Source organism: Paenibacillus nanchangensis (assembly GCF_046543445.1).
In the GTDB taxonomy this organism is placed as follows: Bacteria; Bacillota; Bacilli; order Paenibacillales; family Paenibacillaceae; genus Paenibacillus_AQ; species Paenibacillus_AQ nanchangensis.
Genome location: NZ_JBHOFD010000030.1, coordinates 1 through 57,671 on the forward strand (window position 1 = coordinate 1; position 57,671 = coordinate 57,671).

Genomic DNA, 57,671 nt, shown 5'->3' on the forward strand with positions numbered 1-57,671 from the left:
TTGGTAGATCGATCTGACAATAAACAGGTGTAGATCCAGGGTGTAGACCCAGGGTTGATAGCATTTCGTAACCCATCACGGAATCGTTTGACTGACCCTTATCTCCTTAATTTACAGTTTGCGTACACACCCTGGTTTAGGGACGCCCGCCCCGCTCACCTGAGTCTAGAGAGTTCTGTCTCCCTGCCGCACTACCTCAGCGCTTTCCTATCGCCGATAAGTTCACAGGGAAATGTAATCCGAAAGACGGCCCCGCCTCCCGGCGGGCTTAAGGCCTCGGCATGGCCTCCATGCGCTTCGGCAATCGAACGGGTGATGGAGAGGCCGAGCCCGGAGCCGCCGTATTTCCGCGTCCGGGAGGAGTCGCTGCGGTAAAATCTGCGGAACAAATGCGGCAGATGCTCCGGTGCGATCCCCGGCCCGTTGTCGCTCACAGTCAAAACAGCTTTCGATTCTTCAGCCTGCAGGCTGATACGGATTTCTCCCTGATCCGGGTCGGTATGCTGGATGGCGTTGTGCACCAGATTCAGCACGATCTGCTTAATCTTGTCCGCATCGTACCTTCCCCGGATACCTGCCGCAAGATCAAACGTCAGCCGGCGGCTTCCGGCCAGCAGCGTGAGCTGCGGACGCATGTCCGCGATCAGCTCTCCAAGCGGCAGCTCAGCCAGCGCAAGCTGCGGCGCACCGTCCATCCGGGTGAGCAGGAGCAGGTCTTCCACCAGCTTGTTGATGCGTTTCGACTCCCCATGCATGCTGTTCAGCGCGGCGTACAGCTGCTCCCGGTTGTCCGCGGCGCCCCGCAGCAGCACCTCCAAAAAGCCGTGGATCGAGGTTAGCGGGGTCCGCAGCTCGTGGGAAGCGTCCGCGGCAAACCGCCGCATCTGCTCTTTAGCCTCGCGTTCGCTGCGGAACGAGTCTTCCAGCCGCTCCAGCATCCCGTTAAATGAGCGGGAAAGCCGGTCGATTTCGGCTTGGCCTTGGTCGACCGGGAATCTTGCATCCAGATTTCCGGCATCGATCAGCCCAGCCGCCCTCCCCATATTGGACAAGGGGACTAACGTCCGGCGGAGAACAGGGATGTATAGGAGCAGACCGCCGAGCAGCGCGGCTAGCGACAGGCCGGCAAAAATCAGCAGCTGGCGAATGACCAAATCGCGCAGCGGCCCGGCGTCGACGCTCATCTGCAGCAGCCCTTGCGGATGCTCGCGGCCGCCCAGCTTCATGAAGACCGCCAGCTGTTCGCTGCCGTCCGCCCCCGCAACGATGCGGTATTCGCCGCGGACCGAACCGCTCGGTACGGCAAGCAGCTGCGCGTATGCCGCGGCGTCCAAGCGGGGAGCGAGGGCACCCGCAAGCGTCTCCTCCCGCAGATCGGTAAAGCTCCCGTCTGGTCCGATGACGGCAAGCGTGGTATGCGGGTCGAGCAGAAGCGGTCGGCGTTCACCGCCGCGCGGCAGGCTCCGCCCGGCACCAGGGGCGTCCCGCCCTTCGCCGGATTTTGGCTCTGCGCTGTTGCCTGCTTCGCCTGAATTTGGCGCGGCCCCATTCCCCGCTTCGCCAGAACTTGGCGCGGCCCCATTCCCCGCTTCGCTCGGACTTGGCTCACCCCCGTTATCCGCTTCACCCGGCAGTTGACTGCCGTCCGTGCCCGTGGAGAAGCCGGCGGCTGCACTATAGAGAAACGGAGGGATTGCACGCATCTGAGCCTGCATCGCTTCCGCACGGCTGGAGTAGACAAAATCCCGGTTCAGCCAATACTGCAGGCCGCCGATCAGCAGCAGAAGAACGGACAGGATCAGCAAAGACCGGGCCAGCAGCTGGCTGCGCAGCGACCCTGGGCGAAGCTTGCCGCGCCTGATCCGGTTCTCTCCGGCGCTCATGGAAGATCCACCCGGTAGCCCGCTCCGCGCAGCGTACGGATCAGCTTGTGCTCTTTGTCGCCCAGTTTTTCGCGCAGGGAGCGGATATACACCTCGACGATATTTTCCTCTCCGCCAAAATCATACCCCCATACCTTGTCCAGAATCATTGCCTTACTGAGCACTAGACCATGGTTGACAACAAGATACTGCAGCAGCTCGTATTCCGTGGGGGACAGCTCCAATACCCGCTCCAGATAAGCAATTTCCTTGCGTCTTCCGTCAATCCGGAACGGACCGCAGCGCACCTGGCCGAGCAGGCCGGGAAACTGGTTGCGCAGCCGGGCTTGAATCCGGGCCAGCAGCTCCTCGAAGCTGAAGGGCTTCACCATGTAATCGTCGGCACCAAGCGACAGGCCCCGCACTCTGTCGCCGATCTCGTCTTTGGCTGTAAGCATAATTACGGCGGTATCGCGGCCTTCTTCCCGGAGGCGCCGGCATACCTCGAATCCGTTTATGCCCGGCATCATAATATCCAGAATGACCACATGCGGCTTGTAATCCTGCAGGAGGTCGATGGCCGAAAGCCCGTCCTGCGCCGTAAGAACTTCAAACCCTTCATTTTTAAGACCCAGCTCCAGGAACTGGAGAATATGCGGTTCATCATCGGCCAGCAGCAGCCGGACGCCATGAAATATGCTCATTTGTCGATATCCTCCACTTGTCCCGGCCGTTAGCCGGGGCTCCAATCATCGCCCGGACGCCCCGTGCGGAACGCTGTACTTTCCTTAATATTATGGCATATTCCGCTGAACGTTTGCTGAAGACGCGGGATGTGGACTCCCGGCACCGGAAATATTTTAGAACAGGCTGTTTTTTATATGATATAAAGCATCCCTAATACATATAGTCCCTACAAGGCAATTTTTTGAATTTGGTTAGCAGGGTTCTCATTAACAAGCTGTTTACGGAGATTTATGCAAAATACTGACAAGATTCGCAAGGGCAGGTAAGTTCAGAGGTTTCGAGAATGGTTAAACATATCTATGAGAAGAGGTAGCACTGCTTCCGGATCAGGAGGAGGACACGCAGCTGCGTTCGAAGATGTGCCGGCGGCCGGAGCGACATTGACAGGCTTCAAGCGGGTTAATGGAGAGCGAGGCCGGAAGCGGAAAAAGAGTTTTGACGAAGCGGCGGCAGGGCTATACAATAACAGTAACCTTTGGCCCGGATGTACGAATTTGGGTCCGAAGCGCGGATTTACCGCTTGTACCCCGTTTGGCTATCGCAGTTTCCCATCACTTTTTTTCTTTCCGGAATTCTTGGTATTCGAGTCTGCATTCACAACTTGATCCTGCTGTCATCTTCATGTCCTGCAATTAATATCCAGGGGCGTGCCCCGCCGCCCGCAAGCTTAAGACGGAACGGTTGAAGTTTTGGCCTTAAGGAAGCGGAAGGTTAGGTGCGCACGCTGCAATTTGCGAAGAAGCTTTACTACTTACTTGTGAAGGAGGCTCTTCCATGAAGAAAAAAGAAATGGTCGCCCTGCTGCTGGCGGGAGGCCAAGGCAAACGGCTCAAGGGATTGACGAGAAATCTGGCCAAGCCTGCCGTTTACTTTGGAGGCACCTACCGGATTATTGATTTTCCCCTCAGCAACTGCACGAATTCAGGCATCGACACTGTCGGCGTTCTTACCCAATACGAACCCCTTGTTCTCCACTCTTATATCGGCGTGGGCAGCGACTGGGATTTGAACCGGAAGAATGGCGGCGTTTATGTGCTGCCTCCGCACGAGCGCGAGAACGGAAGCAATTGGTACCGCGGCACGGCCGACGCAATTACGCGCAACCTGAAGTTTGTCGATCAATTTGATCCGGAGCATGTGCTGATCCTGTCCGGCGACCACATTTACAAAATGGACTACGGCGTGATGCTCGAATACCACAAAGAACGGAAAGCGGACTGCACGATTTCGGTCATCGACGTTCCGATTGAGGAAGCGAGCCGGTTCGGCCTTCTGAATACCGGCGAGGACCTGAAGATTCTCGAATTCGACGAAAAACCCGCCAAGCCGCGCAGTACGCTGGCTTCGATGGGCGTATATATCTTTAAGTGGGAGGTTCTCCGCCGCTTCCTCGTGGAGGACGGGGAGAAACCCGATTCCGCCCATGATTTCGGCAAAGACATCCTGCCGCTGATGCTGGAGCAGGGCCATAAGCTCTATGCGTATCCGTTCGAAGGTTATTGGAGAGACGTCGGCACAGTAAGCAGCTTATGGGAAGCCAACATGGACCTGCTGAGCGACAACCCCCCGCTGAATCTGAACGACCCCGCCTGGCGGATTTATACACGGAATCCGAACCAGCCGGCGCAGTATGTGGCGCCCGGAGCGAAGGTTCACGGCAGCATCATTAACGAAGGCTGCGTCGTGAACGGCGAGGTCAGCCATTCTGTCCTCTTTTACGGCGTAGAGGTAGGGGAAGGCAGTGTAATCACCGATTCGGTCATCATGCCAACAGTCAAAATCGGCAAAAATGTCCGCATTCATAAAGCGATCATCAGTGAAGGCACCGTGCTGGAGGACGGCCTGCATATCGGCGCGGACCGTGAGGACGACAATGAGATTCTGCTGATCGATAACCGCAACAAGCGGCGCAAGCCGGCGGCAGCCAAATCCCTATAACCTTATACAAGGACGGTGGAGAATCCGATGAAGCAGCTTATGGGTGTCATTAACCTTGATCATGAACTGGATAATCTGAACGAACTTACGTATTTCCGCTGCGGCGCCGCCGTGCCTTTTGCCAGCCGGTACCGGCTGATTGACTTTGTCTTGTCGAACATGATGCGGGCGGATCTGGAGAGCGTCGGCCTGTTCGTCCGCCGCAAATACCGCTCCCTGATGGACCATCTGGGGGACGGCAAGTCCTGGGACATGAACCGCAAACACGGCGGACTGTTCATCCTGCCTCCCGACTGGAACGATCCGACCGATACCTCGCAGGGGGATCTGCAGCATTTTCATAATAATCTGGACTTTTTCAACCGGGCCTCGGCCAAATACATCGTGCATTCCGGCAGCCAGCACATCAATACGGTGAATTTTTATGAGCTGTACCGCTATCACTGTGAAAAAGGCGCGGATGTTACACTGGTCTACAAAAAGACCGATGAGCTGCAGCCCGAACACGATCCCTGCCTGCGCGTCGAGGTGGGGGAAGACGGCATGGTCACGGATATTCACCATGAGAAAACGCATCCCAATCTGTATCTCGATATGTTTATCATCAAAAAAGATTTGTTCCTGGAGATGGTGGAGCACTGCATCGCGCATGGGGAAAGTTACTTTTTCCGGGACGCCATTCAGAAAAACCGCCACCGCCTAAAAATTGCGGCCTACGAATACACCGGCTATCATGCGGTCATCAATTCGGTGGAAAGCTATTTCAAAAACAGCATGGAGCTGCTCTGCCAGGAGAAGTATACCGAGCTGTTTAAGGAAAATACGGTTCAGACCAAAATTAAATACGAAGCGCCAACCCGCTACCTGGACAGCGCCAGCGTCAGCAACTCGCTTGTGGCCAACGGCTGCATTATCGGCGGCACGGTGGAGAACAGCATTATTTTCCGGGGCGTGCAGGTCCGCAAGGGTGCCAGGATTGTCAATTCGGTCATTATGCAAAAATGCGTGATCGAAGAGGATGCCGTCATCGAAAACGTCATTATGGACAAAGACGTCAAATTGAGTCCGGGACGGGTGCTTGTAGGAGATACGAAGCGGCCGTACGTCATTGCAAAAAGCAGCAAAATTTAAGCATCGTCAGGAGGAACCCGCTGTTGTTTACCGATAAAGAAACCTTCAAGAAGTCGTTCCGGGAGCGGCTTGTCGGAAAGCTGGGCAAGCCGATGGAGGAAGCGTCAAACGCGGATGTCTATCAGATTCTCGGCAATATGATCCGGGAGAACGCAGGCAAGCACTGGGCGGAGACGAATCAGAAATACAAGCGGGACCGCGACAAGCAGGTCTACTACTTCTCCATGGAGTTTCTGATCGGCCGTCTGCTGGGGAACAATCTGCTTAATATGGGCGTGCTGGAGACGGTCCGTGACGGATTAGCCGATCTGGGCTTTTGCCTGGCTGACATCGAAGAGGAGGAGGCGGATGCGGGGCTTGGCAACGGCGGGCTTGGCCGTCTGGCCGCCTGCTTCCTTGACTCGCTTGCTTCGCTGCAGTATGCCGGACACGGCTGCGGGATCCGTTATAAATACGGATTATTTGAACAGAAAATCGTTGACGGCTATCAGGTGGAGCTTCCGGACACGTGGCTGCAGAAGGGCAGCGTGTGGGAGGTCCGCCGGGAGGACAAGCAGGTGGAGGTCCGGTTCTGGGGGCGCGTCGAGACGGGCTGGGAGAACGGGGAGCTGACGTTTGAGCATAAGGATTACGAGGCGGTCCGCGCAGTCCCTTACGATATTCCGATTATCGGAGCCGACCGCAGGCATGTTAATACGCTGCGGAACTGGAGTGCGGAATCCATTCCGATGACACCCAAAAGTCTGGTTACAGGAAACACAAGCTACAACAAATTCCTTGAATACAAGCGGTCGGTTGAGTCGATTTCGGAGTTCCTGTATCCGGACGATTCCGAATACGAAGGCAAGCTGCTCCGCCTGAAGCAGCAGTATTTCCTGTGCAGCGCGGGACTGCAGAGCATTCTGCGCACTTTCGAGAAGACCGGATTGTCTTACGACCATCTTCCCGACAAGGTGGCGCTGCATATCAACGATACCCATCCGACACTTGTCATTCCGGAACTCATGCGCCTGCTGATGGATGAAAAAGGCATCGGCTGGGACAAAGCCTGGGAGATGACAACCCGGATGGTCTCCTATACCAATCATACGATTTTGAGCGAGGCGCTGGAAAAATGGCCGCTGCAGATGGTGCGGGAGCTGCTGCCGCGCATTTACCTCATTATCGACGAGATTAACACCCGGTTTTGCGGCGAGCTGATGCGCAAGTACCCGGGCGATCAGGACCGGATTTCCCAGATGGCGGTGATCCACGACGATCAGGTGCGGATGGCCAATCTGGCGATCGTCGGCAGCCACAGCGTCAACGGCGTAGCCGCACTGCACACGGATATTCTGAAAAAACGGGAAATGCGGCTGTTTAACGAAATGTTCCCGCACCGGTTCAACAACAAGACCAACGGCATTACGCACCGGCGCTGGCTGCTGCACGCCAACCCCGAGCTGGCGGGATTAATCAACGAGTCGATCGGCACCCGCTGGCTGACTCATCCGCAGGAAATGATCGGCCTGATCAAATACTGCGAGGACCCGGCGTTCCAGGAGCGGGCGTTCCAGATCAAACGGCGGAACAAGCAGCGTTTGGCGGAGTATATCACCTCCAGGCATGGGATCGCGGTGGATCCGGACTCGATTTTTGACGTACAGGTCAAACGCCTGCATGCTTACAAACGGCAGCTGCTGAATATCCTTCATGTCATGCATTTGTACAACCAGCTCAAGGCGAACCCGGGCATGGATATGGTGCCGCGCACCTTCATCTTTGGAGCGAAGGCGGCTCCCAGCTACCATCTGGCGAAAACCATTATTAAGCTGATCAATACGGTAGGCGATGTGGTCAACAAGGACCCGGATATCGGGGGCAAAATCCGCGTCTTTTTCCTGGAGAACTACTCCGTCTCTCTCGCGGAGAAGATCATTCCGGCGGCCGATGTCAGCGAGCAGATTTCCACGGCAAGCAAAGAAGCGTCGGGGACGGGGAATATGAAGCTGATGATGAACGGCGCGCTGACGGTTGGAACGCTGGACGGCGCCAATGTGGAAATGCATGAGATGGTTGGCAGCGACAACATGTTCCTGTTTGGTCTGAACGCCCAGCAGGTAATGGATTATTACCAGCACGGCGGCTATTATGCGCGCGATGTGTACAACGGTGACAGCCGCGTCAGAGAGGTGCTGGACCAGTTGGTGATGGAAGGGCCGTTTTGCTGCCACATCCGGGAGTTCGAGCAAATTTTCCGCTCGCTTTTGGAGCACAACGACGAGTTTTTTGTGCTGAAGGACTTTGGCAGCTACGTCGAGACGCATGTTGATATCGACCGTGCGTACCGCAACCGGAAGGACTGGATGAAAAAATCGATCATCAACATCGGCCACTCCGGCAAATTCTCCAGCGACAGCACCATCAGCCGTTATGCGGCGGAAATTTGGGATATCGATCCCGTGACGCTGTAGAGGATAAAAAAATAGCCAGGCCCGGCGGGGAATGCACCTGCCGGGCCTGGCTGTGTTCGTGTGAAGAAACGGAGACAATGTACCGCCGATCCGCATCAGGCAATTTGCCGGGTTACAGAACTCTCAGTAATTGCCGGATTACAGGGCTTCCGTAATCGCCGTGCTACAGAACTTCCGTTATGATCGCGGCAAAACGCTCCACAAAGATCCGCTCATCATCATGAAAACGGTGCTTCAGCGGACTGTCGATGTCGATAACGCCAAGCACCCGGTCTTCCTTGATCAGCGGAACAACAATTTCGCTGTTTGAGGCCGCATCGCAAGCGATGTGTCCAGGGAAGGCGTGGACGTCGTCAACCACGAGCGTTCGCCGCTCGGCTGCCGCCGTACCGCATACGCCGCGTCCCAGCGGAATGCGGATGCAGGCGGGCAGACCCTGGAACGGGCCGAGTACAAGCTCTTCCCCGTCCATTAGATAAAAGCCGGCCCAGTTGGTGTCCGGCAGGACATGCTTCAAAAGCGCGGAGGCATTGGACAGATTGGCCACCGCGTTTGGTTCGTCTTTTATCAGCGCCGACAGCTGAGTGAGGGCGGCTTCAAAGCGATCGCTGCGTGTTCCGTCATAGGGCATAGCTTGAAACATAAAGCATCACCTTCCTGTACCTGGATGACAACTCCTGCGTGTCTGCTGTTCTGTATGGCGTCCGCTGTCCGGCAACCGGCACGGAGCATGAGAAAGCTTGAACCTGCAAACACGCTTTGAACAAGAGCTGTACTAATCAACATAGTACAGGGCGGCGGAAGCGTCAAGACTTTGGGGCGTTCCCGTTGAATTTTCTGAAAACCTCCGGGCAACAAAATGTAACATCCGCTCAAAGCTGCGGATTTGATTTCAGCAATTGAACGGTAAACGAAGTCCCTTGGGTGAGTTCACTTTTGACCGTAATCGTGCCGTTATGGGCTTGAATCAGCTTATAGACGATGGCCATTCCCAATCCCGTGCCCTCCGAAGCGGCGTCTGTCGTAGTCCCGCGGTAATATTGCTGGAATAAATGCTCTACCGTTTGGCTCGGCATGCCTACGCCATTGTCCTTAATGCGGACTAGCACGTGCTCTCCTGCATCCTCAATCTCGACATAGATATCTGTAGGTTCCGGATTGTGAATAATAGAATTCATCATAAGATTTTGCAAAATACGGTGCATGTACTTAACATCAAAATCCACGTGAATGACAGGCTGGTCCGCGTGAAAATGTAGGCGGTGGCTGCTTGCTTGCGGATTGTTACTGATATCCGCAACTACTCTTTTAGTAAATTCGACAATATCCATCATTGTCTTCTGGATTGGAAGAGTACCTTCCGCGCTATTGAGCTGTGTGACGAGACTTAAATCTTGAATCAATTCCTCCATATGCGTCCCCTTGTCATCCATTTCCCGGATGAACGACCTCGCCTCTTCTTTCGACCACTCGTACTGCTCGTTTAATAAAAGAGCCGAATATCCCCTGATATAGGTCAAGGGCGTTTTCAAATCATGGGATATCCCGGCAATCCATTCCTGTTTGGCTTGTTCAATACGGGTTCTCTCCACTTCATTCGCTTGCAAGGTGCTGCCCAAGGATTGAAGCTGCTGCAGCACTTCCTGATACAGGCGGAACCGCATGCGTAATTTTCCCTTTCGGTTATATATATTCGCTATATTACCAGGCTGTATGTAATTGTCCCGCGAGAGCTGCTGAATCCAGGCCATAACGAATCCGATGGGGCCGCCAAAATACCAGCCGAACAAGACGATACATAGCAGCGTGCTAGCCCCAAAAATTTCACCTACGAGAAGACCTTCGTCATCCATACTGATGTGGATACCAAGCAACGGAAGCAGGCCTTCAATAATAAGAACTACAAAGATCCCCGTACCAAGAAGCCATAATACGAGCCCTAACGCCAAGTGAATCGTGAATCGGGTTTTTATTCGCATAGCCGTGCCTCATTCGGGGGAATGAATTTATAACCGATTCCCCTTAAGTTCACGATGATTTTGGGGCTTCGGGTATCATCGCCGAGCTTCCTGCGCAGCTTGGAAATATGAATCGTAACCGTTTTTTCTTCTCCGAAGACCTCATTTCCCCATACCAACTCGTATAGCTGGGCCGTCGTGAAGATATGATTGGGATGCTTGCAGAAAAAATGAAGAAGCTCCAGCTCCTTTGCCGTACAATCGACGGCTTGGCCTTGCACGGTTAACGCTGCCGATTCCGGATGAAAGGAAAAGTACCCGTAATCAAACGCCGTGTTTTGTTGATATGCGCGTTCCAGGATCTTTTCCCTGCGAAGGATCGCCCTGATTCGGGCAACGACCTCCAATGGATTAAAAGGCTTAGTGATATAATCGTCTCCCCCGATTCCTAACCCCGTCAATTTATCAAAGTCGGTTGAACGGGCGCTTATGAAAATAATCGGTGCATTCGTATGTTTTCGGATCTCCGTACAGAGCTCAAAGCCGCTTAAATCCGGGAGCATGATATCAAGCAAAATCATGTCATACGTTTTTTCCCTGACGCGCTGCATTGCGTCTTTGCCCGATGTTGCCGTATCAATATGCGTGAAATTCTCTTTCCGGAGTGTGATCTCCAGCAGCTTTAATATGCCGATTTCATCATCGACGGCCAGTATGGTTGCAGATTCCAATTTGATTTCCCTCATTTCAAACTTATCCTGGACCTTCACTTTCTATCTTACTCCATTTGCAAATTCAGGCGTTTACTTCACCAAAAATGTTACTGGCTTTTTCCGTACCGTTTACTTTGTTTTTACTTTCATTCCCTAAGCTTAGTGTAGCACAGCAATAAAAGACCGGGAGGACATCGGGAATGGAAGCCGTTATTCAAATGCATCAGGTCAGCAAGACATTTCAGGGCACAGAGACCATTAAGAATGTCAATATGAGCATCAAGAGAGGAGAAATTTACGGGTTTTTAGGCCCAAACGGGGCAGGAAAAACAACGATTATGAAAATGATATTAAATTTGGTCAAACCCACTTCCGGCGAGATCCGGGTATTCAATCAGATTGTTGCGCCAGCGTCGTACCAATACTTAAAAAGAATCGGCAGCATCATTGAATATCCTGTGTTTTACGACCGGCTGACGGCTGAAACCAATTTGGAACTTCACTGCAGGTATATGGATTACAGCGATAGGCTTGCGGTCAAGGAAGCGCTGGAGATCGTTGGCCTGCAAGGAGTAGGGAAGAAAAAAATCCATGAATTTTCGCTTGGGATGAAACAGCGGTTAGGAATTGCACGGGCGATCGTGACGAAACCGGATATTCTCATTCTCGACGAACCGATTAACGGTCTGGATCCGATCGGAATTAAAGAAATGCGGGAGCTTCTGCTGCAATTAAAGGGAAAATGCGGAACAACCATTTTAATTTCGAGTCATATCGTGTCGGAAGTCGAATCGGTCGCCGATACGATTGGCATCATTCATCAAGGCACATTTTTGCAGGAAATAAAGATGGAAGACATCCGGAGGCAACATGCAGGATCGTTAGAAGAGTATTTTATCAATCTCATCCATGGGGGCAAACGTTATGCTTAAACTGATCCAACTGGAATGGCAAAAAAATAATTTATCGCACTATTTTAAAGGAGTCGTCATTTGCATAGCGGCCATCTACGCTGCTGTTGTCCTTATGACGTTGGGGACCCGGAGTGAAAACGAACCCATGAATTATGCTGACTTTATCTCTTTAGCGGATATTTTGATACGTATAACCTTTATTATTTTTTCGAGCGTGATTTTGTCGCGTCTAGTGATTGAAGAATACAAGAGCAACATGATCCAGGTGTTGTTTACCTACCCGCAGCAGCGGAAAAAAATCATGCAAGCCAAGTTATTGATCGTGTATGTATTCTGTTTCTTCAGCATCCTCGTCACAACGGTGATTATCAATCTGCTAACGTATTTCCTGAATCCAGTAATAGGGTTGTTTGATGTTCCGGTTCGTATAGATGAAATGGCAGCTGCCGTTCCGGCAACCCTGCTAAACGCCTTTATGATCGCAGGGATCAGTTTGATTCCATTAACGTTTGGTATGAGAAAAAAGTCAACGGCTACCACCATTACATCAGCTGTCATCATCGGATTTCTGGTAAACGCCACGGTTTCTGGCGGAGGAAGCTCGTCAAGCCTTTTTCAGTTCATTGCCATTCCGATTGTATTGTGTCTGCTTGGCCTTTTCCTCGGCTATCTTTCTTTTTACAAAGTCGATCAAAACGACGTGGCTTAAAATAGGCTCGGTACAGAAATGGAGGGAATAGAATATGAAAAAAATCCTAACCGCTTCGCTTGTTTTCATGGCCCTTGGTGCGCTGGTTATTGGCTGCCAAGGAATAGGAGAGGCAAGTTATCATCAGGAAACATCTTTTGAGGCAAAAGGCATAGAAGAAATTGAAGTGAATAATGATTCTTGGGATATCGTGTTCAAGGATACGGATTCTCCGAATATCACCGTCACTTGCGAAGGAAAGCAGCGGGACAAAAAAAGCGAGCCAGTAACAATTAATCAGGATGGGGAAAAAATGATCATCACCCAGCAAGATCAAGGGGGAATTTCAGGGGGGTTCACATTTGGCAAAGATGGGACAATCTATATCTCTATTCCCGGCCATGAAATCGATACGATTACATTGAACAACGACGCAGGCGATATTAAAGTGAAGGATGTAGCTGTCCAAAACCTTGTTTTTACCAACGATTCCGGCTTTGAGCATATTGAAGGATTGACCGCGGATAAGGGTGAATTTAGTTCCAAAGACGGAGAATTCACGCTGAAGGACAGCTCGTTAAACAAATTAAAGGTGACATCCGGCAGCGGCGACAGCTACATGACCCGTGTAACTAGCCCTGACATGACCATCACTTCAACAGCAGGGGAAATATCCGTCAAGGAGGCTGAGGAAGGAAAACGGCTGCACGCAGAAACAAATTCCGGAGATCTCACCGTATCTTATAGTACGCCTCCTGCTTCACTAAAGCTGATGGCAAGCAGCGGCTCAGCGGATATCGATGTTGGTTTGGACGGCTTTATAGAGCAGCAAAACACAGAAAAATCGATTGAAGGCATGATTGGGGACGGAACCAATACACTGGAGCTCATCAGCCAAGCAGGAACGATAATTGTAGAATAAATTTCTATAGCGGAATGGTCTTAGATCGCTAAGAAATAACAGCTATTTTTGCAAGCTCCATGAATGAATTACCGTGTAGTTCTTTTTTAATTGGCTGTACCGTATAACATTCTTATTCTTAAAGTCATTGAATAACCGGTAATAATCCTGCTCCAAGGCTTCCCAATCATTATATTGACCGTTCTCAGCCAATTGCCCCGCCGGAAGGGTTACATTCGTTTCGTTATAAAGGGTTCCATGGGAAGTTTGCCAATCGGGTATTTTATCTTTCCACTCCGCATATATAGACCCTTTCCACTTGTCGCCTAAAGCGGACACTAATAAGTTCTTATTGATTTGGTTTGCTCCTCTAAACATTTCCAGTCTAGAAGTATCCGTATCAAAAAACATATTTCCGCAATTCGTGCACTGATACACCGTCTTAAAAAGGTCGGATACCAATGACCGGACTCTCATTGCAGCTTCTTCTTTTTCTTCCGGCGACGGCCCTGACTTTTCAATAGCATCGTCAATCTCATCCAGGAGATCAAACTGATCCTGGTCAGCGATTAAATATCCCTTATAGGATAAATAATCCGTATTATCGTGGATTCTTTGTCCGCACTCACATCTGAAATTCATTAGTTCACCTTTCACCTCACGTTTTGACTGCAATTTATCAATTTATAATAGGGCAGTTAATTACCGCGGACAAGTTGAATGTTTAATTACGTACAGGGTACTCAACTACAATGTCCCAATTCTTAAATTGACGCAGCCGTATTACGCTATGTACGATTGCATACAAACCTAACCCAGCACTAATCATATAAAGTATCGTTGTTTCAATATCGCTTTCGAGTGACTGAAAGACGCTATAAACGCACGAGATTGTCAGATAAGCACCAGCTGCGATAAGTAAATATCTTCTAGTGTTTGCTCTTTTTATTTTCTGTGAAAAGTGATCATAACATGATTTGCATATTACTGTTTTCCGCTTGCCGACAAGAATCAAACAGTCAGAACAATAGTTTTTATTACAAAAAGGACAGCTGTTTTCATACTCCACATGATCATGTACAAAACATGCTTTCAAACTGAAGCCTCCTTGCAGATTAGGGTCTGTATGCAAAATGCCTTTATAAGTATCTTAGTCATAAATTCGCTTCTTTCGCTAAAGGCATTATGATTTTTTAACTGCGTTTTTTAGTTGAATCACTTCAGCATAAGAGACAGCAAACTGAACTACAATAAAAAAAATTCTGTTTAACAGCCCCATTGGTGAAAATAGAATAACAACAAAAGCAATAAGTCCTGCCAATAAAGCTAAAAGATTAAATGTAAAGTGAAGGGATCTCCTTTTTGATAAACTAACTATATTCGATAATTGAAGAAAAACGGCTTGGGCCAAGATACAGTTCATAAGTAAGGAAAAATGCTGCCATATCAGAGAATCCAATGAGTTTCCAAAAATGTTTATCAATAGAATTGCGATAATTAAGGAAAGCAAAGATAATCGATCTTTTCTTGGAGTCAATTATAACCACCCTTTTTCAGGTGTTCATTGAGTATGTTTTTTCTTGCTGGTGATGACTGCCGTCCTGGCGGCAAGAAGTCTTTGATCTTTTCCATGTGGTCGTCACAAACCTTCTTTCAGGTAAACATATAGAAAATAATAACAAAAATGAACTGAAATTCAATAAAAAAGATAAAGAATTATTCCTGTTAGCTGAATAGCAAAAAACGGCTGCCGAAGCAACCGCTACTCTGCTAGCGCCCCTGTTAGCCCCAATGAGGGAATGCTGTTTTTCGTTTGTTGAACTTTTGTTAACAATCCACCTCCAATTATTCTACTTTCAATTTCACTGTTCTGTCTGTTAGCTCAGGTAAGTCACTTTCTGATTGGAACAGTGCGTAATTGGAAAGGGGCCTTTTCTAGAAAAAATGTCTCGGGAATTGCTGCATCTGCTTCACTGGAGATCATCTGTTCAGACGGCTAGCCTCCGGGAAGGCGCTAAGAAGTTTTTTGTCGGCCTCAGCCATCCGTTTGACATAAGCATCGTAATCGGGACTCAGCTGTCGAAGGTTGGCTATAAACCGTTCCTGGTAGCCAGAAGCGTGTTGAAAATCGCACAGAAGCTCACTCAGCCGCTTGGCTGGACTAGCCTCGTATTCCGGAGAGGACCGAAAATTGAGATAATCCCGCACCTGCTGCCGGTTCTTCTCGTCCTGGAGAAAATCGTCAATATTCTCAATCGTTCGTTTGGTCTCCTCCAAAACCCCGGCGAGTTTGTCCGTGTCTAAGGAACCAAGAGCTTGTTCCAATTCCCGCTCTAATTCCGGCGGCATGCCCTTCCATTCGGTCTCATCAAGGTATCCGACAAGAGACTCGTAAGCCGCTTGCTGATCGTCAGTCTCAACGGCTGCATTAAGGAAGGGACCGAAATGCAGTGCGAGAAACTGCCCATACGGTCCGGGGAAGGCCAAAGCGATCCGCTCCTTCAGTCCCGCCGGTTCCCCCAGTCGGTTCGCCGCATAACGCCAGACTGCTTCCGTCTCGGCTGGCTGGCGCTGCCAGCGCACCAGCACCTCCTGACGCGCCTCCAACCGGGCGCGCTGCCGGGCCAGCTGCCCGGCGAATTCGGCCAGTGCCTCGCCGCGGTCCTCCGCCGAAAGAATACGCCGGATGTCGGCGATTCCGGCTCCGAGCTTTCGCAGCAGGGTGATTTCTTTCAGTACTTCAACATGCTGCTCAGTGAAAAGGCGATAGCCGTTCGTATCCTTTTCTGCCTTAAGGAGGCCCTGCTCCAAGTAATAATTAACGGCCTTTTTTGTCAGGCCGCACGCCTTACACAGCTCATGTATCAACATGCTCTTTCACCTCCGGATTCATTGTAAGGCGGTCCCCAAGGGGTCAGTCAAGCTTGGGCGGTAGAATAGGCAACCTGGACGGGAGTGCAGATGGTTCAAGCTCGTGTAGGAATGCTCGGCCGCTTGAAGCCGCAGGGACGGCATGAACGGCATGAACGGATGCAGGCAGATAGTTCACTGCTAGCAGTTAGCTATGCGGCCTGGAGCTGCTTTGGTTCTTGCTGCTACGTGTAAGATGCCTGCTGCTGCATATTCAGCTGCTTATGCTAGGCGAGCAGCCGCTTCTGCAAGCGGGTTGCAACTTTTTGCAGGCTAACGGAGCTGGCCCGGAGGCTATTTGGAACTGGAGGAGCGGAAGCGTCCGCCTTTGTTTTCGGATTTAACCCGCTAAGGGGGGGCTGATAAAATAAATCCGAAAACAACAGCGGCCGGAAGTCCAAATGAGCCGCAGGGACGGCGGAGCGGATGCCTGCAGTTAGTCGGGCCCTGGCAGCTAAGCCTGCAGCGTGCATTTATGCATTCAGCTGCTGCATCTACCCACCCGGCAGCCTAACAAACTTTTACATTTATGTGAACCCAAGCGGCATCTGATGTTTCCTCCACCGGGCTGAAGGGTAATTAAACTGTAAAATACGGAAGGCCTGGAGCCGGAAGGAGTGACCTATGCGCGCCGACGTTCAAAATTTGTTCATCGGAATTCATATGTTGTATTTTGCCCATGAGCGGAAATTGACGGTATCGGATATGCAGACGGAATTGGAAGGTTACGGATATCGCGTGGGAGAACGCGAAGTGAAGCAGGAGCTGGAACGGCTGACTCAGGAGAATTACCTGACGGCCCATGGGGACGAATACAGCATTACGGGTACCGGAATTGAAGCGTTTAAGGCGATTCATGCGAAACTGCAGGTGCTCTGCAGCGAAGTGCTGACGCCGGCTCAGACGGCAGCTTCCCGCTGACGGACAGAATCGGGACCCTGCTTATTATATTGGATGTAGTTGCAGCGCCTGCGCGGGCGGCGGACAGCCCCTTGCGCAGGCGCTGCTGTGTGTAAGTGAAGGGGAATATACTTACCGGCGGAGCAGCGCATAAACGGCTTGAAGAGATATAGGGTTTTCATATTCATATGGGATACACGGCTGAATCGGTCCAGCGGCAGGACCGGAATTTGTGAAGAAGGCGTGAGAGTGGCCGGCCCTATGAGCAGCCGATGAAGCTGATAATGCCCCGGAGGTATGCTAGAATGTAGCGTGATGCTTGTTCAACCGGCAAGTTGGATACGATGGAACTTGGATACCTGGATACAATGGATACAGGTACACCTGGATACTTGTATACCTGGCTAACTGCATACTTGGATACCATGGAGCACTAAAGGAGGATGGCAAATGGACGGATGGGCAAAGGTCATCCCGGTTCTGCATACCAAAAGACTCATGCTCCGTCCGCTTCGCCTGGAGGACGCGCCTGCGCTGCTGCGCTGCTGGTCCGATCCCCGGACGGCCCGCTGGCTGGGGATCCCGCCGGTAGAGACTGCCGAAGAGGCCAGCGCCTTAGTTGCGCTGCTGCTTCAGCTTGCTGGGGAAGAACAGAGCTTGCGCTGGAGCGTGGCGCTGCCGGATGGAGAGGCGCTTGGCACCTGCGGGCTGAACTTTTGGCAGCTGGAAGGCGCTTACCGGGGGGAGCTTGGATGCGAGCTTGCGCCGGACGCCTGGGGCCAGGGCTATATGCATGAAGCCCTGCAGGAGGTGCTGCGGTTCGGTTATGGAACCATGGGACTGAACCGGCTTGAAGCTTATTGCCATCCGGACAATGCGCGTGCGGCGCGGTTGTTCGAACGGCTTGGTTTTGTTCGGGAAGGCGTGCTGCGGCAGTACCGCCATACGGCGGACGGCTTCCAGGATGCAGCGGTGTTTGCTCTTCTCCGCAGCGAATGGGACGCCAAGTGATAGATAGAGAAAGGGAGAGCGCAAGTGGGGACCTATGATGCAAGACAACGAAAAATGATTTTATCGGGGGTGCTGCTGGCGACCTTCCTCGCCGCCATTGAAGGCACGGTTACGGGGCCGGCGGGTCCGGCCATTGTCGGGGAATTCCAGGGCATGCACTGGCTGAGCTGGATTTTTACCGCTTATCTGCTTGCAATGGCCGTCACCACGCCAATCTTCGGCAAAATCAGCGATTTATTCGGCCGAAAACCTGTGTTTATCGGAGGCACGGCCGTTTTTCTGCTGGGATCGTTATTGTGCGGTCTCGCGCAGAGTATGGAACAGCTTATCGTGTTCCGGGCCATTCAAGGGCTTGGAGCAGGGGCACTTACTCCTATGACCTTTACGATTATCGGGGACATTTATCCGATTGAGGAGCGGGGCAAAACCCAGGGGCTGCTCAGCTCGGTCTGGGGCATCTCGTCTCTTGTCGGGCCGCTGCTGGGCGGCTATGCCGTCGATTATTTAAGCTGGCGCTGGGTGTTTGTGTTCAACCTTCCGTTTGGCCTGCTGGCAATGTTTGTGATTATGCGGTATTTAAAAGAGGACCGGGTGCGCCGCAAAACAAAAATCGACGTTTTGGGCGCGCTGCTGTTCGCCGCCGGAATGGGCCTGCTGCTCTTCTGCCTGTCGACAGGCGGCGAAAGCATCCCCTGGACATCGCCGTGGCTGCTGGCCGCGTTGTTCGGATCGCTCCTGCTGCTGCTCGTGTTTTTCTTCGTTGAAGTCCGCGCGTCTGAGCCGATGCTGCCGCTTAAACTGTTTTCTATCCGCAGCATTTCCGTCTCCACCGCGGCCAATCTGCTGGCCAGTACGCTGATCATCGGCTTGTCCACTTATGTACCGCTGTGGGTGCAGGGGGTGGCGGGGCGCAGTGCGGCCGCTTCCGGCCTGCTGCTTGCCCCCATGTCCGTCGGCTGGATGGGCGGCTCGTTTGCAGGCGGCCGGCTGCTGCTGCGTTACGGTCCGCGCCGTACGGCAGTTGCGGGACTGGTGCTGGTGACGCTCGGCGCCGCCATGCTGGCCGTGATGGCGCAAACCGCCAGTCCGCTGTATTTGCTGGTGCCGACTTTGTTTTGCGGCGTGGGCTTTGGCTGCGCTTCCATCGTGTTTACCGTTATCGCTCAGTCCTCTGTCGGATATGAGCTGCGGGGCTCCTCGACGGCGCTGAACACCTTCACCCGCTCACTTGGCCAAACGGTTGGCGTGGCGGTTTTCGGGACCTGGCTTAACCTTCGGATCAGCCGCCTGCTGGCTGATTCCCCTAGCGGCGCCGAAGGGCTGGACGTCAACAGCCTGCTGTCCCCCCACGGGGCCGGAGGAGCGGCGGGGGAAGTTTCGTCCAGTCTGGCCGGTGCGCTGTATGGGGGGCTGCATTCGCTTTTTATTTTGATGGCGGTGCTTGCGGCGTTGTCGCTTCTGATCAGTACCGGGTTCGGCCGGTCGCTGCCGGGTGACGGACAGCCGGCGGGATCGGGCAGATAAAAACGGCGCGCAGGTAAAGAGGTTTCTGGCGGCCGGTGAAGAAAAGAAACCTATCCTGAAACATTGGAGACGGACCGATGCCCATAAATCACGATGAGCTGTTGGAAGTTTTGAAAGATCAAGGGATCACCGATGTCATTCAGATTCAGCGGAAGCCGGCTGCTGTCCGCAGCAGATCTTCTCTAAGCACGGTCGAAGCACGTAGGAAGGATGGAACGCTGCTCTCCTTTGTGGAAAAAAGCACGGAGGCAGACTATATCCCATTTGAAAACCGGATGTATACGTACTTCTCCGGCAAAAAAGTGCCGATCCCCAAGGTTTGGCACAATACTTATGATGCAGCCTCATCCGAAGGGATAGTGCTGCTGGAGGATCTGACGCCGGGATACCGCGACCTGTCTGATTGGAAGGTCCCGGTTGACTCATGCCGGGTGGAGGAACTTGTAGAAGCGATTGCAGCGTTTCATGCGGCTACATGGGAGGCGGCGGATCTCCCCATGCCGGAGCATTTGGCCAGCGTACAAGCCTATATGACACATCTCTCGTATCTGGAAAGGGATTATCTCCTTTTTAAAGCGGATCAGGCCTTTGGCATGGAAGAAGCGGCGCTTGAAGTGTACGAGCAAAGTCTCGCCGGGCTGCGCCGGATGGCGGACAAACGTGTGGAACGCGTGAACCGGTACCAAAACACCGTTTTTATTCATGGGGATTTGAACGTGTGCAATCTGCTTTACCCGCTTCATGATAAGACAGGGCCAAGGATTCTTGATCTCGAGGCGGTAAAAGTAGGGTTGTGTACGGAGGATCTCGTCATGCTGTTTGTGCATGATTTGTTTCATGGCGGGGAAGAGACGCAGTGCATTTTTGATACGTATTATCGGGAGTTATGCCGGAGGATAGGCAGCGGTTATTCTTATTCCCAATTTACCGAGGATATATGAATAGCGGTGATGGAGGGACTGTTTTTTCCTTTAAAGCTGTATGTTTATGAGGGAGTCAGGGACGAGGAACTGGTGTATAAATCGTTAAACGCATATAAGCAGCTGTTGTCCAGCTAGCTCGGCTCGGTTAATCAAGCGATAGTCTCTTGTTATACAAAAAAGGCCTGTCAAGGTTCGTCCTTGGCAGGCCTTTTCGCTGTGCGGTGACTCGGGCTGACTCATCACCCATGGTTACCTGGAGATGTCGCGTTATACCGGACACCAGCCCATCGCGTGATGCGGCAGAAATATCTTGTCTTTGCAGGTGTATCCGGGCTAACAGTGTTATTTCCGCGGAAGCGGCGACAGCTTCTCGGCTTGGAGTCCCATCTTCTTGAGCAGGATGATCATCTGCTCTTTCTCTTCATCGTTCAGGCCGCTAAACGCCAGATGCATGCGTTCCGAATACTTCGGGTACATGTCGTTCATCAGACGTTCTCCTTCGGCGGTCAATTCGGCAAAGATCACCCGGCGGTCGCTCGGGCAAGGCTTGCGCTGGATGTAGCCGCGTTCCTCCAGCTTGTCGATCACGTAAGTCACGTTGCCGCTCTGCAGCAGCAGCTTGGCCCCGATCTGCTGGATCGGCTGCGGTCCTTTGTAAAACAGCACCTCCATTACGGAAAACGCCGTCGGATTAAAGCCTTCGATCTTGCTGCCGGTTACCGCATGCTCGTTGATGGCTTTAAAGGATTTCGCGAATACCCGGTACAAATGGAGCGTCAGCTGCGTATCGCGTTCATACGATTGGATCATGATCTCACCTCTATTATGATCTGTGAACATATATGGGGGCGTAACGCCCTTGCAGAATCTTGTAGGATAGCCGGTTTGCCGGCTGCAATAACTTAACAATACGGGAATCCGAAAGGGAAGAACATGTGATTTGTCACAATGAGAACAGTTTTAATTATTAAAAATCAAACAATTTTTTTAAAAAAATGATGGCGCTTGCGCCGGGCCCTGGATTCCTTCATTTCATTCCTCGGGTTGACCCCTGTTTCCATCCGAAGGCGGATGCTGTTGCTGTCCGATTGGATTACGCTGTTTACAGCGAAATGAGCGAGGAGAAAAGGAGAGAAAACTATGGGAAATACTGCGGTTCAATCGGGCGGAGGCGGGCTGCGGCTGCGGAGCAACCGTCCATTTTTGGTGCTGATGGGGGCCCAGCTGGTGTCGAATATCGGGGAATGGTTGTATTTGCTGGCGCTGCTGACCATGATCGGACTAAAATGGAAGGCAACGCCGTGGGAAATTACGGCGGTTTCTTTATGTATGGCTGTTCCGATGCTGATTGGCGGGCCGCTGGCTGGCGTGCTCAGCGACCGTTTCAACCGCAAGACCATCATGATCGTCTCGGATCTTGTACGGGCTGGAGTGGTGGGCGTTTTGGTGTTTGCGGGCTCGCTGTGGCAGGTCTACGCACTGCTGCTGTGCAAAGGCGTGATGGATGTTTTGTTTTCTCCGGCGAAAAGCGGCAAAATTAAGGAGCTTGTGCCTCAAGAGCAAATGGACCAGGCGGTGGCGGTCAGCTCGTCGATCGAGCAGATTACCAAAATCGCCGGTCCTGCGGCCGGAGGTCTGTTAGTCGGAGCATTCGGCATCTCCGCGTGTTATGTTATTGACGCAGGGACATTCCTCGCGTCTGCCCTGCTGCTGCTTGCCCTGCCAGGCGGAATGGGAGCAAGGTCCAAGAAGGTACCGGCAGCGGCGGAAAAAGAGACAGGCAAACGGTCTTTCCGTCAAGACTTGGCCGCCGGGCTGCGGATCGTATCCGGCATACCCATGGTGTTTGGCGGACTGATGACACTTGTATCGGCGCTGCTTGTGCTGCAAATCGCCGACTCGCAGACCGTGACGCTGTTCCGGGATGTCCCCGGCGTCAGCGAAGACCTGCTTGGCTGGTGTGTCGGCGCAAGCGGGTTGGGTACGCTGATCTCTGCGGTAACAGCGGGCAAGATGGGCGCAGGCAAGCGGCCGCTGATTTTTATGGGATCGGGAGCAGTGCTTATGGGGCTGGTGTTTACGTTATCCGGAGCGGCTACACTGCTGATTACAAATTCAGTCCTGATTCATGGGCTGTTGTTTGGTTCTTTCCTGCTGGCTGGAGCAGGGGCGGGGATGATATTTGTGCCGTTTCAGTCCATGCTGCAGCAGCGGACACCGGCGGAATATACGGGACGTGTGTTTGGCACCGTCAACAGCCTGACCAGCGCCGCGGTTATTCTTGGACCGGTTGCGGGCGGGGCCCTTGTGACGGGATACGGTCCGGTTGCGGCCTTCGTCATATCCGGGATGCTGGCGGTGCTGGTGGGCCTGTCACTCCTGTTTATGCGCTCCCGGATCGAGCGCCGGAATGTCCAGCCGCTAGGTGAGACGGCGGAGCGAATCGCTTAAGCTCCAGCAAAAAGTTCCTCTGGAGGCTTCGCAGGAAGCCTCATTAAGGTTCGCTGGAGGCTCGCTGAAGTCTCTTGAAAGACTCTCGAAAGTCTCTCGAAAGTCTTTTGAAAGTCTCCCGAAAGTCTCCTGAAAGTCTCCCGAAAGTCTCCTGGAGACCTCTCTAAAGGCTTTCAGAAAGCCCCTCAGAAAGCCCCTCAGAAAGCCCTTATGGCGTGTTCTCAGGAGTTCCCCCCTATGCGGGGGATTTTTTATTTATGGCTGGTTCAGCCGATAGCCGATACAGATGTAAATTTGTCCTTGCATCCCGTCTCTAAGAGGCGTTAAATGAATGCTGACCATCAAAAAGAAACGGTAGGCCCTTTAAATTCGTAGTAATTAAAAGTGGAAACGAGAGAGACAGATTGAAATGGGAGTTGGAGTCATATGGACCAACGGGAATGGATGCGCGAAAACGCGGAGAACACAAGAGAACCGAGTAAACCGAGTGAATCAAGAGAACCGGGTGAATCGGGAGAATTGAATAATTGGGTTGGATCGGACGAATTGGCCGGATCAGGGCAATTGTCTGAATCAGCCGAATTAGCCAAACAAGCAGCCACACCAGGGATTGCTGCGGAGCTGCCGGAGGAGATCGTGCTTGACGTGCGGATCGACGAGGCCGGTTATGAACAGGGAGAACCGCGTATTTGGGATATCGCCTTTCAGGTGCGGCGAGGGGAACTCCTCGGACTTATCGGGCCAAATGGCGCAGGCAAAAGCACGACGATCAAAACCCTGTTAGGTCTGCTGAAATATTCGAAATCGGCGGTGTCCTTCGGCAGAGACGGCCGCTCTTACGCCTATGTGCCGGAGCAGCCGGTATTTTACGAGGATTTGACGCTGTGGGAGCATCTTGACCTTAACGCGGCTGCGTTCGGTATGGAATATCCGCTGTTTCAGCGCGAGGCCGAAGAGCTGCTGCGGAGGTTCGGCATGCAGCATGTGCGCAATGATCTGCCTGACGGCTTCTCCAAAGGGATGAAGCAAAAAATGATGCTGATGCTCGGCTTTCTGGTCAAGCCGGATGTCTATATCGTGGACGAGCCGTTTATCGGGCTGGATCCCCGGGCGACCAAAGACTTTTTGCTGCTGCTGGAATCAGAGCGGGCGCGGGGCGCAGGTGTGCTGATGTCCACGCATGTGCTTGATACCGCGGAGCGGATCTGCGACAGATTTGTGCTGGTGTCGGCAGGGCGCATGGCCGCATCGGGAACGCTGCAGGCGATACGGGAGACGGCTGAACTGCCGGAAGCGTCGCTGTTTGATTGCTTCGACGCTTTGACATGAGCAGCGGGGGGCTATCGAAGATGCAAAAGACCAGATCCTCAGACCCCGTTCCCGGTAACAGTTATAAGTTTGCCGGGCCGTTCTCTTTATTCCGGCGCAGGCTCATAGGGCATATCCGCGAACAATACGGAATTATCCGCACTGCCGCCGATTGGACAGTACTCGTTTATTTCATCATACCTGGACTCCTGCTGGGCGGAAAACTCTATTACGGACTATGGCATGACGCGCTGCCCGCCTGGAGCGCCGGGCTGCCCTTCATGCTGATCTCCGCCTTGTTGGCCGTGCTTATGCAGGGCGGGATCGTGCTGTTTACGCTGGAAGGGGACCTGCTATTCCTGCACAGGCGCCAGGGATGGCTGTCTTTGGTGATGCGGGGCGGCTTAATCTACAGTCTGACGGTATCTTTTGCCAAGCTGCTGCTGGGTTATGTGCTGGTTCTTCCGTTTATGGTCAGAGCCTACGGGGCTTCGCCAGCCTCCGCCGCGGCATTTCTCCTGCTGACACTTGCCTGCGGCGCTTGTGTCAAAATCCTCAAACGAACCGGGCTCATCCGGTACAAAGGCTGGCGGAAAGGGCTGTGGCAGACGCTGGCCATCACCGTACCCTGCGGCTTGTATGTGCGCTTGTCCGCTCTGCTGCTGGACTGGCCGCTGGGACTCCTGCTGTTAGGGATTGTATATGCTGCGGGGGCTGCCGCGCTTGCGGTCTGGCTGCTACGTCAGCCGGGAGTGTTATCGGAGCAGGTGCGGGAGGATTTCCGCCAGCGGATGAAAATCGCCGGCCTGCTGCTGATGCAGGTTATCGACAAGCCGAAGCCGACCCGGCATAAATCGCGGCTGTTTCGGAAATCGCAGCAGGTGGTGCGGTCTCCGCTGCCGCATAACCGGCTGGCCGATGCGGGCATCAAGGCGCTGCTGCGGAACTCCCGCCACCTGAAGCTGTACGCCCAGTTCACCGGGGTGTCACTTGTAGCCATTTTAATCAGTCCGCTGATTCTGAAGCTGATTATGTATGTGGTGCTTACGCTGTTGATGACGCACTGGCTGTTCTCTTACTGGAGCAGCTTTGCGGGCGATGACTTCATCCGGCCGCTGCCGTTTACGAAGGCTCAGAAGGCCGACGCCGGGATGAAGGCATTGTCCCTGCTAATTCTGCCTTACACCGCGCTGTGTGCGGTTCCCGTCTGCCTGGCCGCTGCGGGATGGTGGGGGCTGCTGTTGTTTATTCCCGCCGGGCTGGGGTTAGGTTATCTGGCTGTAGGGATATTCGGCACTTTCCGGCTAGAGCGATAAGGCGGAGCTGACTTTAAGGTTGGAGAACCTGTCCTACATGACACGCAGAGTATTCCCTAATTCGTTAATGTACGATGAAAGGAATACTTTGTGTTTTATTTTGCAGGGACCGTATTGACAAAACATAACTCACTTGTTAAGGATCGTGGTAGTGCGACCCACCATGTCAACAAGAAAGGTGCGTAACTCTGTGTTACAACAACATTCCCTGCCTGAACACAGTCTCGCTTTTCCAAACCTTGGAGGCGTTTTGAAGCAGCTTTGCATTGTCCTCCCCTATGACTTTCTTGCCGGACTCAGGGGACCCTATTTGCTGATTATTCAGCGTTTTGGCCAAGAGACGGACTCAGATCCCCTTATTTACGCGGAAAATCCATAGTTTGGATGTTTTAGGTACGAATAACGGATCTGGAGTCCGCAAGGCAACCCCAAAGCCCACGAATTTCAGAAATAACGTCCTCTGGGTCCGGAAAGACCTCCGTAGCGCGTTCGGTGGTAATCCGCTGAGGGTGTGTCAAAGGAGAAGATTCGTTCCAGTTCGTTCAACGACAACAGCGGCAGTCGAAGACATGGTTTATCAAGTCTTGGTTCGCGCTGCTTTCATTAACTCAACTTTTGCAGCCTGAGATCGGCAGATGCACCTTGAGATGACTGGGCAAACCAGCCCAGTGTAAGGTGTTAACTTCATCGCACCGTAAATAAAATAGCACGCTGAGCGGTGCGTTCGCCGCAGGCGATGCGGTGTTTTTCTATTTTTTCAAGACGATTACTTTTTCGCGGTTAAATCCGCGCCAGGACTGGAGCTTAGCTGATTTTCGCTCTGTGAAAGTTGAGTGATCTATAATCGGCAAAAATATATTAGGGCTCCATTGCTGTCTGCCGGGTGATCAAACAAAAACCGCAGGGCAGAGGCCATAGGCCCGATACCTGCGGTTAACAGTTTAACACGGTTAATAGTTTAAAAAATTAAGTCTGCGGTCCGGGTAACTAAACCCTAAACCTCCCCTGTACCTCCAGCCGCTGTTTCCTGCCTAACTCTCCCCGGCCTTCAGCGCGGCATGTTTCCTGCCTAACTCTCCCCGGCCTTCAGCGCGGCATGTTTCCTGCCTAACTCTCCCCGGCCTTCAGCGCGGCATGTTTCCCTGCGGTATATCCAGTCGAGAATGCAGCGGTAATGTTGTACCCGCCAGTGTAGCCATGAATGTCCAGAATTTCTCCGCAAAAAAACAGCCCATCCGTCAGCTTCGATTCCATCGATTTTGGATCGACTTCTTTGAGGTTTACGCCGCCGCCGGTGACGAAGGCCTCCTCAATCGAACGGGTGCCGTGCGCCTTGACCGGCATCCGTTTGGCAACGGCGGCAAGCTGGGCGCAGCCGTTTTTCGGAAGATGATGGCCGGTGATGTCGCCGTCCAGCTCCGCCTTGCCCAGCAAAAGCGGAATCATCCGCTCCGGCAGCAGGCCTTTTAAGGCGTTGCGAATCGCCTTTTTGGGCTCGGCCTCGAGCTTCTCGCGCACCAGCCGTTCCACCTCCTGCAGCGGCAGATCGGGGAACAGATCGACGGACAGCTCCACCTCGTCCGAGCCGGTCTTGCGCTGCACCTGGCGGAGGAACTGGCTGCAGCGCAGCGCAATCGGTCCGGACAGACCGAAGTGGGTAAAGATCATATCACCGCGGTGGGAGATCAGCTTTTTACCCTTATGGCCCCAGACGGTGAGTGTCACATCGCGCAGCGACAGCCCCTGCAGATCGCCCGAGCGGATCCACGGCTCCCGCGACACAATCGGCACCTCTGTCGGGAACAGCTCGGTAATCGTGTGTCCAGCCGCTTCCGCCCAAGGGTATCCATCGCCTGTAGAACCGGTTTGCGGCACCGACCGGCCGCCCGTCGCGATGATGACAGTCTTGGCGCCAATGGTTTTTCCCGAAGCTAGAAGAATGCCGGAAACCGCTCCATCCTGATAGAGCACCTCCCGCACGGGGCTGTCGGTCAAAATCTGAACGCCAAGCTCTTTCACCCGGCTGACCAGCGCCTTGACCACGGTCGCCGCTTTGTCCGTTACCGGAAACATCCGCCCGTTGTCCTCTTCCTTCAGCTTAATGCCAAGCGATTCAAAAAACGCGATGATATCCCGGTTATTGAAATGGCCAAACGCGCTGTACAAAAACCGCCCGTTGCCGGGAATATGGGCGATCAGCTCGTCGGTTTCTTTAATATTGGTCACATTGCAGCGGCCGCCGCCCGAGATGCCAAGCTTCCGCCCCAATTTGGCCCCTTTGTCCACCAGCAGCACGGATGCGCCGGCCTCCGCGGCCGCAACCGAAGCCATCAGGCCCGAAGGGCCGCCGCCGATGACGATTACATGATAAGTCTCCATGAAGCGCTCCTTTTTCTTATACGTTATGCTGCTCTAATACAGGCATCATACCATTAGGAGCGGGGCGGCACCAAGTCCGGCGGCAGGCGCCGCAAATTCTTTTGTCGACACATTGTCAAAAGATGGCTGAATGTGCTTTAATCTAAGCAGACACGGGACGATTTGCCATATAGGGGAGTGGTTGCCTATGGATGCGCTTAAAGAGATTTTATTACAAATATCGGCAGCAGGCAGCTTTTTGCTAATGCTTATATGGGGGCTAGGCCGACGGCCGGCGCTTCAAACGAAGGAATATCCCGAAGATTCTTGTATTATGGCTGCCAGCGCATCCGCCGGTGTTGTGCTGTGTTCCATGCTGTCCTTCAACCTGCACGGAGCGATCCACTTAAGCCTGGCGATTCTGCCCGGTTTCATCGGCATGCTGTATGTTCCCTGGAGGTCCCGCATCGGGATTGCAGTGTTGCTGTTTTTATCCACCCTGATTGTTACGGAGCCAAGCAGCCCCCTCAGCCTGCTGCTGAATTCGGGCGCTTTCGTCTATCCCCTTCTGCTCTGGCTGGCTCCACGATTCCAAACAAGCAACACTATTGAAAAGATATGTATTTTATGGATGTGTCTCATTCCGGGATTAACCGGTATTCCGCTGTCCGCTTATCTTCAAGAAGCTAAGATGTACCATTTACTGGCTGATGATGGATTGACCGTTATTTTTTATATTTTTACCGCCGTTGTGCTTGGCGCGATTTTTGTCTGCGTCATCGAGGGGTGCCGAAACAAGCGAAGTATGGACCAAATGCTGGAGGGCTTCCGCATCCAGGCACAATGGGAAAATGAAAAGCTGCAGCAGATTACCAACGCGGTGCCTGTAAGCATTATGACTGTGGACGAACGCGGAAATGTGAACGGTATCAATGAAAATATGCTGGCCATGATCCAGAATCTCTGCCCCGGAATGGATTGGGAAGGGATCAGAGGGAAGCCTGCCGGGCTGCTTGTGCACAATGTGCGGAATCCGGAGGCGATAGAACGGCTGCGTCTTGCATTTTATACCAGACAGCGGACCAGCGAGCGGATCGTGACGGATACGCACAGCTGGCATGTATTTGCAGCGCCGCTTCATAGCGAGACTGAAGGAAAGCCGGGAGGTATGGTGCTGGTGATTCAGGACATGACTGAGGAGGAAAAAATGCGCAGCGAACTCGGCAATGTGGAACGGCTGACAATGGTAGGACAAATGGCTGCCGGCATTACGCATGAAATCCGCAATCCGATGGCGGTTATCCGCGGCTTCCTGCAGCTGATGCGGGAGAAAAGTCCGCCGGACATGGAGCATTATTACCGGATCGTGATGGAGGAGCTGGACCGGGCCAACAGCATCATCACGGATTTTCTTGCCCTTGCCCAGAGCCACAGCACCAACCGGGAGCGGGTGGATTTGCACGGCATTATTATGGAGCTCGGCCCGCTGCTGTGGGCGGACGCCAATTTGAGAGGCCAGACTGTCGATATCATACTGAATAAAACGCTGCCTCCGCTGTATCTGAACGTGAGGGAGATCAAGCAGCTGATTTTGAATTTGTGCCGCAACGGCATGGAGGCGATGGATGACAAGGGGGTGCTTACCCTGGAGACCCGGCATGCGGGCGGGCAGGTGGAATTGATTGTGTCCGACACAGGCTGCGGGATTCCGGAAGGCAAGCTGAAGAAGCTGTTTGAGCCTTTTTACACCACCAAAAACCAGGGGACCGGGCTAGGGCTGGCACTCTGCCTGGGGATTGTGGAAAGGCATGGCGGCACCATCCGGGTTCAGTCCACCGAAGGGGAAGGCACCAGCTTTATCATCTCGTTTCCGGAGGAAAACGGAGCGGACGGCATAATTTTGGCGGAGGCCGAGTAACGCCGGGTTCCTTGCTTTCGGGGAGTAGGGATGTATAATAAAGTTAGTAGTCATCTGTGCGTGGAAGTTCATTGACAAGTGTTGCTGAACATGCTTTGCACGGGTCTCCGGCGGGTAATCTCATTGGAGACGGCGATGACGCATAATCAGAAGGAGTGATAAGTGATGGCGATGTCTTTTGACCAATATATGAGAGATACGATCCAGCCGATGCGTGATGAACTGACTTCCATCGGATTCCAGGAGCTGAAAACACCTGAAGAGGTGGAGAATACGCTGCCTACAGCGAAGGGAACTGCTCTTGTAGTTGTGAACTCGGTATGCGGCTGTGCGGCCGGACAATGCCGTCCAGGCGTAGCCCAAGCGCTGCAGGGCGAAATCAAGCCGGATCACCTGTTCACGGTGTTTGCGGGACAGGATAAGGAAGCGACTGCAAAAGCGCGCGAGTATTTTGCGCCTTATCCGCCGTCGTCTCCGTCGATTGCGCTGATGAAGGACGGCGAGCTCGTTCATTTCATCGAACGTCACGGTGTGGAAGACCGCTCGGCTGGCGAAATTGCCGAGGAACTGAAAGAAGCTTTTGACCGGTTCTGCCGGCAGTAACGCCTAGGCGGGCCACCCCGCGGCATCGCAAGCTTGCGATTTGCCGCGGTCTTTTTTGTATGCGGCGGACGAAGGTAAGGTCCGTCCGCCATATAGACTGAACCATGGAATTGCAGGGCGGAGGAGATGGCGGAGAATCGGTAAGTCCCAATTTTTCGAATTGACGGCTCCGCTTGATTTGTGCTTTTTCAATTTTGTCTATATATATTCATGAAGACACGCAGGACAACCATATTATGGAGACGGGGTGTTTTACAATGAGTATGCAGGAAGAGATTATCGCCGCGCTCGGCGTCAAACCGGTGATCGATGTCGAGTCCGAGGTCCGGAAACGGGTGGATTTTCTAAAAAGTATGGTGCTTCAGGCAGGCGCAAAAGGCCTCTTGATTGCGATCAGCGGCGGGGTCGACAGCGCTGTGGCTGCAGGTTTATGCAAGCGGGCGACGGACGAGCTGACGGAGCAGGAAGGCAAGGAATACATCACGATGGGCGTCTACCAGCCGTACGGCGTTCAGGAGGATATCGCCCACAGCTATGCGGTGGGCCAAGCATTTGGGCTTACGCATACGGTGGAGACCAATATCGAGGATGCGGTGAACGAAATCGTGCTGGAGGTGGAGCACGGCTTCAAAGCGCTTGGGCAGCCACGGCACATGACGAAGGAAGGCAAAGGCAATGTCAAAGCCAGAACACGCATGGTCGTGCAATATGCGCTGGCGAATGAGCATAACCTGCTGGTAGTCGGAACGGACCACGCCTCCGAGTCAATCACCGGCTTCTATACGAAGTGGGGCGACGGGGCGGTGGATGTTACGCCGATGTCCTCCCTGAACAAACGCCAGGTCCGCCAGTTGGCCGCTTATCTGGGTGTTCCGGACGAGGTGGTCACGAAGGCGCCGACTGCGGGCCTGTGGGAAGGCCAGACGGATGAAAAAGAGCTTGGCCTCTCCTATGACGATAATAGTGATTATCTCGAAGGCAAAGCCATCAACCCGGAAGTTGCCGCGAGACTGGAAAGTTATTATGTCCGCACGGCCCACAAACGCCGTCTTATTCCGGGGATTTGACCAGCTGAGAATGCTTCGGACAAAAGAAAACGCCGCGGTATTCTGCTCGTTTAGAGCAGAGCCGCGGCGTTTGTCGGTTGGGCCGGCTGTTACCTGCCGGGGGAGCAGCTAATCCATTAGCTGTTGGATACTGCCTTATCCATTAGCTGCCATAGGCTGTCTTTATCCATAAGCTGCAGGGAGGCAGTCCTACCGATTAGCTGCCTGGGGCTGCCGTCTCCAACACCTGCCGGACGAACTGCGAGCTGGCTTCTATGGCCTGCTCCAACTGCGGCGTAGCCCCTTTAAATGGATGCACGCAGCCAAAGGTGTGATTCCCTCCGGGGATCTGAACCCACGATATATCGGGGCGGATGCCGGTGAGTTTTTCGGAGCCGAGCCGGAGCCGCTTCCCGTCTTCCGTGCCTTGGATCAGGACGACCGGAAATTTGGCATCCGCCATCCGGGTGAAGATGTCATAACGCGCTTGCTGGCGCTCCAGATCGTCCAAAAGAACTTTGTCCAGGGGCATCTGCTGGCCAGTCCGTCCATTCACAACGTAAGACCGTCCGTTCACCCTCATCTCCCGTTTTTGCTCTTCGGTGAACAGGTCCAGATCGGTGACGCCGTTCCAGGAGAGCACGCCGGCGATCCGGTCCGGGTGATCCAGCGCATAAACGAGGCTGACTCCGCCGCCCAGGCTGTGACCGAGCAGAAACAGCGGCAGCTTGCCGAGCTCAGGGTCCTGGTTGAGATGAGAAACCAGAATCTCCAGGTCCAGCAGCTCGCGGTCGCATGTATTCCGGGCGAATTTCTCGAGCTCCGTGAAGCTGTGCAGATCTTCGCCGATGCCGCCGTGAGAGAAGTTAAACGCGATAACCTCGTGTCCGCGCGCGCTGAGCGTTTCGCACACGTAAGGGAACATTCCCCAGTCCTTGAACCCTTTGTAGCCGTGGGCGATGACAATCAAACTGCCGGCTGGATGGGACGGAGAATAGCGGCTGCAGCGCAGGACGGCATCTCCGCCCGCCGGAATCGTAAAATTGCGGTTCATGTCTTGGTTATAACTCCTTTCGTGTCCGGTTGGACAAACAAGTGCGCCCGGGGTCAGCCGCGGGAAACATAGGGCGTGGACTTCCCGGGTGTTTTCTTTTAAGATATAGAAATTGATCCGCGAACGCACGGGTCCTATTCGCCTTCTTCTCCTGCTCTACTGGAGAGGAATGGCTATAGGGAAACTATACCATCCTTATTGTCTTCACGCCACGTGCGCCGCTGGGATCTGGGATGTGAGTCAATACAGCAAAGATAAGGCTTGCAGGAAGCGAACCGGAAGTTTGATGCGACGAAAGAGGTGGAGGCGTTGATCTACGGAATCGGCCATGATGTGCTGGAGATTGACCGGATTGAGCAGGTGCTGTCCCGCGGTCCGGAGGCTAGGTTTCTCCGCAGGATACTGACTGCCGGCGAACTTGAACTGGCCGGGAACCGAAGCGGCCGGCTGGCCGAATTTACGGCGGGCAGATTCGCGGCCAAGGAAGCGGTCGTAAAAGCGCTGGGCTGCGGAATCGGGGCGCAGGTGGGTTTTGCCGACATTGAGATTTTGCCGGATGGGCGGGGCAAACCGGAAGTGCTTTTGTCGGAGGGAGCCTGGACCCGGCTTAATTTGCCGGATGGCCACCGGTATACGATCCATCTGACGATTACCCACAGCAGGGGGCTTGCCTCCGCTTTTGCTGTGGTGGAGACGCACGGATAACGCCCGAAGCGTCAGCGATTATGTCAAAAGACAACTACGAATAAAGGAGAGCGGTTATGCATCCCCATGACGGATTGACGGACCCGAAACGCTTTTTCAGCGAACGGCTGCTGGAGTGGTACCATAGCCAAAAACGGGATCTTCCCTGGCGCCGGCACCGCGATCCCTACTATATCTGGGTATCGGAAATTATGCTGCAGCAAACCCGTGTGGAGACGGTGATTCCATACTTTAACCGGTTCATCGAACGGTTCCCGACCATCGCCGCGCTGGCGGAGGCACCGGAGGAAGAGGTGCTGAAGTGCTGGGAAGGACTCGGTTATTATTCCCGGGCCCGCAACCTGCAGCATGCGGCCAAAGAGGTCAAGGAACGATACGGCGGCGCCGTGCCAAATGACCGCGAGGCGGTATTTGGCCTGAAGGGCGTCGGCCCCTATACGGCGGGTGCGATTCTCAGCATCGCCTTTAACCGCCCTGAACCCGCGGTGGACGGCAATGTGATGCGCGTATTGTCCCGTTATTTTCTGATCGATGACGATATCGCCAAAAATAAAACGCGGGTGCGCATGGAAGGCTTGGCCGCGGAGCTGATTCCGGAGGGCGAAGCCTCCCATTTCAATCAGGCGCTGATGGAGCTGGGGGCGCTTGTGTGCACGCCCAAAGCGCCGCGCTGCCTGACCTGCCCGGTGATGGAGCAATGCGCAGGCAGACTGGAGGGACGCGAGCTGACGCTGCCGGTCAAGACCAAAGCGAAGCCGCCGCGTCCGGAGACGCGTATCGCGGCGCTTGTTGAAGGAAGCGGCCCAAACGCCGGCCGCGTGCTGATCCGGCAGCGGCCTTCCACAGGCCTGCTGGCCCGGATGTGGGAGCTGCCGCATTGGCCCGCGCCGCCGGAGGCGGCGGCCGAAGACGGGCTGCGGCGTTCGCTGGCGGACAGCGGGGTTCCCGCAGAGGTCCGGGAGTATTGGACGGAAGCGGAGCATACGTTCAGCCATATCCACTGGACCTTGAAGGTATACCGCTGCAAGGAGCAGGCGGCCATTCCGCTGGCCGCGGAGCACCGGACAAGGTACGGGCTGTCCGGGCCGCTGCCTGAGGCGGAGCCGGAGCTGTTCGCGGACGGGCCGGAACCCGAGCCGGCCGGCTGGCCGAAGCGCTGGATCGGCCCGGAGGATATGGGCAGCTATGCGTTTCCCAATGTTTTTTTGAAGCTGCTGAACCGGTATTTTGGTTCGGATGCGGAAGGCCCGGCGGGTATCTGACGGAAGCAGGAACGGAGCAGAGAGCATGGCTTCATCAGCATTTTTTTGTAAGTGAATCAACTGGTCTCATAAAATAGGCAGCACAACAAAGAGCCTCCACCCGCACCAGGCGGGTAGAGGCTCTTGTATTAGCTTCAGGTGGTGCTTCATCTCCTGGAATGGAGACAGCAGTTACCTTGCAGATGTATATTTTTATTTCGCGTTTTCGTAACGTTTGCCGACTTCTTCCCAGTTTACAACGTTCCAGAAGGCCTTGATGTAATCCGGACGTTTGTTCTGGTATTTCAGGTAGTAGGCGTGCTCCCATACGTCGAGTCCGAGCAGCGGAGTCGCGCCTTCCATCAGCGGGTTGTCTTGGTTCGGTGTGCTTGTTACGGCAAGCTTGCCGTCTTTAACTACGAGCCAAGCCCAGCCGCTGCCGAAACGGGTTGTAGCAGCTGCGGTGAAATCTTCTTTAAATTTCTCGAAGCCGCCCAGCTCGCTGTCAATTGCTGCAGCCAAAGCGCCAGTTGGAGCACCGCCGCCATTCGGGCCGATGGTTTCCCAGAACAGGCTGTGGTTGGCATGGCCGCCGCCGTTGTTGCGTACCGCGGTACGAATAGCTTCCGGTACAGCGTTGAGGTCGGAAATCAGCTCTTCAAGGCTTTTGTTCTGCAGTTCGGGTGCCTTTTCCAGTGCGGCGTTCAGGTTGGTCACATAAGTGTTATGGTGGCGGTCATGGTGAATCTCCATCGTCAAAGCGTCGATGTGCGGTTCAAGTGCGTCGTTCGCGTAAGGAAGTGCCGGTAATTGAAATGCCATGGAAAAATCCCTCCTGAGTTCTTTTAAAATTTTTAGGTTATTTCCAATCTAACCTATGGGATATGTACCCGTCATGCTATCCTTATTAAACCTCATTCGTATCCAGAAATCAACATTAAACAAACAATAACGTTTAAAAAGTGTGTTGGCGCTTTCAAATCATGAAGTATGTAAACGCGAGGTTAGAAGAAGTTTGGTGATGTAAATCACAATGACGCACTTTCATTCCCATTTAATAGAATCTTGACAGAATATGAGATGAAAACGCTTAATATAAAGCGCTTTCTAAAGAAAAATGGTGATATTGGGCGAATAATGTGCTTTAATAATAGTAAAAGCGGGTATTCCTCGTTATATGCTCTTTTTCTACTCCACAATGTCAAGGAAAGTCCTTCTTTTTGTAAATCAAATGCCAGAGACAAGGAGATTTTGACAAGATGCAAGTTCGTTCCTTTCAATTAAGCGACTGTAACCCCGTGACTGAACTTTTGCAGGTGTCTTTATCAGAAGAATGCTTTGAGAACACCATCGAGCCTTTTTCCCGTCAGCTTTCCTGGGATTCGGACCTCATCGTGGTTGCGGAAGAAGAAGGGGAAATTGTCGGGGCGCTGATCGGCACGATTGAGAAGAATCACGGTTGCTTCTTCCGGATCGCCGTGCATCCTGATTACCGCCGGCAGGGGATAGGCCGGAGTCTTGTAAGCGCTTTGGAGAACCGTTTCATGGCACGTAAGGTCAGCGGCATTTATGTGGCCGGCGACGAGCATAATGAAGCCGCGCTTCCGCTTTACGAAGCAATGGGTTACGGAGAGAACAAAGTGTTCAAATCTATCCGTCAGTTAAGCATTGTAGGCTGATTGTCCATAAACCGGTCTGCCTGGCGAAACGGGACAGGATCGGGGGAAGAACGCATATTTACTCATATTGAGCATATCTTTCCAGGCGTTGCTTTTGCCGGAGAGATATGCTTTTCTATTGATAGCGCCTTGATTTCTGGCGCTGGGAAATGGCGGGAAACGGCTGGAAACAGCGGAGACTGGGTAGCTGTGGAAACTGAAGAATGCGAAAGCAGCGGAAACCTGGGTAGCTGTGGAAATAGCGAAAAACCGCAGGAATTGTTGAAAGCGGATTGGGTATCGGAAACCGCGGGAAGCGAGAAATTGCGGAAACCGTGAGAGTGCGGATCTGCGAAGACTGCCGAAACCGTGAGACTGCGGATCTGCAAAGACTGCGGAAACCGTGAGAGTGCGGATCTGCGAAGTTTGCGAAAAGCTGCAGGAGACTGCGTCTATCGGTGTTTACGCGCCGGATCAAGCGGGTTAGCCGATGATTGGATCGGCAACAATGAAGAAAGTCAGGAGGCGGACGAATGGTTACAACCGGTCAGGCACCTTATGCGCCGCCGCCGTCCCCTTGGGCAGCGCTTAAGGAAGAAATCAAGCGGGCGGCCCCGTCGCTGGGCATCGATGATGTCGGGTTTGCGACGGCGGAGCCCTTTCTATATTTGAAGACACTGCTGCAGGAGCACCGGGAAAGGGGGTATGAATCGGGGTTCGAGGAACCCGATTTGGACAAGCGCACTATCCCGGCCCTAAGCAGCGGAGAGCAGCCGCTCTCGATCATCGCCATCGCGGTCGCTTACCCCTCCAAGATGGAGAATCCGCCGAAGTCGGAGCCGGGCAGCCGTAGAGGCATTTTGTCCCGGTCTGCTTGGGGCAGGGATTATCATTTGGTGCTGCGGGAGGCCTTAGAGCGGCTGGAGGCCTTCATCCGGGAACGCGTGCCGGACGCGGTGCTGGAGAGTATGGTCGATACCGGCGTGCTGGTCGACAGAGCGGTCGCGGAGCGGGCGGGCATCGGCTTCAGCGGCAAAAACTGCGCCATCATTTCCCCGAAATGGGGATCCTGGATATACCTTGGCGAGATGGTGACCAATCTTCCGTTTCCGCCCGATACCCCTGTGGCTGAAGGCTGCGGGGATTGTACGAAATGTATCGATGCTTGCCCGACCGGCGCGCTGGTCGGCCCGGGGGAACTGAACGCACAAGCCTGCGTTTCGTACCTGACGCAGACGAAGGGGTTCCTGGAGGACCGGTATATGGAGAAGATCGGCAACCGGCTGTACGGCTGCGATACCTGCCAGATCGTCTGCCCGCACAACCGGGGCAAATCCTGGACCCACCGGCCGGAGCTGCTGCCGGACCCCGAGCAGGCAAAACCGCTGCTGCTGCCCATCCTTGACCTCAGCAACCGCGAGTTCAAGGAGAAGTTCGGCAGCAGCGCTGCGGCCTGGCGCGGCCGGAAGCCGATCCAGCGCAATGCGGTGATTGCGCTGGGCAACTTCAAGGAGGCCGCGGCGGTACCGAAGCTGCGCGAGGTGCTGCTGGACGATCCCCGGCCGGAGCTGCGGGCCGCCGCGGCCTGGGCGCTTGGACGCATCGGCGGCGAGGCCGCACGCCAAGCGCTGGAGGAGGCGCTGCCGCGCGAGCAGGACGCCGAGGCGGCCGAGCGGGTTAACCGGGCGCTGGCGAAGCTGATGCCGGAGCAAAAGCAGGAGCAGGAGCAGGAGCAGGAGCAGGAGCAGGAGCAGGAGCAGGGGCCAAGGCCTTAACCGGAGGCAGATGCAGCAGCAAGCTTATCCCGGGCAGCGGAACCTTCGGAATCAGCGGTGCAGCAGAGCCGGCAGAATCAGCAGAGCCTGTAGAACCAGCGATACCAACAGAACCTGCGGAATCAGCAGAACCCCGTCTGCCAGGGAGGGCATTATAGGTCAGTCAGAGGCAGCGGACTCCAAGCGGAGCTGGCTGGGGAACGGACTACGGCTCGTCCGGTTAGGACGCTTGTGCCTCGTCATTATGGCCTCCCGGACGCGGCCTGCTCACGCAGTGACGGCCAGCTTGAACATGCCGTGTGACAGCCTGTCGGGGCGGGCAGAGACCAATCCGGACGGACTTGCAGATACCTGCTTGAACACAGCAGCGTAAGACTTTTGCTGACAGGGTTCGAAAGGCTGATTTTCCAATTGCTAGCCAGTTTCCGAAATGCTATGATAGATTCGCGCGCCTAGTGTGCGTAGGGAGAAACTCAACAGTTGAGGTGGACAAGAATGGATATCGTAATCCCGATTATTACGCTGGTTGTGGGGCTGATTGGCGGGTTCTTTATCGGCGTATTCTATCTGCGCAAGCAGATGGAGAAGATGCAAAATGATCCGGAAATGCTGCAGAAGGTGGCCAAGCAGATGGGCTACAACCTGAACGGCAAACAGATGCAGCGCGCGCAGCAAATGATGAAAAACCAAAGCCCGCAGCAGCGCCGCAATCCGGCGCAAGGCAAAGGCGGCGGAGGCCGCAAAGGCAAATAAGCCAGTTCACCGGGTCCGGGTAGAAATATAGGCAGGGCCGCGGAAGGGGGATGTTTCACATGGGGGGCATCAAGGATTACGTAAATGGCAAAGTTGGCGAGAACCGCGAGAAGATCGAATATCATGTTCAGAAGATTTTGGAACTGATCGGCGAGAATCCCGAGCGCGAAGGGCTGCTCGAGACGCCGGCGCGGGTAACGCGCATGTACGAGGAGATTTTTGGCGGCTACTCGGTTGATCCGAGAGACGTGCTTGGTGTGACGTTTGACGAGTCGCACGAAGAATTGGTTATCGTAAAAGATATTGTCTATTACAGCCAGTGCGAACACCATATGGCCCCGTTTTTCGGCAAGGTTCATATCGGCTACGTGCCGAGCGGACGTATTGCCGGTCTGAGCAAGCTGGCGCGTCTGGTTGAAGCGGTTACCCGCAGACTCCAGGTGCAGGAACGTATTACCGCACAGATTGCCGACATTATGACCGAGGTGCTGAACCCGCACGGCGTGATGGTTGCCGTGGAAGGCGAGCATTTATGCATGTGCTCCCGGGGCGTGAAGAAGCCCGGAAGCAAAACCGTGACGACTGCCGCTAGAGGCACCTTCCGCGAGGACCCGGCCGCCCGGGCGGAGTTCCTGGCTTTGATCAAAGAATGATAGATGTTTTACAAGACGGATTCCAGCGGCTGTCCCAGCCGTGGAATCCGTTTTTGCGTTTACAGCCGCACCGGGTTATACATTGGTTACACCCGCACGGGCCGACAGTTGAGGGGAAGACCCGGCCAGGGGCGAGTGGCAGGGGCGAGTGGCAGGGGCGACTGACCAGAGCGACTGACCAAGGGCGACTAATAAGGTGTCCAGGTGATGGTCGATGCCGTCCGGAACCGTTCAGCGACATAAGGCCAGTTCACTACATTCCACCAGTCTTTGATATAGTCGGCGCGTTTATTTTGATGCTTCAGATAGTAGGCATGTTCCCATACATCGAGCGGCAGCAGCGGGATGATATCCCATTGAGACAGGTTTTGGTGCTTCTCGGCAGTCAAAATCTCCAGTCTGCCGCTGCGCGGACTCCAGACGAGAATGGCCCAGCCGCCGCCTTCAACACGGTTCGCCGCTTCGCTAAACTGCCGTTTGAAATTGTCGTAGCTGCCGAAGCTTTGGTCTATGGCATCAAGCAGCATTCCTGTAGGCCGGCCGCCGCCCTGCGGAGACATGGTGTCCCAGAACAGCGTGTGCAGGTAATGGCCCGCACCGTGAAAAGCCAGCTCGCGCTCCCAATGCTTCACCAGCCCGAAATCTCCTGTTCTGCGGGCCTCAGCCAGCTTTTTTTCGGCTTCGTTCAGCCCGTCTACATAGCTCTGGTGATGCCGGTCATGGTGAATTTTCATCGTCGTTGCATCGATATACGGCTCCAGCGCTTGGTAGGGGTAAGGGAGCGGCGGCAGCTTATGCCCTCCGATCGGTACCGCCCGGGGAGCGCGTTTCGTCTGCGTGTCCTCTTCTCCGGACGACCGGGCAGGTTGGCTTCCTGTGTCCAAAACCTTAGCAGCGCCCGGAGCCTCCAAACCCTGCTCAGCGCCGGCATAGGTTTCATCAGCCAGCGGCTCTACGCCTCCGTAAACATCGTACGCTGTAAGGCCTGCCGCCTGCTCCGCCAGTTGGGCCGGGAAATCGCCGGATGCCTGCAGCAGTGCCTCCGCCGCTTCCGCAGCCTCGGGCAGCGAGCGGAAGACAGGGCTGTGATCCAAGGCCAAGCGGAGCTGGCGGGCGAATTCCCGGGTCTGGGCGGCGCTTTCCACCCGCAGGCGGCCGGCTTGGGCGGCAAGCTCCGGCGGGGAAGGCACCTCCGCTGGAGCAGCCCGGCAGGCCGCATTCAGTCGTCCAGCCGCTTCCTCCGCCGCGGCGAACACGGCGTCCCATTCCTCCAGCCATGCCGTGTAAGACGGCTCCAGGTGCGGCGCGGCCGCTCGTATGGAGCGGATCTGCGCCCGCTCCAGGTTTTTTTGGCGCCAAATGGTTTCCAGCAGCCCGGCCGGTCCCGGCGAGCCGTGAAGGTTAAGCATGTCTTTTTCCCTCCCACCCGTGTTGGTTATTCATCGCATATATATGAGGCTGGACCGGCAGTTATGTAAAGACCAGGATGGATATTCCATGAAGCGGTGCACAAAAAAACCGGGAAGGAACCTAGGTTCCACCCGGTTTACATATCAAGCCCGGCATTAGGGCAGCGCTGTTTGCTTTATTCCTTACATCCCCGGCGCTTCACGGATTTCTCTCTGTTCGGCCAGGCGTACATTGCCCAGGAATGTCGAGACACGGCGTAAATATTCGCGCGGGTGTTCCCGGAACAGCAGCTCATGGTGGCTGCCTTCAACGATCCACGAGCCGGAGTACAGATTGCTTTGGTTCGAAGCCAGCAGCTCGGCGATCGGATAAGGCGCTTTGTCGTCGTTAGTGCCGTGCAGGAACAGGATCGGGAACGGATAATCCTTCGTTTTTACTTCGTTATAAGGAATCTGATCCAGTCCTGTGCCGTTCAGCAATGGGAACAGCATCTTCATGATGTCGAGCGACGGATGACGCGGCAGATCGATGTTCTGCTTGATGTTGTGGAACAGCGTGTCGGGCTCCAGCAAAAAGGTGCTGTCCAAAATCATGGCGTCGACGTCTTTGGTGTCCAGTCCGGCCTGCAGCGCCGTTCCGGCACCCATGGAAAAACCCCAAACGACAATCTGTTTGGCTCCCTGCTCCTTCGCGTAGGCGATGGCGCCGAGCAGCTGCTGCTTTTCTTTTTTGCCGCCGGTTGCGACATCCTTGCTGTTCGCGGAAGCAAAGCCGTAATCAAACATGACGACGTTAAAATTAAGACGATGGGCATAATGGGCGAGATCGTACATCGGCACCCAGGACTCTTCACGGTTTGCGCCGTACCCGTGGCTGAACACAATCGTTTTGGACGAATTTTCGGCCGGAATGTACCATCCGCTCATCTCCCGGCTGCCGTCGGCCGCGGGGAACGTGATGTCACTGTATTGCAGCCCTTTGGCCTGCATCGGGTTGGAGTAAATGGGAGCGACCGTCGGATTGGACAGCACCCAGGCGATGTAGGCATGCAGGGAGATAAAACAAAATACAAAGAAAAAAAACACGGACAGCAGCAAGGCGACCAGGATATGCTTAAAGCGGATCATCCGCAGCGAGAGCTGGGGCGTCTCCGGTTTATGTTCCAATGACGGGCGGGAGACCGGCTTGCCGGTTCTTAAGGATGCTAGATCCATAGGGTCCCCTCCTTAGATTTAGTACAATTTAATCGTAGAATCATGTAAGCCTAAAGTCAATAAAAGTGCGACTTTTGTAATGTAACTGTAAAGTGAGTCCCAGACTTTTGCCAGTGGAAAAGGCTGGACTTCGATACGACGTTTGCCATAAGATAGAGATACTATAAATAATAATGTAACCGAGTTTCATTTGGTGAAACAATCAATCTGCAAAAACGTTAGCTGCCGGCCTTCAGCGAAATTCAGAGGAAGACTGGGGATTCAATACCTGTAAATGCCGGAAACACGAAAGGGAGATTGCCGTGGAAGACCGAAAATTGACCGTACGCGCCGTAGAGCGGGCGCTTGATATTTTACTGTGCTTCACCCAGGGGAGCAATCTGTCGCTGACTGAAATTTCCGCAAGCATCGGGCTACACAAAAGCACGGTACATCGTCTGTTAACAACGCTGGAAGAGAAGGGGTTTGTCATTCGTGACGCCGCCACCGAGCGGTACCGGCTCGGTATCCGGATCTGGGAGCTGTCGACCCACCTGCCGGTCGGCGACGAGCCGGCGGTGCTGCTGCTGCCGGCGATGGAGCGGCTGCGCGACCGGCTTGGCGAGACGGTCAGCCTGTATCTGCGCGACGGCTTCGAGCGCGTCCGCATCCAGGCTGTGCAGAGCCGGCAGGCAATCCGGCGCGTCGCCCAGATCGGCGCGCGGCTGCCGCTGTCGGTGGGCGCCTCCAGCAAGGTGCTGGCGGCCTATGCGCCGCCGGCGGTGCAGCAGGCGCTGCTCGACAGCCCTGGCTGGCCTGAATCGGTGGACAAAGCTGTGTACAAGGAGCAGCTTCGGGCTATTCACGAGCTGGGTTACGCCACGAGCTTTGAAGAGCGGGAGCCGGGAGCGGCGGCGGTTGCTGTGCCGATCTTCGGCCGCGGAGGGAACGCCGCCGCTGCGCTGTCGCTGTCCGGGCCGGTGAACCGCCTGTCGGAAGAGACGCTGATCGATTACGCAGGCGTACTGAAGGAAGCAGCGGCGGAGATGGGGCTGATGATCCCGTAACGGGAGCCGCCTCCATCAGCCGCCCCGTGTCTTCCTTGCGCGGTGAGGCGCGTAGCGGCAAGCCGGGCATCACCGCTGCGCAGCACCAGGCACAGTGTCAGGCATCGCATCACCAAGCAGCGCAGCACCAGGCAGCGCAGCACCGAATACCGCATCACCAGGCACCGCAGCAACCTTCCGCTACCGCGCTCCGCGGTACTCGCGGGGAGACATTTTGGCGTGGCGCTTAAAGGTTTTGCCGAAATGGGAGAAGTTGTTGAAGCCTGCAGCGAGGGAAATTTCGAGAACGCTGAGTGAGGTTTCCTTCAGCAGCTGTTCTGCTTCCCGGACACGGATAATGTTGATGTATTCATTCAGCGCAAACCCGGTCGCCTGCCGGAACATCCGGCTTAAATAACTTGGACTCATGTGAAAATACTCCGCCAGCCAGGTAAGCGACAGCGGCTCGGGGTAATGGTCGTTGATGTAACGCGCCACCTCGGACATTTTGCGGTACAGCGGGGTGTCGAGCACCGGCTGCTCTTCCTCCGCGCCGCCGGTATGCCGTGCGCACAGCAGCAGGAGATCCAGGATATTCTGGCGAATCGCGAGTCCCGAGCCGGGCTCGCGGTTTTTCATTTCGTGCACAAGTCTCCCGGCTGCGGAGAGTGCGGCCATCCGGTTCTTCAAATCAAGCCGGCATACGGGATGGCTGCGCCGGAAAGGGGACAGCAGAAAGTCGCTGTCCGGGCCGCCATGCCGCTGAACGAAAGCGTTATCAAAATAAAATACAATCCGCTCATGCTGCGGCGTGCTTCCATCCGAGGTTTTGTGCAAGTCGCCCCGGCCGATAAACACCAGATCGCCTTCCTTGATCAGATAAGAACGGTCGCGGATAAAATACCGCCGTTCCCCCTCTAACAGCATATACACTTCGTAGACGTCATGATAATGGTCAATATCCATCCGAAACGGAGCCGTGCGCCGGGTATGCTCCACCGAAAGTGCGGAATCCTTCTCCCCGTATACGGTGTGGTCTTCGCTCATGTCCATCCCTTCTTCGTCAAAAGTTACCGCAAATTATGCGGCATTCCTGCGAAATAGTCAATAAAAGCGGCGAATATCACGTGTGTTTTGCGCTAATCTTGAGGTATGCAGCGGCTTACATTTGGGAGGATGAGGGCATATGGCGAAGAAAAAATATGTACTGGTGGGCACGGGCGGCAGAGCGGAATTTTTTTACGGCGCAATCGCACGGGATTATTCGGAAACCTCCGAACTGGTGGCGATTTGCGATATCAATGAAACGCGGATGAAATACACAAACAAACTGCTGCAGGACAAATACGGATATTCCGAGGTCCGCATGTATGCTAGCGCCGATTTCGGCCGGATGATCGAGACGGAGCGGCCGGATGCGGTTATTGTCACTACGGTCGACCGGACCCATCATACGTATATTATCCGGGCGCTTGAGCTGGGCTGTGATGTGATTACCGAAAAGCCGATGACCGTGGATGAGGTAAAATGCCAGGAGATTCTAGACGCTGTCGAACGGACTGGACGTAAGGTGCGGGTAACGTTTAATTACCGGTACGCGCCGCACCATACCAAAGCCCGGGAGCTGATCCGCGACGGCGCGATCGGAAAAGTGACGTCGGTCCATTTTGAATGGCTGCTGAATACGCAGCACGGCGCGGACTATTTCCGGCGCTGGCACCGCGACAAACGCAACAGCGGCGGACTGCTGGTGCACAAGTCGACCCATCACTTCGACCTGGTGAATTTCTGGATCGGCTCGCAGCCGGAGACGGTGTTTGCTTTTGGGGATTTATTGTTCTACGGACGGGAAAACGCCGAGCAGCGGGGCGTAACCCGTTTCTATGACCGGGCGACAGGCCATCCGAACGCCGAAGGCGATCCGTTTGCGCTGCGGCTTGACAACAACGACCACCTCAAAGCGCTGTATCTGGATGCGGAGCATGAGGACGGCTACCGGCGCGACCAAAGCGTGTTCGGAGACGGTATCAGCATCGAGGACACGATGGGCGTGATGGTCCGCTACCGCAATCAGGCGATTTTGACCTACTCGCTGAACGCGTACCTGCCTTGGGAGGGCTACCGGATTGCTTTTAACGGCACCAAAGGCCGGATGGAAATGCAGATTGTCGAGCAGTCCTACGTTAACTCGGGCGGCGACAAAGCGCTGGAAGGCGCGCTTAAAGGCAAATCGATTATCGTTTACCCGATGTTTGGCGCTCCGTACGAGGTTGAAGTAGAAGAAGGCGTTGGCGGACACGGGGGCGGCGATCCGGTGCTTCTGAACGATATTTTTGGCGTGCCGGGAGAAGACGAGTTCCGGCGCAGCGCAGATCATGTGGATGGCGCACGCTCCATTCTGACGGGGATTGCGGCCAACCGCTCGATTCGCACCGGCCAGCCGGTCCGCATCGACGAGCTTGTCCGTTTTCACGGCCCGGCTCAGCAATAACGGGGAGATTTTCAGCTCTATCCGTTCCATTTCATCGCATTAAAAAAGCAGGCCGGCTAGGGAAAACTCCTTAGCCGGCCTGCTGCCGTTCTTAGTTATTAATTATTCGGCGCTAGCAGTGGAAGGTGCCGCATCCGCCAGCATTTGGCGGAGTACCGTCTGCAGAATGCCGCCGTTGCGATAGTAGTCGATGTCGACCATGCTGTCCAGACGGGCGGTAACAGGGAAGTCGAACTGGGTGCCGTCCTCGCGCGTCGCGGTGACGGTCAGTTCTTCACCCGGCTGCACCGCATTGCTGAGACCGGTGATCTCGAACGTCTCCCGGCCGGTCAGGCCTAGGCTGCTCCATCCTTGGCCTTCCTGGAACTGCAGCGGGAGCACGCCCATGCCGACCAGGTTGCTGCGGTGAATCCGCTCAAAGCTCTCGGCGATGACGGCTTTAACGCCAAGCAGCAGCGTGCCTTTGGCCGCCCAGTCGCGGGAGCTGCCTGTACCGTATTCCTTGCCGGCAATGACGACCAGATTCTGGCCGGCAGCCTGATAGCGCATGGAGGCATCGTAAATGGACATCACCTCGTCGCTCGGCAGGAAGGTGGTAACGCCGCCTTCGGTACCCGGTGCAACCGCGTTGCGGATACGGATGTTGGCGAAGGTGCCGCGCATCATCACTTCATGGTTGCCCCGGCGCGAGCCGTAGGAGTTGAAGTCTTTGCGCTCTACGCCGCGTTCGCGCAGATATTCGCCCGCCGGGCTCGACGGGGAGATGTTGCCGGCCGGAGAGATATGGTCCGTGGTAACGGAATCTCCGAGCAGCGCCAGCACCCGGGCGCTCTTGATGTTCTCGATGTCGCCGAGGCCGTCCGCGAGGTTCTCGAAAAACGGCGGGTTCTGGATGTAAGTGGACTTTTCATCCCACTCGTACAGCTCGCCTTCCGGCACCGGAATCGAGTTCCAGCGTTCGTTGGCGGTAAAGACATTTTCGTATTTGCGGCGGAACATTTCCGGGCTGACGGACAGGCCGATGGCTTCGCGGATCTCAGCGGTGGACGGCCAGATATCCTTCAGATATACCGGCTCTCCTTGCGGATCGTAGCCGATCGGCTCGTTCGCCAGATCGATATTCACCGTACCCGCAAGCGCATAAGCGACTACGAGCGGCGGAGAAGCCAGGTAGTTGGCTTTGACTTGGGCATGGACACGTCCTTCAAAGTTCCGGTTGCCCGAGATGACGGCTGCGACGGTCATGTCGTTGTCGGCAATCGCTTCGCTGACTTCATCCGGCAGCGGTCCGGAGTTGCCGATACAGGTAGCGCAGCCGTATCCGGCCACGTGGAAGCCAAGCGCCTCCAGCGGCTCCATCAAGCCCGCTTTCTCCAGATATTCGGTAACGACCAGGGAACCTGGCGTCAAGCTGCTCTTGACGTAACCCGGCTTGGTCAATCCGCGTTCAACCGCTTTTTTGGCCAAAAGTCCCGCGCCGAGCATAACGCTAGGGTTGGAAGTGTTTGTACAGCTTGTGATCGCCGCGATAACGACCGAGCCGGTCTTAAGCTGGCTCTTGCTGCCGTTCTTGTGGGTGATTTCAACCTCTTGAGCGATCTTCTCGTCGCTCAGGCCGTACCCGCCTTTGTCAACCGGCGTGCGGATAATGCCGTTGAAGTTGTCCTTCATCTGCGTCAGTTCGATCCGGTCCTGCGGACGTTTGGGTCCGGCGAGACTTGGAACGACCGAAGCAAGGTCGAGCTCGATGATGTCGCTGAATACCGGGTCCGGCGTGTCCGCCGTACGGAACATGCCCTGAGCCTTGTAGTAAGCTTCAACCAGATTCACCTGTTCGTCGGAGCGGCCGGTGCTGCGCAGGTAGAACAACGTCTCGTCGTCCACAGGGAAGAAGCCGACGGTAGCCCCGTATTCCGGCGCCATGTTGGCGACCGTCGCCCGGTCGGCCAGGCTGATGTTGCCGAGACCCGGACCGAAGAACTCAACAAATTTGCCGACAACACCCTTTTTACGGAGCATTTCGGTTACGGTCAACGCAAGGTCGGTGGCAGTAGCCCCTTCCACCAGGCTGCCTGTAAGTTTGAAACCTACGACTTCAGGGGTAACAAAATACAGCGGCTGCCCCAGCATGCCGGCTTCGGCTTCGATACCGCCGACGCCCCAGCCTACGACGCCAAGACCGTTAATCATGGTAGTGTGGGAGTCCGTACCTACCAGCGAGTCAGGATAAACAACCGTTTCATCGCCAACCGTCTTGGTTGCGGCTACCGATGCAAGATACTCCAGGTTCACCTGGTGCACGATACCGGTAGCCGGCGGAACGGCGCGGAAATTGTTGAATGCCGTCTGCGCCCAGCGCAGGAAACGATAACGTTCTTCATTCCGTTCAAATTCGACATTCATATTGTATTCAAGCGCGTCCTTGGTGCCGAACGCGTCAACCATTACAGAGTGGTCGATAACAAGGTCAACCGGAACAAGCGGGTTGATCTGTTTCGGATCGCCGCCGGCCTTCTTCACGGTGTCGCGCATGGCCGCAAGGTCAACCACGACGGGAACGCCGGTGAAATCCTGCAGTACGATACGTGCGGGAATAAACGGAATCTCTTTGTTCCGTCCGCCCCCGTCCGCCCAGGCGGCAAGCTGCTTCACATGTTCTTCGGTAATCGCATGTCCGTCAAATTGGCGGACCGCGGCTTCAAGCAGTACTTTAATAGAGAAGGGGAGGGAAGAAATCTTGCCCAAGCCCTGCTCTTCAAGGGATTGGAGATGATAATAGCGATACGATTTGCCGCCCGCCTCCAGCGTGCGGGACAACGAAAACTGATCCTTGGTTGGCATGAACGAGCCTCCTTGTTTCATCTGATGAAACATAATTTCAAATTATCTTTACTATTAAGTATAACGGTTACATACAGTTGAGTAAAGGGTTTTTTCCTGTTTTTTGGCGGAAAAAAGCACCGGTTTGCATAGCATTACCGCTTCCTGATCCCCTGCTGTATCCGGTTAACCCGGACACTCGCCAGAGCCGCGCCGGGTACCGGCACCGCGCTTCATCCCCGCGCCGCACCAATCGTATAACGGCGGTACGGAGTTCATATATATAGAAGAGACGGATGGCGCAAGGCCCGTCCGTGATCGATGCGGGTATTTCAAGGGAGGGTGCGGCAGTGGAACAGCAATGGAGAGAGACACTCTATTATTATGTGGATGAATGCAATAGATGCAGGGTTGACCCGGCGGCGGAGCCGTGCCGCAGCACTTTGGCCGATCCTGGAGAACTTATGGAACGAGGCCGCCGTTCCCGTCTGCTCGCGGATTGGTATGCGGAAAGGGGCATTACGCCTGTCCGCGGTGAAACCGGCGTCCGGGTCCTCCGCTGGTCCCGGCAGACGGCGGGCGAGGTGCTGGCTGAGGTGGAGCTTCACAGTGTTTTTTATTATGAAAAAGGCGGCATGCGCCACCAGGAAGAGCGGCTGGAGCGGGAACGTCTGACTTTGGTCAGCGAGGACGGGGGCTGGCGGATCGCGGGAGTGGAGCGTTACCTTCCGGAGCGGAAGCCGCTGCGCCGTTCACCGGCGGCAGACCGCGGCCCGTCCGGAGCAGGGCCCGCCGAACCTGCCGGGAACGCTGCAGCGGCCATGGCAAATGCAGCCGGCAGCCGGCCGGCCTACGGCGGGGAGACCGGCGCGGCGCTTTCCCCGCCGCTTTTGAACCGCCGGCTGCTTGGCGGAGGCAGCGGCCCGAGAGCCACGGCCTACCGCCGGGAAGAAGCCGCCGCGTATGCGGACCGCTGGTGGAAAGAAGGCAATCCCGACTTTGAAACCTTTGAGGTCGACTGCACCAATTACGTATCCCAGTGTCTCTTTGCAGGGGGGGCACCGATCAACTATACTGGTAAAAGAGAAACGGGCTGGTGGTACAAGGGTTACACCGGCGGCAGGGAATGGTGGAGCTACAGCTGGGCGGTGTCCGACAGCCTTGGACGCTATTTGGCCGGAGACGGGAGCGGGGGGCCGCGGGCCGAACTGGTGGAACGTCCCGAGCAGTTGGCCTTGGGCGACATCATCCTGTATGACTGGGACGGCAACGGACACTACCAGCACAGCACCGTTGTGACCGCCTTCGACGCCGGAGGCATGCCGCTGGTGAACGCGCATACGGTCAGCAGCCGCCACCGCTTTTGGGATTACCGGGATTCCTATGCGTGGACCGACAGCACGGTGTACCGCTTTTTTCACATCAACGATTACTTATAAATGAACTATTGGAAAGAGGTTAACGCAAATGGGAAATAACAAGCTGACCGTGGGACTGGTATACGGCGGGAAATCCGGGGAGCACGAAGTCTCGCTGCAGACGGCGTTCGCCGTGATGAACGCTTTTGATTACGATAAATACAGCATTGTCCCTTTCTATATTTCAAAGCAAGGCATCTGGAGCAAAGGGGACACGCTGAACGCGCCGTTTTCCCGGATTGAGCAGCTGAAGCTTGGAGGCGGAGCGGCGAATATGAGCGAAGCGCTGCGTCTCGTATTCGGCCGGCTGACAGGCGGGGATGACGGGATTGACGTGATGTTTCCGCTGCTGCACGGCACAAACGGTGAAGACGGCACGATTCAAGGCCTGTTCGAGATGGCTAATATTCCTTATGTCGGCGCGGGCGTACTGGCTTCGGCGGCCGGCATGGACAAAGTTGTCATGAAAAAGCTGTTTGCGGAAGCCGGACTGGATCAATGCAAATACTGTTATTTCAGCATCGGCGCATGGAAACGCAACAGCCACGATCTCATCATGGCCGTTGAAGACAAGCTTGGTTATCCGGTGTTCGTCAAACCCGCCAACCTCGGCTCCAGCGTGGGAATTTCCAAGGCGTCGGATAAAGAGGGGCTCCGCAAAGCGGTGGACCTGGCCTTCCGCTACGATACCAAAGTCATCGTAGAAGAATTTGTCGACGCGCGGGAGCTGGAGGTAAGCGTGCTGGGCAATGACGAACCTGAGGCCTCCGTCCCGGGTGAAATCGTCTCTTCCGGCGAATATTATGACTATGCCGCCAAATATACGGACGGCAAGTCGCAGATGCTGATTCCGGCCCCTGTCGATCCGGAGGTGGCGGACCGGCTGCGCGAATCGGCGCTGGCGGCGTTCCGGGCGATCGAGGGCAGCGGCATCACCCGTGCGGACTTTTTTGTGCGCAGATCGGACGGCAAAATTCTGATCAACGAAGTGAACACGATGCCGGGCTTCACGCCGTTTAGCATGTATCCGCTGTTGTGGCGCGAAACCGGGCTGTCCTACCAGGCGCTGCTGGACCGCATGATTGAACTGGCGCAGGAACGGTATACTTTTAAACAAGGCCTGAAATACGACAACGAGCCGTAAAAGCGGGAGCAGACTCCCGCGCGGAAGGAGGAGTAGCCGTGGGCTTCCAGACGGAGTTCAATTCGGTGTGCAAATTCAAGAGCGAGCAGGAGCTGTACGAACTGTTGGAATACGGCCGGGGCAAAATGGTAAAGCAGGGCTTCCGCGTGTACCCGACCGGGCAGAAGGTCATCGCCTATACGCCGGAGAACGTCGCGGTGGCTATTGTGAAAATTGTCGGCTGTATCGCCGAAATCAATTTTCAGGGTCATGAGGTGACCGAAGTCGAGATGCAGCTTGTCCGCAAGCTGAATGACGAGGAGTCGCGGATTCAGACGGCGCTGGCGGACGAGATGTTTTTTGGCGGACGCGCATGATTGTAAGGTTCGGATATGTGGCGATGTCGACGGTCATTCCCGACTGCTCGCCGTCCAAGACGATGACGATGGCGTCTTTCTCCAAGATTGCGGACCGCGAAGCCGCCCTGCGCAAGCTGGAGCTGATCGCAAGAGGGAATCTGCACAATACGCTGCGGCTGCTGAAGCATAACGCCGGTTCGGATATCCAGGTATACCGTATGACCTCGAAGCTGGTGCCGCTTGCGACGCATCCGGACCTGCAGGACTGGAACCCGTTTGCGGCACTGGAGCAGGAGTTCGCTGAAGTCGGCGGCTATATCCGCAGGAACAACATGCGGGTATCCTTTCATCCCGACCATTTTACCGTGCTCAGTACGCCCCGTCCCGAGGTGCTTGTCAGCTCGGTGCGGGATTTGACGCATCATGTCGATATGCTGGAAGCGATGGGGCTTCCGGCCACGGCAAAAAACAACATTCATATCGGCGGGGCCTATGGGGACAAGGCAACCGCCGCGGCCAGGTTTAAGGACAACTTTGCCAGTCTTCCGGACAGGCTGAAGACGCGTCTTACCCTGGAGAACGATGACAAGACGTTTAATGCCCCCGAGACGCTGGCGGTCTGCCGGGAGCTTGGCGTCCCCATGGTGCTGGATATCCATCACCAATGGGTCAACAATGACGGGGAACTCCCCTGGGAGTTGTGGCCGGCCATCCTTGAGACCTGGACAAGCCCGCTTGCCCTGACGGACGTGCCTGAGCCGGGAATACTTCCGCCCAAGATTCATGTGTCCAGTCCCCGCAGTCCTTCGGACCCGCGCAGCCACGCCGACGGTGTTGATCTTGCACCGCTGCTGGGTTTCCTAAAGCGGATCGCGGCGGATACGCCTGCGGTCGATGTGATGATCGAAGCCAAAGCGAAAGACGGCGCGCTGTTTGCGCTGATGGACGAGTTCAAGGAACTGGCCCAGGATCCGGGAAACGGGATTCGTATCCTGGACGGCGCGGCGCTGGAAATGAGCTGAAGGAGCGAAAGAAGGGACCGTGGACGAAAGTCGGGAAGCGGTCCCTTCCGCGTATTTGGGGATGTAAACTTGAAAGCAAGCTTGAAAACACGCCTGAAAATACGCATGAAAGAGCATGCGGCGGCATGGGCCGGAACGGACGCGGATTTTCGAACCGGCCTGCTTCATTTGGACTTGATCTGCAAGCCAAAATAAGGTACGTTGAATGAAACTTAAGGAACAAAGGAGCCATACCAATGGGAGAATTGTTAACAGGGAAAAATATCGTCATCATGGGTGTCGCGAACGACCGCAGCATCGCCTGGGCCATTGCAAAAAGCTTGGCCGATCAGGGCGCGCGCCTGGCTTTTACATATGAGAGTGAACGTGTGGAAGGAAGAGTGCGCAAGCTGGCCGACACGCTGCCGGGTTCGCTGGTGCTCCCCTGCAATGTAACCGTTGATGAGGATATCGACAAGCTGGCCGATACGCTGAAGACGGAATTTGGCGTTCTGCACGGTGTTGTTCACAGCATTGCATTTGCCAAGGGAGAAGATCTGGAAGGACGGTTTGCCGATACCTCCAGAGAAGGTTTTGCCCTCGCTCACGACATCAGCGCTTATTCCCTTGTTGCCGTGGCTCAGCGCCTGCATCCGCTCATGACGGAAGGCGGCGGGATCGTCACCATGACTTACATGGGCTCCGAGCGGGTAATGCGCAACTATAACGTAATGGGCGTGGCCAAAGCGGCGCTCGAATCCACCGTACGTTATCTGGCGAGCGATCTTGGACCGGACAATATCCGGGTTAATGCCATTTCCGCAGGACCGATCCGTACGCTGGCGGCCAAAGGAATCAGCGATTTCAACTCTATTTTGCGCGTTGTGGAAGAGAAAGCGCCGCTGCGCCGCGGAACCGACGTGGCTGAAGTGGGCGACACCGCGATGTTCCTGCTGAGCCATCTGTCGCGGGGCATCACCGGTGAAGTGATTTACGTCGATGGTGGTTATCATATTATTGGCGGCTAAGTTAACCTGCGCTGATACCCGGATTTACGTTCAAGTACGCACAAGTATGTTCAAGAAAGCGGAGTGAAGGAAATGAATCCATCAAATGCAAACAAGCGGGAGAACCACGAGCCTTACGTCGTATCGAGCAAAAGCCACCTGGCCGTAGCCATCAACTCGGCGGCCAAAGCCGGCGAATGGATGAAGAGCCGGCAGGGGCTCGTGAAGGAGCTTGGGACCAAGACATCCGCGCAGGATCTGGTAACCGAGGTGGATAAAGGCGTGGAGACGATGATCCGGAAGCTGATTCATACGTATTTTCCGGATCATGCTATCCTTGGCGAGGAGAGCGTCGAGCCGGGCGCATCCGCGGCTGCGGCCGCGCTGGAAGAAGCCCGGGAACATGAATATTTGTGGATCGTGGACCCGATCGACGGTACGACGAACTACGTGCACGGCTTTCCGTTCTACTGCGTGTCGATCGCGTTGGCGGTCCGGGGCGAACTCGCCGTTGGCGTGATTTATGACCCGATCCGTGACGAAATGTTTGTTGCCGAAAAAGGAAAAGGCGCCTATATGCACGGCATCCCGGCCGCCGTCTCGAAAGAAGCCGATCTGGGCGACAGTCTGATCGCCATGGGCTTCCCGCCGGACCGCGAATTCGCGCAGCCGGCGAATCTGGCCGGACTTCAGGCCGTACTGCCGAAGATCCGCGGGATCCGCGCCGGCGGCTCCGCCGCGCTGCATCTGGCGTACGTAGCGGTTGGACGGGTCAGCGGATACTGGGAAGTGGGCTTAAGCCCTTGGGACTGCGCCGCGGGTGCCCTGCTTGTTATGGAGTCCGGCGGGACAGTCACGGACACCATGGGCCGCCCGTATGACATCGGTTCCCGGCATATCGTTGCGAGCAACGGATTGATTCACGACGCGCTTGTCGCTTCTTTGAAGGAAGCCGGAGCGACCGGGTTTACGTCATAAGCCGTACAGGAAGGAGTGCTTCAGATATGGCGGACAAAGAAGATCTGGAACAGAAGCTGAGCGAAATGCTGACTGAAGGCGACATGGAGCCGGACAGCCGCAAGGCCCGGGAGCTGTCGCCCAAGTACGAAATCCGCATTCAGACGACACTTGATCCCATCGTGGAAGAAACGCTCCGTTACCGGAAGATCGGGCGGGAGCTGGATGACCGGTATGACCGCTATCTGGAACGGGCTGGCCGCGGCAAAACGCCGGCGTCCAATCCGGAATCTGGCAGTGGTCCGGAGGAGCGGCGGTAGCTCAGCTGCTCCTTATGCCGCTCCCTGTGAAGCCTGGAATGCCTGTGGAGCTCCTCTATAAGACGACCAAACAAGCGGTTTTCCCGGCCTGTCCGGGAGAAACCGCTCTTTTGCATGCGACGGACGGGTGGTAGAATAAAGGAATCTTGTACATTCAGGAGGGGTATCTTGTGTTGAAATTGTGGAAAAGGCTGGCGGTAACCGGCCTTGCCCTGCTGCTGCCGCTCATGGCGGCTGTGCCGGCAGGCGCAGCCGGGGCACCGGAGACGATTCACATCGTCGCGCTGGGGGATTCGATCACGGCCGGGTATGAGCCGGGGATCACCGATGTGAACGCCAAGCCTTACGGGTATCCCGAACGGCTGCTGGAGCAGGCGTGGTTTCACGGAAGCCGGGCAACGCTCGCCAACTACGGGCTGCTTGGCCTGACCACCTCCGGCCTGCGCAACTATGTGAGCGCGCTGAAGAACGGCGGCCCGATTACAGCGGAGACGATTCAGCCGGGGCTTGCGGATCCGCGGCTGTCCTCGTTCGCCGCGGTCAGCTCGCAGACGGCGTCCGATCTGCGTGAAGCTGACGTTATCGCCATCACCATTGGCGGCAACGATGTCAGCAGCCTGCTGCTGGAAGCGGATAAAATGCCGGAGGCCGAGCTTCAGGGCCGGATAGATACGCTGCTGCAGGCTTACTCCGACAATATGACGGCGGTGCTGTCCGATCTGCGGACGCTCAATCCCGGGGCAACGGTGATTGTGGCCGACCAATATCAGCCTGCTCCCAAAATCGGGCTAGGGCAGGCGTACCCGAAGCTGATGACGGCGGCGGCACGCTTCACGGAAGCGGTCGACCGGCTGGTCTCCGCCCAGAACCGCCAGGATGCGCCTGTGCTGGCTGCCCATGTCGCGGCCCGGTTCGCGGGGGTGGAGGGTTCACTGACGCATATCGTATCGAACCGTGATTTTCACCCGACTCAGCTCGGATATGAAGCGATAGCTTCGGTGTTTGCCGAGGCGCTGTGGGGCGGCTATAAGGTGCCTTCCGTGTTCCAGCAGCCAAGCGCTTCGCCCCGTCCGATGACAATTGTCGTCAAAGGGACGGAGCTGAACACGCCAAATAAACCGATCATCCGGAGCGGCCAGAATTTCCTTCCGCTGCGGGATATTTTGAACGCGGTTGGGGCGAACGGAACCTGGGATAACAAGACGTCAAGCGCATCGGTGCTTTATCAGGGGCGCAAAGTTGTGATCTCGATCGGCTCCAAAACGATGCTGGTCAACGGGCAAAAGGTTGCGCTGGATACACCTGCTTTCCTGCACAAGTCGGGGAAAGAAGACAAAACCTATCTGCCGCTTGCGGCGCTGGCCGAGGGACTGGGATTTGATGTTCAGTACAGCCCGAATTTGCGGACAGCTTTTATCAATCCGTAAGGAATGCAGGAACAGGCGGATCTGCCGATTTAACGATGGGCAGGCAAGAGTCATGGGCCGGGTGACGCCGGCATAGGATTTTACATCGAATGCTAATCGAAAGTGCAGTCTACAGGAATTTTAGCAAGAGGCAAAGGTGGAGGAATAACTTGTCCGAATCAAAGTTTAAGGCGGATTATATCCTGACGATGGACGATATTGTGCGGGAGGGGCATCCCGTACTGAGGGAACAGGCTGTGCCCGTAGCGCTCCCGCCGGGTGAGGAAGACCGGGAGACGCTGGAGTGCATGCTGCAGTTTTTGAAGAACAGCCAAGATCCTGAAATGTCGGCAAAATACAAGCTGCGCTCCGGGGTAGGGCTGTCGGCGAACCAGATTGGAATCGGCAAGCGGATGTTCGTAACGTATTTCAGCGATGAGCGGGACGAAATGGTGGAACTGAAGCTGATTAATCCCAAAATCGTCAGTCACTCTGTATCGATGGTTTACCTGCCGGAGAGTGAAGGCTGCCTGTCGGTGGATCGGCCAGTGCAGGGTTTTGTCCCCCGTTATGAAGCCGTCAAAATCAAGGCAACCGACGAAAACGGCAAAGAATTCGTGCGGAAATTCAAAGGGTATGCGGCGATCGTCATGCAGCATGAACTGGATCACCTGGACGGGATCATGTTTTATGACAGGATTAACAAAGAACATCCGTTCAAGCTGCCCCAGGGCGTGCCGGTCCGCAGCTTGTACGACCAGCCGGGCAGTTAAGCGGTTTGTTGGTCCGACTGCCACACTCGGCCACACTCGGCAACCCTACCTAGCAACCCGGGCCACCCCTCGGCTGCTGCGCCGAGCAGCAAGGCGAAGAGCGGCAGCTGGGCAGGGTGGAGCAGGGGTGCAGTAGAGGGTCATAGAACAGAAGAGCACCAGAGACGGGCGGCGGGAATTCCTGCCGCCTTATTAAGCATATAAGAAGTGCAAAATTTTGGTTACATACCCATCCACAACCCCTGAAATATCTGCTAATAAACCCCAGGAATTTGTAGTGTCATTATAATAATATAATTTTGTCTTCATTTGGCCAAAGGCAGGCCCTATTGCGCGGCCCCATGCGGATGGACTCGGACTATGGTTGTATCCATCATCTGCTCAAAGTCGGGCTCAATAGTAACATGCTTCAGATTTCATCCCAGATTCCCGCCTTTTGTAGCCGCCAGAGAAAGTATGGATACAAGTTTACGGACTCAGGAGACCTAATTTGCTGATTATTCCGTGTTTTGGCAAATTGACGGACTCAGATGCACCTATTGACGCGGAGAAGCCATAGTTTGTATGTTTTCGGTACGAATAACGGAACTGGAGTCCGTCAGGCACACCAAAGCCCAAAAAAATCAAAAATAACGGCCGCTGGGTCCGCAAAGACCTCCGCAAAGACCTCCGCAAAGACCTCCGTATCGTGTTCTGTGGTAATTCGCTGCCAGTAAGGGAGCTACTCTGCTCAGAGGGAAATCCTTTGTATAATTTAGGAAAATATGGTCCCTCCGTAGGGTAACCCTGGGTTATACTGTTTGTAAACCAAAACGGGGAGGGAATTTGAATGAGCCGATCCAAAGTGGCGCTGCGGTCCATTCCTTACGAATACAATGAGGATGTAAAGCAGCTGGACGAACAGATTCTTGCGCTGGCCAAGCAGCGTCAGGAGC

The 57,671-nt window shown here is 55.0% G+C and carries 49 protein-coding genes and 1 pseudogene (1 of these 50 running past the window's edge); 34 read left to right on the forward strand and 16 right to left on the reverse strand.

The window, feature by feature from the left end; translation table 11 throughout:
* Positions 1–191: 191 nt before the first annotated feature.
* Both ACE6ED_RS21635 and ACE6ED_RS21640 read right to left on the reverse strand, forming a co-directional pair.
* Positions 192–1,883 (reverse strand): sensor histidine kinase, encoded by a 1,692-nt coding sequence (locus ACE6ED_RS21635; RefSeq protein WP_410829498.1) that lies wholly within the window; start codon positions 1,881–1,883, stop codon positions 192–194.
* On the reverse strand, positions 1,880–2,566 hold the full coding sequence (locus tag ACE6ED_RS21640) for a response regulator transcription factor (RefSeq protein WP_410829499.1): 687 nt from the start codon (positions 2,564–2,566) through the stop codon (positions 1,880–1,882). Before ACE6ED_RS21640 ends, ACE6ED_RS21635 begins: the two co-directional genes overlap by 4 nt.
* Before the next feature lie 817 nt (positions 2,567–3,383).
* On the opposite strand from ACE6ED_RS21640, the gene ACE6ED_RS21645 reads away from it, so the two are divergent.
* The 3 genes from ACE6ED_RS21645 to ACE6ED_RS21655 are packed head-to-tail and all read left to right on the forward strand — an operon-like array spanning position 3,384 to position 8,131.
* The gene (locus ACE6ED_RS21645) at positions 3,384–4,547 is read left to right on the forward strand and encodes a glucose-1-phosphate adenylyltransferase (RefSeq protein ID WP_410829500.1); all 1,164 of its coding nucleotides are present in this window, start codon (positions 3,384–3,386) and stop codon (positions 4,545–4,547) included.
* 27 nt (positions 4,548–4,574) lie between these two features.
* Positions 4,575–5,678 carry a glucose-1-phosphate adenylyltransferase subunit GlgD gene (glgD, locus tag ACE6ED_RS21650; RefSeq protein WP_410829501.1) on the forward strand — a complete coding sequence of 368 codons (1,104 nt, stop codon included), beginning with the start codon at positions 4,575–4,577 and terminating at the stop codon, positions 5,676–5,678.
* Between the two features lie 23 nt (positions 5,679–5,701).
* Positions 5,702–8,131 carry a glycogen/starch/alpha-glucan phosphorylase gene (locus ACE6ED_RS21655; RefSeq protein ID WP_410829502.1) on the forward strand — a complete coding sequence of 810 codons (2,430 nt, stop codon included), beginning with the start codon at positions 5,702–5,704 and terminating at the stop codon, positions 8,129–8,131.
* Between the two features lie 163 nt (positions 8,132–8,294).
* Here ACE6ED_RS21655 and ACE6ED_RS21660 read toward each other — a convergent pair whose 3' ends face one another.
* The 3 genes from ACE6ED_RS21660 to ACE6ED_RS21670 form a co-directional block, all read right to left on the reverse strand.
* A complete protein-coding gene (locus tag ACE6ED_RS21660) occupies positions 8,295–8,774 on the reverse strand; it encodes a GAF domain-containing protein (RefSeq protein ID WP_410829503.1) in 480 nt (159 codons plus the stop codon).
* 229 nt (positions 8,775–9,003) lie between these two features.
* A complete protein-coding gene (locus ACE6ED_RS21665; protein WP_410829504.1) occupies positions 9,004–10,110 on the reverse strand; it encodes a sensor histidine kinase in 1,107 nt (368 codons plus the stop codon).
* Positions 10,101–10,820, reverse strand: coding sequence for a response regulator transcription factor (locus tag ACE6ED_RS21670; protein ID WP_410829565.1), 720 nt, complete (start codon positions 10,818–10,820; stop codon positions 10,101–10,103). The genes ACE6ED_RS21665 and ACE6ED_RS21670 overlap by 10 nt, the downstream gene beginning before the upstream one ends.
* A gap of 182 nt (positions 10,821–11,002) precedes the next feature.
* Between ACE6ED_RS21670 and ACE6ED_RS21675 the strand changes: the two genes are divergently transcribed.
* From ACE6ED_RS21675 to ACE6ED_RS21685, 3 genes are read left to right on the forward strand one after another with little or no spacing between them, the layout of a single operon-like run.
* Positions 11,003–11,734: an ABC transporter ATP-binding protein gene (locus ACE6ED_RS21675; protein ID WP_410829505.1), complete on the forward strand. Its 732-nt coding sequence runs from the start codon at positions 11,003–11,005 to the stop codon at positions 11,732–11,734.
* Entirely contained in the window at positions 11,727–12,425 is a 699-nt protein-coding gene (locus ACE6ED_RS21680) for an ABC transporter permease (protein ID WP_410829506.1), read from the forward strand. The genes ACE6ED_RS21675 and ACE6ED_RS21680 overlap by 8 nt, the downstream gene beginning before the upstream one ends.
* Positions 12,426–12,459: 34 nt before the next feature.
* On the forward strand, positions 12,460–13,326 hold the full coding sequence (locus tag ACE6ED_RS21685; RefSeq protein WP_410829507.1) for a DUF4097 family beta strand repeat-containing protein: 867 nt from the start codon (positions 12,460–12,462) through the stop codon (positions 13,324–13,326).
* Positions 13,327–13,368: 42 nt separating this feature from the next.
* On the opposite strand, the gene ACE6ED_RS21690 is transcribed toward ACE6ED_RS21685, so the two are convergent.
* The 3 genes from ACE6ED_RS21690 to ACE6ED_RS21700 all read right to left on the reverse strand — a co-directional run bounded on the left by ACE6ED_RS21690 (position 13,369) and on the right by ACE6ED_RS21700 (position 16,176).
* Complete coding sequence (locus tag ACE6ED_RS21690) at positions 13,369–13,947, reverse strand: hypothetical protein (RefSeq protein WP_410829508.1); 579 nt, start codon at positions 13,945–13,947, stop codon at positions 13,369–13,371.
* A gap of 541 nt (positions 13,948–14,488) precedes the next feature.
* Positions 14,489–14,842: a hypothetical protein gene (locus tag ACE6ED_RS21695; RefSeq protein WP_410829509.1), complete on the reverse strand. Its 354-nt coding sequence runs from the start codon at positions 14,840–14,842 to the stop codon at positions 14,489–14,491.
* Between the two features lie 443 nt (positions 14,843–15,285).
* Positions 15,286–16,176: a MerR family transcriptional regulator gene (locus ACE6ED_RS21700; protein ID WP_410829510.1), complete on the reverse strand. Its 891-nt coding sequence runs from the start codon at positions 16,174–16,176 to the stop codon at positions 15,286–15,288.
* Between the two features lie 663 nt (positions 16,177–16,839).
* Here ACE6ED_RS21700 and ACE6ED_RS21705 point away from each other — a divergent pair.
* From ACE6ED_RS21705 to ACE6ED_RS21720, 4 genes are all read left to right on the forward strand, one after another.
* Positions 16,840–17,136, forward strand: a complete 297-nt coding sequence (locus ACE6ED_RS21705; RefSeq protein WP_410829511.1) for a hypothetical protein — start codon at positions 16,840–16,842, stop codon at positions 17,134–17,136.
* A 429-nt stretch (positions 17,137–17,565) separates the two neighbouring features.
* Complete coding sequence (locus ACE6ED_RS21710) at positions 17,566–18,126, forward strand: GNAT family N-acetyltransferase (RefSeq protein ID WP_410829512.1); 561 nt, start codon at positions 17,566–17,568, stop codon at positions 18,124–18,126.
* Positions 18,127–18,180: 54 nt separating this feature from the next.
* Positions 18,181–19,650, forward strand: coding sequence for an MDR family MFS transporter (locus tag ACE6ED_RS21715; RefSeq protein WP_410829566.1), 1,470 nt, complete (start codon positions 18,181–18,183; stop codon positions 19,648–19,650).
* A gap of 77 nt (positions 19,651–19,727) precedes the next feature.
* A complete protein-coding gene (locus tag ACE6ED_RS21720; protein ID WP_410829513.1) occupies positions 19,728–20,591 on the forward strand; it encodes a phosphotransferase in 864 nt (287 codons plus the stop codon).
* Positions 20,592–20,915: 324 nt separating this feature from the next.
* Here the strand turns inward: ACE6ED_RS21720 and ACE6ED_RS21725 are convergent, their stop codons facing one another.
* Positions 20,916–21,383: a MarR family winged helix-turn-helix transcriptional regulator gene (locus tag ACE6ED_RS21725; protein WP_410829514.1), complete on the reverse strand. Its 468-nt coding sequence runs from the start codon at positions 21,381–21,383 to the stop codon at positions 20,916–20,918.
* 330 nt (positions 21,384–21,713) lie between these two features.
* Here ACE6ED_RS21725 and ACE6ED_RS21730 point away from each other — a divergent pair, with 330 nt between their 5' ends.
* The 3 genes from ACE6ED_RS21730 (at position 21,714) to ACE6ED_RS21740 (ending at position 25,648) form a co-directional block, all read left to right on the forward strand.
* Entirely contained in the window at positions 21,714–23,024 is a 1,311-nt protein-coding gene (locus ACE6ED_RS21730; RefSeq protein WP_410829515.1) for an MFS transporter, read from the forward strand.
* Positions 23,025–23,633: 609 nt separating this feature from the next.
* Positions 23,634–24,353 carry an ABC transporter ATP-binding protein gene (locus ACE6ED_RS21735; RefSeq protein WP_410829567.1) on the forward strand — a complete coding sequence of 240 codons (720 nt, stop codon included), beginning with the start codon at positions 23,634–23,636 and terminating at the stop codon, positions 24,351–24,353.
* 20 nt (positions 24,354–24,373) lie between these two features.
* Positions 24,374–25,648 (forward strand): ABC transporter permease, encoded by a 1,275-nt coding sequence (locus ACE6ED_RS21740; RefSeq protein WP_410829516.1) that lies wholly within the window; start codon positions 24,374–24,376, stop codon positions 25,646–25,648.
* A gap of 1,107 nt (positions 25,649–26,755) precedes the next feature.
* Here the strand turns inward: ACE6ED_RS21740 and ACE6ED_RS21745 are convergent.
* Positions 26,756–28,027, reverse strand: a complete 1,272-nt coding sequence (locus ACE6ED_RS21745; protein WP_410829517.1) for a BaiN/RdsA family NAD(P)/FAD-dependent oxidoreductase — start codon at positions 28,025–28,027, stop codon at positions 26,756–26,758.
* Between the two features lie 313 nt (positions 28,028–28,340).
* Between ACE6ED_RS21745 and ACE6ED_RS21750 the strand changes: the two genes are divergently transcribed.
* The 3 genes from ACE6ED_RS21750 (at position 28,341) to nadE (ending at position 31,594) form a co-directional block, all read left to right on the forward strand.
* Positions 28,341–29,924, forward strand: a complete 1,584-nt coding sequence (locus ACE6ED_RS21750; RefSeq protein ID WP_410829518.1) for a two-component system sensor histidine kinase NtrB — start codon at positions 28,341–28,343, stop codon at positions 29,922–29,924.
* Positions 29,925–30,089: 165 nt separating this feature from the next.
* Positions 30,090–30,527 (forward strand): BrxA/BrxB family bacilliredoxin, encoded by a 438-nt coding sequence (locus ACE6ED_RS21755; protein WP_410829519.1) that lies wholly within the window; start codon positions 30,090–30,092, stop codon positions 30,525–30,527.
* A 257-nt stretch (positions 30,528–30,784) separates the two neighbouring features.
* Entirely contained in the window at positions 30,785–31,594 is an 810-nt protein-coding gene (gene nadE, locus ACE6ED_RS21760; RefSeq protein WP_410829520.1) for an ammonia-dependent NAD(+) synthetase, read from the forward strand.
* A gap of 196 nt (positions 31,595–31,790) precedes the next feature.
* On the opposite strand, the gene ACE6ED_RS21765 is transcribed toward nadE, so the two are convergent.
* Positions 31,791–32,627 carry an alpha/beta hydrolase family protein gene (locus ACE6ED_RS21765; RefSeq protein ID WP_410829521.1) on the reverse strand — a complete coding sequence of 279 codons (837 nt, stop codon included), beginning with the start codon at positions 32,625–32,627 and terminating at the stop codon, positions 31,791–31,793.
* Positions 32,628–32,936: 309 nt separating this feature from the next.
* Here ACE6ED_RS21765 and acpS point away from each other — a divergent pair, with 309 nt between their 5' ends.
* Positions 32,937–33,332: a holo-ACP synthase gene (acpS, locus tag ACE6ED_RS21770; RefSeq protein ID WP_410829568.1), complete on the forward strand. Its 396-nt coding sequence runs from the start codon at positions 32,937–32,939 to the stop codon at positions 33,330–33,332.
* 56 nt (positions 33,333–33,388) lie between these two features.
* Entirely contained in the window at positions 33,389–34,594 is a 1,206-nt protein-coding gene (gene mutY / locus ACE6ED_RS21775; RefSeq protein WP_410829522.1) for an A/G-specific adenine glycosylase, read from the forward strand.
* 192 nt (positions 34,595–34,786) lie between these two features.
* Here the strand turns inward: mutY and ACE6ED_RS21780 are convergent, their stop codons facing one another.
* Complete coding sequence (locus ACE6ED_RS21780) at positions 34,787–35,395, reverse strand: superoxide dismutase (protein WP_410829523.1); 609 nt, start codon at positions 35,393–35,395, stop codon at positions 34,787–34,789.
* 437 nt (positions 35,396–35,832) lie between these two features.
* On the opposite strand from ACE6ED_RS21780, the gene ACE6ED_RS21785 reads away from it, so the two are divergent.
* From ACE6ED_RS21785 to folE, 4 genes and pseudogenes are all read left to right on the forward strand, one after another.
* A complete protein-coding gene (locus tag ACE6ED_RS21785; protein ID WP_410829524.1) occupies positions 35,833–36,252 on the forward strand; it encodes a GNAT family N-acetyltransferase in 420 nt (139 codons plus the stop codon).
* A gap of 512 nt (positions 36,253–36,764) precedes the next feature.
* Positions 36,765–37,997 (forward strand): annotated as a pseudogene (queG, locus tag ACE6ED_RS21790) (tRNA epoxyqueuosine(34) reductase QueG); the annotation flags it as partial.
* Between the two features lie 504 nt (positions 37,998–38,501).
* Positions 38,502–38,759: a YneF family protein gene (locus ACE6ED_RS21795; protein WP_410829525.1), complete on the forward strand. Its 258-nt coding sequence runs from the start codon at positions 38,502–38,504 to the stop codon at positions 38,757–38,759.
* A 59-nt stretch (positions 38,760–38,818) separates the two neighbouring features.
* Positions 38,819–39,412 (forward strand): GTP cyclohydrolase I FolE, encoded by a 594-nt coding sequence (gene folE / locus ACE6ED_RS21800; RefSeq protein ID WP_410829526.1) that lies wholly within the window; start codon positions 38,819–38,821, stop codon positions 39,410–39,412.
* A 188-nt stretch (positions 39,413–39,600) separates the two neighbouring features.
* On the opposite strand, the gene ACE6ED_RS21805 is transcribed toward folE, so the two are convergent.
* Positions 39,601–40,821, reverse strand: a complete 1,221-nt coding sequence (locus ACE6ED_RS21805) for a superoxide dismutase (RefSeq protein WP_410829527.1) — start codon at positions 40,819–40,821, stop codon at positions 39,601–39,603.
* 183 nt (positions 40,822–41,004) lie between these two features.
* Positions 41,005–42,036 carry an alpha/beta hydrolase gene (locus ACE6ED_RS21810; protein ID WP_410829528.1) on the reverse strand — a complete coding sequence of 344 codons (1,032 nt, stop codon included), beginning with the start codon at positions 42,034–42,036 and terminating at the stop codon, positions 41,005–41,007.
* Positions 42,037–42,338: 302 nt separating this feature from the next.
* On the opposite strand from ACE6ED_RS21810, the gene ACE6ED_RS21815 reads away from it, so the two are divergent.
* The gene (locus ACE6ED_RS21815; RefSeq protein ID WP_410829529.1) at positions 42,339–43,082 is read left to right on the forward strand and encodes an IclR family transcriptional regulator; all 744 of its coding nucleotides are present in this window, start codon (positions 42,339–42,341) and stop codon (positions 43,080–43,082) included.
* A gap of 180 nt (positions 43,083–43,262) precedes the next feature.
* Here the strand turns inward: ACE6ED_RS21815 and ACE6ED_RS21820 are convergent, their stop codons facing one another.
* Positions 43,263–44,108 (reverse strand): helix-turn-helix transcriptional regulator, encoded by an 846-nt coding sequence (locus tag ACE6ED_RS21820; protein WP_410829530.1) that lies wholly within the window; start codon positions 44,106–44,108, stop codon positions 43,263–43,265.
* 139 nt (positions 44,109–44,247) lie between these two features.
* Between ACE6ED_RS21820 and ACE6ED_RS21825 the strand changes: the two genes are divergently transcribed.
* On the forward strand, positions 44,248–45,552 hold the full coding sequence (locus tag ACE6ED_RS21825) for a Gfo/Idh/MocA family protein (protein ID WP_410829531.1): 1,305 nt from the start codon (positions 44,248–44,250) through the stop codon (positions 45,550–45,552).
* 102 nt (positions 45,553–45,654) lie between these two features.
* Here ACE6ED_RS21825 and acnA read toward each other — a convergent pair whose 3' ends face one another.
* On the reverse strand, positions 45,655–48,393 hold the full coding sequence (gene acnA, locus ACE6ED_RS21830; protein ID WP_410829532.1) for an aconitate hydratase AcnA: 2,739 nt from the start codon (positions 48,391–48,393) through the stop codon (positions 45,655–45,657).
* 329 nt (positions 48,394–48,722) lie between these two features.
* On the opposite strand from acnA, the gene ACE6ED_RS21835 reads away from it, so the two are divergent.
* From ACE6ED_RS21835 to ACE6ED_RS21880, 10 genes are all read left to right on the forward strand, one after another.
* On the forward strand, positions 48,723–49,811 hold the full coding sequence (locus tag ACE6ED_RS21835; RefSeq protein WP_410829533.1) for an amidase domain-containing protein: 1,089 nt from the start codon (positions 48,723–48,725) through the stop codon (positions 49,809–49,811).
* Positions 49,812–49,839: 28 nt separating this feature from the next.
* A complete protein-coding gene (locus ACE6ED_RS21840) occupies positions 49,840–50,934 on the forward strand; it encodes a D-alanine--D-alanine ligase (protein ID WP_410829534.1) in 1,095 nt (364 codons plus the stop codon).
* Between the two features lie 38 nt (positions 50,935–50,972).
* Positions 50,973–51,290, forward strand: coding sequence for a hypothetical protein (locus ACE6ED_RS21845; protein WP_410829535.1), 318 nt, complete (start codon positions 50,973–50,975; stop codon positions 51,288–51,290).
* Positions 51,287–52,294, forward strand: coding sequence for a UV DNA damage repair endonuclease UvsE (gene uvsE, locus ACE6ED_RS21850; RefSeq protein ID WP_410829536.1), 1,008 nt, complete (start codon positions 51,287–51,289; stop codon positions 52,292–52,294). The genes ACE6ED_RS21845 and uvsE overlap by 4 nt, the downstream gene beginning before the upstream one ends.
* 236 nt (positions 52,295–52,530) lie before the next feature.
* Positions 52,531–53,301 carry an enoyl-ACP reductase FabI gene (gene fabI, locus ACE6ED_RS21855; protein WP_410829537.1) on the forward strand — a complete coding sequence of 257 codons (771 nt, stop codon included), beginning with the start codon at positions 52,531–52,533 and terminating at the stop codon, positions 53,299–53,301.
* A 72-nt stretch (positions 53,302–53,373) separates the two neighbouring features.
* Positions 53,374–54,258 carry an inositol monophosphatase family protein gene (locus ACE6ED_RS21860; protein ID WP_410829538.1) on the forward strand — a complete coding sequence of 295 codons (885 nt, stop codon included), beginning with the start codon at positions 53,374–53,376 and terminating at the stop codon, positions 54,256–54,258.
* A gap of 26 nt (positions 54,259–54,284) precedes the next feature.
* Positions 54,285–54,557: a hypothetical protein gene (locus ACE6ED_RS21865; RefSeq protein ID WP_410829539.1), complete on the forward strand. Its 273-nt coding sequence runs from the start codon at positions 54,285–54,287 to the stop codon at positions 54,555–54,557.
* Positions 54,558–54,727: 170 nt separating this feature from the next.
* Positions 54,728–55,984, forward strand: a complete 1,257-nt coding sequence (locus ACE6ED_RS21870; RefSeq protein ID WP_410829540.1) for a stalk domain-containing protein — start codon at positions 54,728–54,730, stop codon at positions 55,982–55,984.
* Positions 55,985–56,172: 188 nt separating this feature from the next.
* Positions 56,173–56,736: a peptide deformylase gene (gene def / locus ACE6ED_RS21875; protein ID WP_410829569.1), complete on the forward strand. Its 564-nt coding sequence runs from the start codon at positions 56,173–56,175 to the stop codon at positions 56,734–56,736.
* A gap of 829 nt (positions 56,737–57,565) precedes the next feature.
* Positions 57,566–57,671, forward strand: the beginning of a protein-coding gene (locus ACE6ED_RS21880) for a hypothetical protein (RefSeq protein ID WP_410829541.1). Its footprint extends 518 nt past the window's final position; 106 of the gene's 624 nt are visible here — the first part of the coding sequence; the start codon lies at positions 57,566–57,568; its stop codon lies beyond the right edge, outside the window.

Coding starts and splice junctions, on each gene's coding strand:
- ACE6ED_RS21635 (WP_410829498.1), bottom strand. CDS start 1,883: ATGAGCGCCGGAGAGAACCGGATCAGGCGCGGCAAGCTTCGCCCAGGG.
- ACE6ED_RS21640 (WP_410829499.1), bottom strand. CDS start 2,566: ATGAGCATATTTCATGGCGTCCGGCTGCTGCTGGCCGATGATGAACCG.
- ACE6ED_RS21645 (WP_410829500.1), top strand. CDS start 3,384: ATGAAGAAAAAAGAAATGGTCGCCCTGCTGCTGGCGGGAGGCCAAGGC.
- glgD (WP_410829501.1), top strand. CDS start 4,575: ATGAAGCAGCTTATGGGTGTCATTAACCTTGATCATGAACTGGATAAT.
- ACE6ED_RS21660 (WP_410829503.1), bottom strand. CDS start 8,774: ATGTTTCAAGCTATGCCCTATGACGGAACACGCAGCGATCGCTTTGAA.
- ACE6ED_RS21665 (WP_410829504.1), bottom strand. CDS start 10,110: ATGCGAATAAAAACCCGATTCACGATTCACTTGGCGTTAGGGCTCGTA.
- ACE6ED_RS21675 (WP_410829505.1), top strand. CDS start 11,003: ATGGAAGCCGTTATTCAAATGCATCAGGTCAGCAAGACATTTCAGGGC.
- ACE6ED_RS21680 (WP_410829506.1), top strand. CDS start 11,727: ATGCTTAAACTGATCCAACTGGAATGGCAAAAAAATAATTTATCGCAC.
- ACE6ED_RS21685 (WP_410829507.1), top strand. CDS start 12,460: ATGAAAAAAATCCTAACCGCTTCGCTTGTTTTCATGGCCCTTGGTGCG.
- ACE6ED_RS21690 (WP_410829508.1), bottom strand. CDS start 13,947: ATGAATTTCAGATGTGAGTGCGGACAAAGAATCCACGATAATACGGAT.
- ACE6ED_RS21700 (WP_410829510.1), bottom strand. CDS start 16,176: ATGTTGATACATGAGCTGTGTAAGGCGTGCGGCCTGACAAAAAAGGCC.
- ACE6ED_RS21705 (WP_410829511.1), top strand. CDS start 16,840: ATGCGCGCCGACGTTCAAAATTTGTTCATCGGAATTCATATGTTGTAT.
- ACE6ED_RS21710 (WP_410829512.1), top strand. CDS start 17,566: ATGGACGGATGGGCAAAGGTCATCCCGGTTCTGCATACCAAAAGACTC.
- ACE6ED_RS21715 (WP_410829566.1), top strand. CDS start 18,181: ATGATTTTATCGGGGGTGCTGCTGGCGACCTTCCTCGCCGCCATTGAA.
- ACE6ED_RS21720 (WP_410829513.1), top strand. CDS start 19,728: ATGCCCATAAATCACGATGAGCTGTTGGAAGTTTTGAAAGATCAAGGG.
- ACE6ED_RS21725 (WP_410829514.1), bottom strand. CDS start 21,383: ATGATCCAATCGTATGAACGCGATACGCAGCTGACGCTCCATTTGTAC.
- ACE6ED_RS21730 (WP_410829515.1), top strand. CDS start 21,714: ATGGGAAATACTGCGGTTCAATCGGGCGGAGGCGGGCTGCGGCTGCGG.
- ACE6ED_RS21740 (WP_410829516.1), top strand. CDS start 24,374: ATGCAAAAGACCAGATCCTCAGACCCCGTTCCCGGTAACAGTTATAAG.
- ACE6ED_RS21745 (WP_410829517.1), bottom strand. CDS start 28,027: ATGGAGACTTATCATGTAATCGTCATCGGCGGCGGCCCTTCGGGCCTG.
- ACE6ED_RS21750 (WP_410829518.1), top strand. CDS start 28,341: ATGGCTGCCAGCGCATCCGCCGGTGTTGTGCTGTGTTCCATGCTGTCC.
- ACE6ED_RS21755 (WP_410829519.1), top strand. CDS start 30,090: ATGGCGATGTCTTTTGACCAATATATGAGAGATACGATCCAGCCGATG.
- nadE (WP_410829520.1), top strand. CDS start 30,785: ATGAGTATGCAGGAAGAGATTATCGCCGCGCTCGGCGTCAAACCGGTG.
- ACE6ED_RS21765 (WP_410829521.1), bottom strand. CDS start 32,627: ATGAACCGCAATTTTACGATTCCGGCGGGCGGAGATGCCGTCCTGCGC.
- mutY (WP_410829522.1), top strand. CDS start 33,389: ATGCATCCCCATGACGGATTGACGGACCCGAAACGCTTTTTCAGCGAA.
- ACE6ED_RS21780 (WP_410829523.1), bottom strand. CDS start 35,395: ATGGCATTTCAATTACCGGCACTTCCTTACGCGAACGACGCACTTGAA.
- ACE6ED_RS21785 (WP_410829524.1), top strand. CDS start 35,833: ATGCAAGTTCGTTCCTTTCAATTAAGCGACTGTAACCCCGTGACTGAA.
- ACE6ED_RS21795 (WP_410829525.1), top strand. CDS start 38,502: ATGGATATCGTAATCCCGATTATTACGCTGGTTGTGGGGCTGATTGGC.
- folE (WP_410829526.1), top strand. CDS start 38,819: ATGGGGGGCATCAAGGATTACGTAAATGGCAAAGTTGGCGAGAACCGC.
- ACE6ED_RS21805 (WP_410829527.1), bottom strand. CDS start 40,821: ATGCTTAACCTTCACGGCTCGCCGGGACCGGCCGGGCTGCTGGAAACC.
- ACE6ED_RS21810 (WP_410829528.1), bottom strand. CDS start 42,036: ATGGATCTAGCATCCTTAAGAACCGGCAAGCCGGTCTCCCGCCCGTCA.
- ACE6ED_RS21820 (WP_410829530.1), bottom strand. CDS start 44,108: ATGAGCGAAGACCACACCGTATACGGGGAGAAGGATTCCGCACTTTCG.
- ACE6ED_RS21825 (WP_410829531.1), top strand. CDS start 44,248: ATGGCGAAGAAAAAATATGTACTGGTGGGCACGGGCGGCAGAGCGGAA.
- acnA (WP_410829532.1), bottom strand. CDS start 48,393: ATGCCAACCAAGGATCAGTTTTCGTTGTCCCGCACGCTGGAGGCGGGC.
- ACE6ED_RS21840 (WP_410829534.1), top strand. CDS start 49,840: ATGGGAAATAACAAGCTGACCGTGGGACTGGTATACGGCGGGAAATCC.
- uvsE (WP_410829536.1), top strand. CDS start 51,287: ATGATTGTAAGGTTCGGATATGTGGCGATGTCGACGGTCATTCCCGAC.
- fabI (WP_410829537.1), top strand. CDS start 52,531: ATGGGAGAATTGTTAACAGGGAAAAATATCGTCATCATGGGTGTCGCG.
- ACE6ED_RS21860 (WP_410829538.1), top strand. CDS start 53,374: ATGAATCCATCAAATGCAAACAAGCGGGAGAACCACGAGCCTTACGTC.
- ACE6ED_RS21865 (WP_410829539.1), top strand. CDS start 54,285: ATGGCGGACAAAGAAGATCTGGAACAGAAGCTGAGCGAAATGCTGACT.
- def (WP_410829569.1), top strand. CDS start 56,173: ATGGACGATATTGTGCGGGAGGGGCATCCCGTACTGAGGGAACAGGCT.